Below are 57,671 nucleotides of genomic sequence, written 5' to 3'. Positions count from 1 at the left end.
CATTGCGCAGATCGTTACCTTCCAGTACGACAATGCCAACCGCCGCACTCTGACCATTTTGGCGAATGGCGTCCACGTGGCGTATGCCTATGATGCTGCGAACCAGCTATCCGGCATCACCTACACCCAGACAAACGGCGGCTTAATCGGGAATCTGGCCTACGGCTACGATCTTGCTGGACACCGCACCTCTGTCAGCGGCAGCTTGGCCAATGTCAACCTACCTGCAGCAATTGCAAGCGGAGTCTATAACGCCAACAACCAGCTTGCGCAGTGGAACGGCGTGACCTACAGCTATGACGCCAATGGCAATCTTCTGAACGACAGTAGCCGCACCTATACCTGGAATGCAAGAGATCAGCTAACTAGCCTTGCCGGCATATCGAGCGCCAGCTTCCAATACGATGCCGTAGGGCGGCGTATCGGTAAAAACATCGGAGGTGCGACTACCGGCTATCTCTATGACGGTGGCAACTTCGTACAAGAGAAGAATGGGGCCGGTGCCACCGCTGCGATTACCGCAAACCTACTGACGGGAGGAACGGATGAAACCTTCGTGCGCATGACGAGCACCAGCATCAACACGCCACTGCTCGATGCGATGGGCAGCACGATTGCGGAAACCAATACGGCGCAGGCGATCATAACGAATTACAGCTACGATCCGTACGGCGCTACTACTCAAAGCGGTATTAGCACAGGTTCCAGTCAGCAGTACGCAGGCAGGGAGAACGATAGCACCGGACTTTACTACAACCGTGCACGTTACTATAGCCCAGCAGCGGGCCGCTTCACGCAAGAAGACCCGATTGGATGGGCTAGTAGGCAGGCGAATAATTATGCCTATGTTGGCGGGAATCCCGTCACCCGGACTGATCCGTACGGGCTAGCCCCTCCATATATGGGAGTGATCCCTGGGTACCCTGGTATGTCACTCGATCAGGTCGCCCAATCCGCGGTCGCTCAAGGAGCAACGAATGCCGCTCAGTCTGGTAACGCTGGCGGCAGTCCATGCACTCCGGGCGATCTGGGGCACAACATTGGCCTTGGGGCGGGGGCTGGAGGCATTCTGGGATTTGGTGCCGGCGTGCTGATCACGGCGAATGTCATAGGCTTCCCAGAGGTTGAAGTTATCGAAGCAGGCGGTACCGCTGCCGGGAGTCTTGCTGTTTTGCTCACATCGTTGTCTGAGCCAGCGGGGTCGCTTGCTACTGGCGGGCTTGTGGGTTCAATGTACGGTGCAACGCTCGGCGGAGCGGCTGGAGCTGGCTTGACCAATCCGTGTTCGTGTCAATAGAACCCGAGGAGCGCAGAGTGAATAATGCTTTTAAGTGGGCGGGTACTTCGATGGTCGGTTGTATGGTCGCGAGCCAGGTGGGCTTTTCTTTGCCCCTATGGGTTGTTTTTGCAATTGATTCCAACTCCAATGGGCAGCTCACGCTTGGAAGGGCAGTTCACATTGCTATTGTCACTAGCCTTGCTGGCCTCGCCTTCGGTGCACTTTTCTGGGTGACATGGGTAAAGCCGCTGCGTGAACGGCTGAAGAGCAAGGGGATGCTGAGAGAGCCGCAGGATAGACGTCGCTGAGTCCCAGCTCGTGGAGGGCGGAGGAACTCCGACCGGCCGGATTCAACGCAACATGCAGTCAGATCCACGTCATACCGGATCCTCAGATCGTTGGCCATGCTTCGTAAATGCTTCTTGATGGAAGCTGGTGTTTCGACGTCGAACCCATCAATCTCCCAGTTACAACGTCCGTTGGTCACCAGTATGAGAAGAGGCAAGTACTTGGCGGCACAGGCTTCCGACTCTGAATGGCTTTGCGAACAGCCATTTTCAAATCTCTACGAAAGGGACGGGGTCGCGAGAAATCAATCAGAGATGGCTTTTGCAGGGGCGATCGACGCCTAGACAAAATTCGGCTGCTCGCCCTTGGAAGCCATCCGCGTTTGGGCCAATACCTCTTTTATACGGTTCACGTCGACATAAGCCGTTTCCCTGGGTGTCCATATACGAGTCAGGTGGCAACTTGTTCAGCTTGCGCAGGTTTCGCTGCAGCGCTTTCTATTGATGCCGCCGCCTTGTTTCCTCTGGTCCGGGCTTCTTTGCAGGCGGGCATACGTCCAGAAAGGTTGCGCGCACTTGTTGGATCGGCCGGGGTTAATCTGGAGAAAGAAGTTGCGTTTGCCGAGCGGCTGTTGGCAATTGATCCTAGGCGCGCTGGTATAGGTTCGGATCAGATTGCCGCGGCGCGTAGTGCTATTTCTCAGTAGAGCCGCGCGTTCAAATTCAACTGAGGCCCCGAATGGCACTTACCTCGTTTGAATCTGAACGAATCATGGCAGCTGGACCGGACCTCGCGCTCGCCGGCAGGACCAGGCCGCGCTTTTCAACGTCTGAACCTGCGGCCGATTAATAGAGCGATTCGCCCGTTCCCTTGATATCTCCACATCTTTTAGTGCTTTCTTTGCGGACTTACAATGATCGGACCCTTGATGCGGATATTTGCACTCTGCGTCTACTGCGTCTTTCAGGACCTGTATTTCTTTCATCCCACTCTGAATAAAATATACTTGCAAGGTGTTGCCGGTGGTGGTTTTCGGGCCTTTACTTGAAGCCAGAAGAGGGTAGGCCAGTCGTTTTATATACCATAGGGGGGTATGGTATAGTGCCGCATGAGCCACCCCACCGCCGGCACCGCCAATCCCGAGATCGTCAAGCGCCTGCGCCGCGCCATCGGCCAGCTCAACACGGTCGTCGCCATGATCGAGGACCATCGCGAATGCGCCGAGGTGGCGATGCAGCTGCAGGCGGCGGAGAAGGCGGTGACGCAGGCCAAGAAAACCTTCATCCACGAGCACATCGCGCACCGCTTCGAGCCCGGCGACACCGTCTCGCGCCAGGCCCTGGCCGAGCTGCACGAAATTTCGAAGTACCTCTAAGGCCACGATGACCCCCATCACCGAACTGCTGCGCGAAGGCAGCGCCAACGCCTGGCTGTTCGCGCCCAGCGCCATCCTGCTCGGCGCGCTGCACGGCCTCGAGCCCGGCCACTCCAAGACCATGATGGCCGCCTTCATCGTCGCCATCCGCGGCACCGTGGCCCAGGCCGTGATGCTCGGCCTGGCCGCCACCGCTTCCCACACCGCCGTGGTCTGGGCCGTCGCCCTGCTGGGCATGCACTTTGGCAAGGAGTTGGGCGGTGAGCGCACCGAAGCCTGGTTCCAGCTGGCCTCCGCCGTCCTCATCATCGCCATCGCCCTGTGGATGGCCCGGCGCACGCACCGCGAGCAGCATCCCGCCCATGCGCACGATCATGGCCATCATCATGACCATTACCATCATGATGATCATGGGCATCATGCCGATCATGACCGCCACGGCCATGGGGCTCATGACCATCACGCCCACCCATCTGCCTTCGAGGCCATCCCGGCTGAATTCCAGGATGCCCACGAACGGGAACACGCCGAACAGATCCAGCGCCGTTTCGCCAACCGCAGCGTCAGCAACACCCAGATCATCCTGTTCGGCCTGACCGGCGGCCTGATCCCGTGCCCCGCCTCGATCACCATCCTCCTGCTCTGCCTGCAACTCAAGCAGTACTCGCTCGGTGTCGCCCTGGTCCTGTGCTTCAGCATCGGCCTGGCCCTGACCATGGTCATGACCGGCACCCTCGCCGCCCTCAGCGTGCGCCACGCCAGCAAGCATTTCAGCGGCTTCGGCGAACTGGCGCGCAAGGCTCCCTACGTTTCCAGCCTGCTGATCATCGCCGTGGGCCTGTACACCGGCTACCTTGGCTGGACCGGCATCCACGCCTGATCCGGCATCCAGAACCGGAAAATTCCCTTTTGCCGTCAATCCAGCGCAGGCCGGCACCGTGTGGCAGGCGAAATCCAGGCACGGAACCCGAGGCTGAACCCGGATAAACCAACCTGAGCGTCCCGGTACGTTAAAACACGTCCCCGGACCTCCTGGACCACCCGGAAGCCTGCCCATCCGTCCGGAAAACCTGCCCGAAAAACACACGCTCATCGCATGCGTGCCAACAAAAACCCTTGGCACACATGGCACGCATGGTGTTTTTGCCCATGGAATGCCACACCCGCTGCAACTGCGAATTCCCGCTTCAAATCACCCGGCGAATGTAGGGCGGGTCCGCGACCCGCCTGTCGCGGTTGCCGCGCAATTGGACGAAAGACCAGCCGCGAGCTTCCGCTACCTCCGGCTGCTCCCTCAAATCACCCAGCGCACCCCTTCCTGCCGCAGCGCATCGATCTGCTCCGCCGGCGAGGCGAGCGCCCCCGGATCGGCCCCATGCTGTTGCAAAACCCGCGTCAGCACCCGGTCCTCCAGCGCCGCGAACTCCTGCGACCCCCGCGCCCGCGGCCGGGCCAGCCCCAGGGCCTGGTCCAGCCCGATGGCCCCATCCTCGATCACCACCACCCGGTCGGCCAGCGCCACCGCTTCCTGCACATCGTGCGTGACCAGCAGCGCGGTGAACCCATGCTCGCGCCATAGCCGCTCGATCAGCGCATGCATCTCGATCCGCGTCAGCGCATCCAGCGCTCCCAGCGGCTCGTCCAGCAGCAACAACTGCGGCCGGTGCACCAGCGCCCGCGCCAGGGCCACGCGCTGGCGTTGCCCGCCGGACAGCGCTGCCGGCCAGTCCTTCGCGCGGTCCTCGAGTCCCACATCGCGCAGCGCATCCCGCGCCGCCGGCAACGCCGAGCGCGGCAGTCCCAGCCGCACATTGTCGATCACGCTCTTCCACGGCAGCAGCCGCGCGTCCTGGAACATCAGGCGCACTTCCGGCCGATCCTCGCAGGCCGGGCAACTGCTCGCCGCGCCGATCTCCAGCCTGCCGCCATCGGCCTGCTCCAGCCCGGCGACGATGCGCAGCAGGGTGGACTTGCCGCAGCCGCTGCGCCCGACGATGGCGACGAAGCTGCCGCGCGCGATGTCCAGCGACAGGCCGCGCAGCACTTGCCGCTCGCCGTAATGCTTTTCCAGTCCGCGGATTGAAACAGCCAGTCCGTTGCGGTCTGATGCAGGGATCGCAGCGCCAGCCACCGGACGTTCGCGCCCGGCCGGCGCGCTGTCGCGCAGCAACTGCGTGCGGGCGGCGGCGCTCATTGGTAGCCCCGGAGAATCGCCGGGGCTACCCTCACCCCACCAATCGCTCCGCGATTGGTTCCCCCCTCTCCCGTAATGCGGGAGAGGGACGGTAGCCGGCGACGCAGTCGCCGGTTCATGTGTATGACGGATGCCAGCGCAGGCATACCCGCTCCAGGCCCTTCGCCGCCACGTCGGCGATCTTGCCGAGCAGCGCATACAGCAGGATGCCGACCAGCACCACGTCGGTCTGCAGGAATTCGCGCGCGTTCATGGTCATGTAGCCGATGCCGGAAGACGAGGAAATGGTTTCCGCCACGATCAGCAGCACCCACATCAGCCCCAGCGAGAAGCGCAGCCCCACCAGGATCGAGGGCAGGGCGCCGGGCAGGATCACATCGCGGTACAGGCGCCAGCCCGAGAGGCCGTAGCTGCGCGCCATCTCGATCAGGTTGCGGTCCACCGTGCGGATGCCGTGGAAGGTATTCAGGTACAGCGGGAAGAACACACCCAGCGCCACCAGGAACAGCTTGGCGCCTTCGTCGATGCCGAACCACAGGATCACCAGCGGGATCATCGCCAGCGGCGGAATATTGCGCAGCATCTGCAAGGTGGTATCGAGCGCCACCTGTGCCGGCACGAACAACCCGGTCAGCAAACCCAGCAGCAAACCGAGGCCGCCGCCGATGGCCAGCCCGGCGAACGCGCGCCCGGCGCTGACCTTGAGGTTCGCCCACATCTCCCCGGTCTGCACCAGGTGCCAGGCCGCCTTCACCACCGCCCAGGGCTCCGGCAACACGCGGGTCGACAACAGCCCGGAACGCGCCGCGTATTCCCAGGCGCCGAGGATCAGCAACGGCAGCAGCCACGGCAGGGTATTCGCACCAAGGCGGTGCCACGATTGATAGGGCAGACGGGAAGCGGACATGGCGGCTCAGGAATAGATCGAAGGCAGCGGCGGCTCGCCGCTCAGCAGCCAGTGGCCGATGTCGCGCAGCTTGTAATCGAGCGGATCGTGCAGCGAATGCGTGCGCACATTGCGCCAAAAGCGGTCGAAGCCCCAGCGCGAAGCGGTGGCGCGCGCGCCCATGGTCTCGAAGATCTGCGCCGTAACCTCCAGCGCCGTGCGCGCGGCGAACACGCGCGCCTCGGCGATGGCCACCGCCGCCGCGCCGCGTTGCTGCGGCGTGATCGCATCGCCCAGGTCCCAGGCCTCCTGCAGCATGCGCGCGGCGTTCTCGGTGAGGCTCACCGCCGCACGGTACTTGCTCCACAGTTCGCCGTAACGCTGCTGGATGAAAGGATCTTCCGCCGCCCGCGCCACGCCGGAACTGCCCCAGGGCCGCGCCTGTTCCAGCGTATAGGCACGTGCCGCGGCCAGCGCGCCGAGCGCATTGCCGTTGTAGATTTCGGTCAGCACCAGTTGCGACACGCAGGGCCGCAGCGTCGCACGCGGCGAGCCGCCCGGTCCCGGCGGTCCGAGTATTTCATCGGCCTCCACCCGTACCCGCTCGAAGCGCACGCTGCCGCTGTCGGTCTGGCGCTGGCCGATCGCATCCCAGTCCTCGTTGGCGTGCACCCCGGCGCGGCGGCTGGGGATGGTGAGGATGATGCGGTTGGACGGATCGCCGCCGCGCGGCGCCGACACGTTGAGCATGTCCGAGTCCAGCGCGCCGGAGCAGAAGGTCTTGAAGCCGTCGAGCGTGTAGTGCCCGCCGGTGGCATCGCTCGCGGGCTGCAACGCGATATTGCCGTCCAGGGCGTTGGTCGCATTGCCCCAGAACCAGCTGTGCTCGATGGTGCCGCTCAGATAGCGCTGCTGCTGTTCGGAATTGGCGAACAGCAGGATGGTGGCGATCTGCAGGTGCTGGAAACCGTACAGGTGTGCCAGCGAACTGTCTGCGGCGGCCAGCCGCCGCACGATGCGGTAGATCAGCGGCCAGAGTTCACCGCCCCCGCCATACTGGCTCGGCACGCTCAACGTCAGCAGGCCGCTCTGCCGGATCAGCGCACGCTCGGCCAGCGCCGTGCCGCCGCGCTTGTCGCGCTCCACCGCCGTGGCGGCAAGCTTGGCTGCCAGCGCTTCGACCGCCGCGGTATGCGCGCCGCAATCGACATGCAGCAGCTCCGGCGGTACTGCCGGAGCCGTCGTTTCATCCGGGCGGTGCAGCGCCAGGGTGGTCACAACGGTTTCCACACGGTGACGCTCTGCGTGTCCACCGCCTTAGGAATCAGATTGGCATCGAGGAAGGCATCGGCGATCTTCTGCTGTTCGCCCAGCGCATCCGCGCTGACCGCTCGCACCTCGTAGCTGCGCCGGTCATTGGCGATGCGCACCGTCTGCGCATCCAGCCCCCACACCGGCGCCAGCGCCGTTGCCGCATCCTGTGGATGCGCCTTCACCCACACGCCGGTCTCGCGCAGCGCATCGAATACCGCCTGCACGATCTCCGGGTGCGCTTTGGCGAAGGGTGCGGAAGCCAGGTAGTAGCGCCGGTAGCTGGCGATGCCGCTGCCGTCGGTGAGCACGCGCGCCTTGGCCTGCTGCTGCGCCCCGGCCACGTAGGGGTCCCACACCGCCCAGGCGTCCACCGAACCGTTCTCGAACGCCGCGCGGCCATCGGCCGGCGAGAGATAAGCCGGCTGGATGTCGCTGAACTTCAATCCCGCCTTGCGCAGGGCCGCGATCAACAAGTAATGCGCGCCCGCCGCCTTGGCCACCGCCACCTTCCTGCCTTTCAGGCTCGCCACATCATGAATCGGCGAATCCGCCCGCACCAGGATCGCCTGTGCGGTGGGCGAGGGCGTCTCCTGCGCGTAATAGGCCAGGTTCGCGCCGGCCGCCAGGGCGAAGATCGGCACCGTGTCCGCCACGTCGGCGGACAGGTCGATGCCGCCGACGTTGAGCGCTTCCAGCAGCGGCGCGCCGCTGGTGAACTCGCTCCAGCTCAGGTGCACGTCCTTGCCGGCGAATTTCTGCTCCAGCGTTCCTTGTGCCTTGAGCAGGGCGGTCAGGGTGGACGACTTCTGGTAGCCGATGCGTACTTCCACTGTATCGGCTGCGGCGATGCCGGGCAACGCGGACGCAACAATCAGCGCCAGGGCGGTGAGGGAGAGACGGCGACGTGTGAACATGGGCATGGTTCGATCAGCTCTGCGAAACCTTGGGCACATAGGTATTGGCCACGATCTCGCCGAACGGCCCGGACAGCACGCCCTCGGCGGTGCCCTTCTGCGGCCGGTCGAGCGGCAGGAGCGGGAAGGTCAGTTCGGCGAAGCGGTAGGCCTCTTCCAGGTGCGGATAGCCGGAGAGGATGAAGGTTTCGATGCCGAGGTCGGCGTATTCCTGCATGCGCGCCGCGACCGTCTGCGGATCGCCTACCAGGGCGGTGCCGGCACCGCCGCGCACCAGGCCCACGCCGGCCCACAGGTTGGGCGACACTTCCAGCTTGTCGCGGCGTCCGCCGTGCAGCGCCGCCATGCGGCGCTGACCCTCGGAGTCCATCCTGGAGAACGCCGCCTGGGCGCGCTCGATGGTGGCGTCGTCGAGCTTCTCGATCAGTTCATCGGCCGCGCGCCAGGCCCGTTCGTTGGTTTCGCGCACGATGACGTGCAGGCGAATGCCGAAGCGCAGTGTGCGACCGCGTTCGCCGGCCCGGCGGCGGATGTCCGCGATCTTCTCCGCCACGGCTGCGGGCGGCTCACCCCAGGTCAGGTATACGTCCACCTGTTCGGCGGCAAGGTCGTGTGCGGCCGGCGAGGAGCCGCCGAAGTACAGCGGCGGGTAGGGCTTCTGCACCGGCGGGAACAGGGTGCGGCCGTTCTTCGAGCGCAGGTGCTTGCCGATGAAATCGACCGAGCCGTTGTCGTGCGAGCGCTCCAGGATGCCGCGCCAGATGCGCAGGAATTCGTCGGTGATTTCGTAGCGCTCATCGTGGCTGACGAACAGGCCGTCGCCTTCCAGCTCGGCCTGGTCGCCGCCGGTGACGACATTGATCAGCAGGCGGCCGTTGGACAGGCGGTCATAGGTCGCCGCCATGCGCGCGGCCAAGCCCGGCGAGCTGATGCCGGGACGGATCGCCACCAGGAACTTGAGCTGCTGCGTCACGCCGATCAGGCTGGAGGCCACCACCCAGGCATCCTCGCAGGAGCGCCCGGTGGGCAGCAGCACACCTTCATAACCCAGTGTGTCCGCCGCCACCGCGACCTGTTTGAGATAGTTGTAGTCCACCGCGCGCGCGCCTTCGGAAGTGCCGAGGTAGCGGCTGTCGCCGTGGGTGGGAAGGAACCAGAAGACTTTCATCGGGGGGACTCCTTGGAGTGTTTTCTACGGGGGCTAACGGCTGGCCGCGAGGACGCTGCCCGGCTGCCAGACCGCATCGGCCACCTCGATCGGATGCGGAATCAGTCCGGCCTGGGCATAGGTATCGGCCAGCACCTGCTGCGTGGCGATCACCGCCGGACTCAGCGGTCCCACCGACGAAGGCGGCCGGCGGCTGAGGAACAGCTTCGCCACTTCCGGGTCGAGCCCGGTAGCGGCGGCGATCAGGCCGGGCGCGTCGGCGGGATGCTGCTGCACGCGTCGGTCGGCATCGCTGAGGATGTCGAACAGGCTGCGGATCGCCTGAGCATGGTGATCGGCGAATTTGCGCGAAGAAAGATAGAACGTGTTGTTGTCCGATAACCCCGTGCCGGTGGTCAGTACGCGGGCCGGCGTATTGCGCTCAGCGGCCGCCCAGTACGGATCCCAGATGGCCCAGGCATCGATGCTGTGGCTTTCGAACGCGGCGCGTGCATCGGCAGGCGCCAGGTACACCGGCTGGATGTCTTTGTATTGCAGCCCGGCCTGCTGCAGGGCGCGCAGTACCAGGTAGTGCGAACTCGAGCCCTTCTGGAAGGCGATGCGCTTGCCACGTAGGTCTTTCAAGGCTGCAATGCCCGAGTCGGGCGGCACCAGGATGGCGGAGCTGCCGGGTTTGGGCGGTTCCACGCCGGCATAGATCACGTCGCTGCCGCCGGCTTGCGCGAACACCGGCGGCGTATCGCCGGTCATGACGAAGTCCAGGCTGCCGGCGCCGAGCGCTTCCAGCAGTTGCGGGCCGGCCGGGAATTCGTTCCACTGGATGTGCGTACCGGGAAAGCGCCGCTCCACCAGGCCCAGCTGCTTCGCTACCAGCAGGTTGATCGAACTCTTCTGGTAGCCGATGCGGATATCCTTCGGCGCATCGGCATCCGCCATCGCCAAGGCGGGCACCGCCGCGCCGGCCAGCGTCAGCAGGGCGGCGGCACAACGGTGCAGCAGCCACGACGCGCGGCTGCCTGGATCGGCAACGATATAAAGCAAGGCGCTCTTATTCCGTGAAGCGAGGGACGTTCCGGAGTATCGATGAGAGCGGCAGCGCAGCGAACGAATCTTTTGGCATGAGCACATAACCGCGGCGCCATCTATGCATAGAGCTTCTGCGTATTTCCATACGCTGCCGCGCTGCTCTACTTTCTGCGGGCTGCGCCGTTATGGCGCACTCCATCGAGAGCCGAATCGTGATCCATCCTGTTCTGAAAGCGCGCCTGCGCGCGCTGGCCGCCATTGTTGCCGGCACCCTGGTGCTTGGCGCAGCCCACGCCGATGAGGCTTGGCCGAAGCAGTTCACCATCGGCTACCAGAAATTCGGCACCCTCATCATCCTCAAGTCGCGCGGCGATCTGGACAAGCGCCTGGCCGCGCACGGCGTGACGGTGAAGTGGGCGGAGTTTCCCGCCGGTGCGCCGATACTCGAGGGCATGAACGGCGGCAGTGTCGACTTCGGCATCACCGGCGAGACGCCGCCGGTGTTCGCGCAAGCCGCCGCCGGCTCGGTGGTGCGCTACATCGCCTACGAGCCCGCGGCGCCAGCGGGCGAAGCCATCCTGGTGCCGAAGAACTCCCCGCTGAAGACCCTGGCCGACCTCAAGGGCAAGCGCGTCGCCGTGGCCAAGGGTTCCAATTCCTATTACCTGCTGGTGCAGGCCCTGAAGAAGGCCGGGCTGACGCTGGACGATATCAACGTCGCCTTCCTCAAGCCGGCCGATGCCAATGCCGCCTTCGCGCAAGGCGGTGTCGATGCCTGGTCGATCTGGGACTACTACTATGCGGCGGGGCAGGCCCAGTCCGGCGCCCGCGTGTTGGCCAGCGGCGAAGGACTGATCGACAACCATGCCTTCTTCCTGGCTTCGAAGGACGAGATCGCGAAGTATCCCGAGGTGCTGAAGATCGCGCTGGAGGAAACGGCGAAGGTCGATCTCTGGACCAGGGAGCATCCGGACGAGGCCGCGGCCCTGCTGTCGCAGCAGGTCGGCATCGATGCCGCCATTCTCAAGACCGCCATCCAGCGCTCCGGCTTCGGCCCCAAGCCGCTCGGCCCCGAGGTCATCGCCGCGCAGCAGCGCATGGCCGACGCGCTGTACGCGCTCAAGCAGCTGCCCAATGCCATCACCGTGCAGGACGCGGTCGTGACGCTGCCGCAGTGATCCGCTGATGGACGACTCCCTGCAACGCATCGAATACGACCTCGTCGTCATCGGCGGCGGCACCGCCGGGCCTATGGCCGCGGTGACGGCCAAGCTGCGCAATCCGGCGCTGAAGGTGCTGCTGCTGGAGAAAGCCGACGTGCATCGCAGCGGCGCCATCTGCATGGGCATGGACGGCCTCAACAACGCGGTCATCCCCGGCCACGCCACGCCGGAGCAGTACGTGCGCGAGATCACCGTGGCCAACGACGGCATCGTCGAGCAGTCCTCGCTGCTGGCCTACGCCGAGCGCAGCTCCGGCATGATCCGCCAGCTCGACGGCTGGGGAGTGCAATTCCAGAAGACCGGCAGCGGCGACTACGACGTGCGCAAGGTGCATCATCTGGGCGAGTACGTGCTGCCGATGCCGCAGGGCCACAACGTCAAGAAGATCCTCTACCGCCAGCTCAAGCGCGCGCGGGTGGAGATCGAGAACCGCTACCAGGCCACGCGCTTGCTCAAGGATGCGGACGGCCGCATCGCCGGCGTCTTCGCCGTGAGCACGCGGACCGAGCAAACCCTGCTGATCAAGACGGGCGCGGTAATACTCGCCACCGGCGCCGCCGGACGGCTTGGCCTGCCGGCCTCCGGTTACCTGTTCGGCACCTACGAGAATCCGACCAACAGCGGTGATGGTCATGCGATGGCGTACCACGCCGGAGCGGAGTTGGCCAACCTGGAATGCTTCCAGATCAACCCGCTGATCAAGGACTACAACGGCCCCGCCTGCGCCTATGTCACCAGCCCGCTGGGCGGCTATACCGCCAATGCCCACGGCCAGCGCTTCATCCGCTGCGACTACTGGTCGGGGCAGATGATGCTGGAGTTCCACCACGAACTGGAAGGCGGCAACGGGCCGGTATTCCTCAAGCTCGATCATTTGGCGGAGGACACCATCGCCGAGATCGAGCGGGTGCTGCATACCAACGAACGGCCCTCGCGCGGACGCTTCCACGAGCGGCGTGGCACCGACTACCGCGAGCAGATGGTGGAGATGCACATCTCCGAGATCGGCTTCTGCAGCGGTCATTCCGCTTCCGGCATCTGGATCGACCGCCATGGCCGCACTACCGTGCCGGGCCTGTACGCCGCCGGTGATGCCGCCTCGGTGCCGCACAACTACATGCTCGGCGCCTTCGTCTACGGCGCCATCTGCGGCGAGAGCGCCATCGACGACCTTGCCGCGGGACGCGCCGGTACGCCGGACGAGGACGAGATCGCGGCGGAGTTCGAGCGGGCCAACCAGGCCCTGCGTGTCGCCGACGGCATTCCGCCGGGGCAGATGGAGTACAAGATCCGCCGCTTGGTCAACGACTACCTGCAGCCGCCGAAGATCACCCGCAAGATGCAGATCGGCCTGGAGCGCTTCGAGGAAATCCGCGAGGAACTGCCGGGGCTATCCGCCGCCGATCCGCACGAACGCCTGCGCGCGCTGGAAGTGCATTCCATCCTCGACTGCGCCGAGATGGCGGCCCGCGCCTCGCTGTACCGCCAGGAAAGCCGCTGGGGCCTGTACCACCTGCGCGTCGATCACCCGCAGCGCGACGACGACAACTGGTTCGCCCACAGCATGCTCTACAAGGACGCGCAGGGCCGCATGGTCAGCCGCAAGCGCCCGGTCGAGCCCTACGTCATCCCCATCGAAGAGCGCGAGCGCGACGCCTACCGCCGCCTGCGCGTCGAAGTCGGCGCCGCACACTGAGTATCCCCAATGCCGATCACCGTCAACCGCGTCTCCGTCCCCGTCGTCGTCGATGACGAAAAGTGCATCGCCGACAAGGGCTGCCGCGTCTGCATCGAGGTATGTCCGCTCGACGTGCTGCGCATCAACCCCGCCAGCGGCAAGGCCCACATGCGCTACGACGAATGCTGGTATTGCCTGCCCTGCGAGAAGGACTGCCCGACGGGCGCGGTGACGGTCAACATTCCTTACCTGCTGCGCTGATCATGCCTGTCTCCTCCGATTCCGCCGACCTGGCGCGCCTGCAAGCATTGCTCGACTCCGCCGACGGCGCGGTACGCTTGGTGGCGGTGCGCGAAGTGACCGATGCCTGCGCGCTGGAGTTGCTGCCGGTGGCCGAGCGTGCGCTTGATGATGCTGAAGCGGAAGTGCGTCTCGAGGCGGTGACCGCGCTCGACGCCATCGGCGGGGCGGAAGCCATAACGCCGCTGATCCGGGCGCTGGGCGATGCCGACAATGAGGTGCGCGAACTGGCGGCCAAGGCGTTGGCCGAGAACAAATCACCGGAAGGTGCCGGTCCGCTGCTCGATGCGTTGGCGCAGGGCAGAGATGTCTGGACCGTCGCCGCGTTCCTCGAAGCATTGAAGCCTTTGCGTAACGACGCCGCTCTGCAACCCGCGCTGCGGCTGCTGAGCCATGCGGATGCCGGCGTGCGCGCGGCCGCGGTGGGCGTCATCGGCTACTTGCGACTACCGCAAGCTTTGCCAGAACTGGTTGAGCTGGGGGCAGCGGACACATCCGCCGTTGTGCGTCAGGCCGCCCTGCGCGCCCTGGTCTCCGCGCCGGCTGATGCTTTGTCTGCGGCCGCGCTCAGGGCCTTGGGAGATACCGAGTGGAGCATCCGCGCCGAGGCTGCCGCAATCCTCGGCAAGCTGCGCTACACCGCCGCCGTCGATGCCCTGATCGGCCTGGTCGATTTCGACCCGCAATGGCAAGTGCGCGAACAGGCCGCGGAAGCGCTTGGCCTGATGCGGCACAGGCCGGCAGTGCAGGCTATCGGCCGCTGCCTGGATTCTCCGGTGAGCAACCTGCGCAAGTCAGCGGTGATCGCCCTGGACCGTATCGGCGACCGTTCCGCGTGTACGTTGCTGCTCGCCGTGCGCGAAGATCCTGACGCGCAGGTGCGAAAGCTGACTGCGCAACTGATTGAAAAGCTGACGCGGGCGCGAGCGGTCTGAGCCGTGCGGAGGTTTGTGCTTCGAAGCGCCACGAGGTCGTCGGGTCTCAGCGCATCGATGACGCCGGCTGGATCGGGCCTGGAGGCTGCTTGTCCGGATAAAGGTGCGGCTGCTCACGCAGCAGGCGACTCATCAGGTTCGCGGACAGCGCCCGGCTGAAGTAATGTCCCTGGATGGCATCGCAGTGGTTCTTGCTCAGGAACTCGAGCTGGGCCGCCGATTCCACGCCTTCGCCGATGGTTTTCAGATCGAGTGAACGGGCCATGGCCAGGATGGCGCGGATGATCAGCGCCGCGTCTTCGCTGGCCGGCAGATCCATGGTAAAGGATTGATCGATCTTGATGGTGTCGATGGGGAAGCGCTTGAGGTGGCTCAGGCTGGAATAGCCGGTACCGAAATCGTCCATTGCCAGCGACACGCCGATATTTTTCAGTTCGCGCAGGGTTTCGATCACGCTGTCCGAATTCTGCATCAGCGCGCTCTCGGTCAGCTCCAGTTCGAGGAACCGCGCCGGTATCTGGTATTTCTCCAGCGCCTGCCGCACCAATAATGGCACGTTCTGCAGGTGGAATTGCCGTGCCGATACATTCACCGCCAACGACAGCTCGCGATGGCCGGCGGCGCGCCAGGCGCCTAGCTGTGCGCACGCGGTGTCCAAGGCCCAGGCGCCGATGGGCATGATCAGGCCGGTGTCCTCCGCCAGCGGAATGAAGCGGCTGGGGGAGATCGCCCCCAGGTCAGCGTGATCCCAGCGGATCAACGCCTCCACGCCGCTGATACGGCCGTCCAGCAGGTCCACCTGTGGTTGGTAATACAACTCCAGTTCATTGCGCTCGAGTGCACGGCGCAGGGCGCTTTCCAGCTTGACGCGCTCGTCGGTGACCAGGCTCATTTCCTGCTGGTAGCGCTGGTAGCCGTTGCGTCCCCGCTCCTTGGCGCGGTACATGGCGATGTCCGCATGCTTCAGCAGCATCTCGGCATTGCTGCCATCGTCGGGATAGACGCTGATGCCGATGCTCGCGGTCAGGTGCAGTGAGCGTCCTTCGGCATACAGGGGGCGGGCGAAAATGTGCACCAGCTTGGCGGCCACGGCATCGGCCTGGTCGGCGCGATCGCCATTCAGCAGCAGCACGAACTCGTCGCCGCCCAGGCGTGCCACCGTATCGCCGCCGCGCACCGACTGCTGCAAGCGCGACCCCACGGTCTTCAGCAGCGCGTCCCCGAGGGTGTGCCCGAAGCTGTCGTTGATGAACTTGAAGCCGTCGAGATCGAGAAACAGGAGGGCCACCGAGCCGCCGCTGCGTTTGGCCTGGGCCAGGGCGACGCCGATGCGGTCATTGAGCAGATTGCGATTGGGGAGGCCGGTCAGCGCGTCATGATTGGCCAGGTGGGTCATCTCCGCCTCATGCAGCCGCCGCTCCGAGATGTCGCTGGCCACGCAGTCGAGGCGCAGCGGCTTGCCGTCGCTGTCGGACACCATGCGGATGCGCGCTTCCAGCCAGCGGATTTCGCCGCCGGGGCGAACGATGCGGTACTGCAGGGTGGTCCCGCCCGACGCCGCGAGCGCGGCGAGCCGCTCGGCGACGATCGGCTGATCGTCGCGATGGACGGCTTTGAGCCACAGCCCCGGATCCGCTTCGAATTCGTCGAGAGGACGTTCATAGACGCTTTCGATGGCGCCGTTGACGTAGAGCATGCGGTGGCTGCCAGCCTCGGCGGACCAGACCACATTGTCGATGGAATCGAGGATGCTGGAGAGTTTCTCCTCCGCCTGGTGCAGTTCGCTGACGCGCCGTTCGAGGCAGCTGTTGGCATCGGTCAGTTCGCTGCGCGCCTGCCGCAGGCCCTCCCGCGCGCTGTCGAGGCCTGCTCCGGCGTGGCGTATTTCGGCTTGCAACATGTTGAAGCTGGCCGCCATCTCGCCGACTTCGTCGTGGGTATAAACCCGCACCGGGATGATGTCCACCCGCACGTGGGCGGCGTCCAGATCGCCGCGGCCGAGCGCGTGCATGGCCTGTGAGAAATCCTTCAGGGTCCCGGTGGCCAGACCCCGTGCGGCACTGGAAACCTCGCGCGCGGAGTGACCGATCATGCCGGGCAGAACCAGTGCAACGGAAATCGACAGCATCGCCACCGCGACGAAGATGTCCGACAGGGCGGTCATCAGGGCTGGATGTTGCCCGGAGAGATTTCCCACCGCCAGGAGGTAACCGGTACCGTCGAGGGCCAGAACCAGGAGCATCGCAGCCGTGAGTTTCAACTGGAGCCCGTATGCGATGCCGGGCAGACCGGCGCGGCGCCGGTCGGTGTAGACGCGCCAGGCATAAAGCGCCGATCCGGCGTAGGCGAACGCCAGTCCGACCACGACGGTGGGCAGGCCGAATTGCTCGAAGCCGAGCAGGGCGGCCACGCCCCAGACCATGGCGGCGAACAGTCCCAGCAGCACGGTGCCGCGCGGCGCGCGGTAGGTCCGGGGAAGTGCCGGCGCGTCGCGTCGCAGCAGCCATACCGCCACGCTGGGCAGGGCAATGCCGATCAGATAGGTGAAATTGGCCGCCGCGATAAGCCAGATCGGATCGCCGATCAGCAGGAACACGATCGCCATCGTGGCGGTCAGCACGGTCGCCACCCACGGCGTATCGGTGCGCGAACGCAGCGCCAGCATCCTCGGCAGCAGGCCGTCTTCGGACAGTTGCGACAGCGTGCGCGCCGCGCCGGCGAGGGGCTGCAGCGTGCCCGAAAACATGCTGAACACCATGAACCAGACCGCGGCGGCCTTGCCGGCGTCGCCCAGCAGAGGGGCGTAGGTCGGGCCCAGCACCAGGGCCAGATCCTTGCCGAGCGGGGCGGCCCCGAGTGCGCCCAGCCACACCAGCGGCAGGAATACGAAATACATTCCCGCCAACACACCACTCGCCAGCATGGCGCGTGGCACGTTGCGCGCCGGTGCCACGGTTTCGCCGACGTGGCAGGCCGCCGCCTCGAACGCCGGCGCGGCGAAGCCGACCAAATACAAACCTGCCATCAGGCTGGTGAGCTCGCCGAAGCCGCCCGCGAACGGCACAGTCAGATGAAAACTGGTGGCCTGGTGCCAGTCGACTGTCCCAGCCAGGATCGGGATCAACCCCGAGGCAAACGCCATCGCCGCCGAGGCGGTGGCGATCGGTATGGCCATGCGGCTGACCCAGCGGATGCCGCACAGGTTGACGACGGTCATCAGCAATACCAGGACGCTGGCCAGCAACGGTATCGGCATCCAGGGCAAATACCATTCGTGCAGCGCGGAAGCCGAGAGGATGGCGGTCAGGCCGCAGGTCGGTACCCAGCCCCACCAGTAACAGACGCCGGTCAGGTTGGCCAGCACGGCGCTGTAAGGACGGAACGCCTCGACGCAGCTGGCGGCGATGCCGCCGACGCGGTTGGGATACAGCAGCACCAGTTCGGTCCAGCCCGGCGCCGCCGCCCAGGACAGCAGCAGGCCCAGGATCAGCAGGGGCACGGCGGCGCTGCCCTGGCCCGGGATGTTGTCCTGACCGACGAACAATGCGGCCAACAGGAACAGGCTCTGGTTGCTGCCGCCCATGGCGATGGCCGCCGTGCCGTACCAGCCCAAGGTACGCGGATGCGGCGGCGGGCTGCCGGGTGGCAGCGCCAGTGCCGCAGCATCGCGTTCGGTTGGTATCTGGTTCATCGGGCTTCCGCTGACAATACCGAACCACTATCCGCTTCCCCGGGCCGGCTGGCCATGGCATTTATGTCCCGGTCACCGCCCTTCTTCCGCCAGGCATCGACGTTTGTCGGGCGTGGTGCCAAAAGCCGCGCCAATCCTCGGGAATCCCGGGCGGTGCGCGCCCCGCAGCCGCCTGGTCCCTGGCCCAGAAGGAGCTGTGGGCCGACGATGCGGTCGGCATCTACCAGGTGCCCAACGGCAGGATCGTCAAGGAGCAGTTCTTCTACGACATGGGTCAGGCCAGGAGGCTCAATCCAGGCGCAGCAATTCCAGCCAGGTACGCGTGCCGGTGAGCAGCAGGCCGGCACGCACCGGCCGCCCTGGCCAGATACGGCGCACCGCCACGGCGTAGGCCTGCAGCTGCGGGCGGTAGCGTTCCGTCAGCTGCGCCGGGTCGGTATGCGGCGTGGTCTTGTAGTCGAGCACCCACAGCGTGGTGCCGTCATCGATCAGGCGGTCGATGGCGCCGCCGCGTTCGCCGTCGCCGGTAGGCACGGAGACCTCGCTCCAGGCCTGATGGTAGAGACTCGAAGCGAAATAGCGGTTCAGTTCCGGTGCCGCGATGACTCCGCGTGCGGTGGCGAGCCAGGCGCTGAATTCACCGTCGTCGACGACGCTTTGCAGGCGGCCTTGCAGGCGCCGGTGCAGAACGGCTTCCGGCGATGCCGGCTCGTTGCTCAAAAGCTGCAGCAGCAGGTGAATGGCATCGCCGCGCCGCACCGCGGCCGGATCGATGGCGGCGTCGCTGTCGGTATCCAGGGCCAGGGCACTTGGGGCGGCAGTGGTTTCGGCCGCCGATTGCAGCGGTTGGCGCAGACGCGGATCGTCCTTGCGCGCGGCCGGTGGCTGTTGCGTGTGCACGCCACGCGGCGCGGCGCCGCTGCCGTAGTGCAGGGTGCCCTCCGCCATCCCGTGCAGCGCCGGCGCCGGTCCGGCGCCCAGCCTTTGCAGTGCATCCCTGGCGAGGTCGTACCAGCTGACGCGCTCGCCCTGATTGGTCTGGCGGAAGCCGCTGACGTGCAGGAACTGCCGCGCGCGGGTGGCGGCGACGTAGAGCAGGTTGAGGTCTTCGCGGGCCTCGCGCTCCTTGTGGCGCTCGATCAGTTCCTCGCTCAGCGGATCGCGCTCGCCAGTGCCGCCGGGGACGATAACGTGGCCGGGACGCTCGGCGTTGGATTGCCATTCGATCAGCCAGCGCGGCGTGCGCACGGCCTGCACGCGGCCGGCGTTGACCAGGAACACCGCCGCGGCTTCCAGGCCCTTGGCGGCGTGGATGGTCATGACGCGTACATGGCCGTGCTCGGCCGGCGGCGGCGATTCGTCCGGCGCCTCGACCTTGCTGCGTGCCAGATCCTGCAGGTAGTCGAGGAAGCGCGCCAGGCTGGGGTAACGGCCGCTGTCCGCTTCCAGGGCCAGCTGGATGAAGGCGCCGAGGTTGGCGCGTACGCGCGCGGCGGGAACGGCGGGCAGCGCCGCCTCGTAGCGTGCGGCGATGTCGGCCTCGCGGTAGATGCGGTCGAGCAGGTCGTGCGCCGGCAGTTGCGCCGACAGGGGCAGCCAGTGTTGCAGCAGGTCCAGTGCGCCTTGCAGTGCCGGACGGGCAGGCGCCAGTGCGGCCAGCGTTTCGAACCAGGTGCCTTTCTCCGCGCGCGCCGCGGCGATGGCGACGAGGTCTCCGTCGTCCAGGGAGAACAGCGGCGAGCGCAGCACCTGGGCCAGTTCCAGGTTGCGGTGCGGGGCGTTGAGGAAGCGTAGCAAGGCGATCAGGTCGCGCGCCTCGGCGGTGTCGAGCAGGGTGCCGCGGCTGCTGCCAACGTAGGGGATGTTCGCGCCGGTCAGGGCCAGTTCCAGTACCTGGAGATGGGTGCGCGAGCGCGCCAGCACCATCACGTCGGCCCATTCGATGGCGCGCGCGCCGTGTTCGCCGCGCACCGCCACACCGGAATCGACCAGGCTGCGGATGCGGGCCGCGACCTGGGCGCCTTCGTGCTCGGCCCGGCTCAGCTCCTCGATTTCGCGCGGCGTGGTCAAGGGGTCGCGCAGCAGGGTTTCCGGCCGCAGTTCTTCCTCATGCCGTTCCGGCTCGATCAGCGGCGCCACTTCGATGCGGCCCCAGTCGTGCAGGCGGTGCGTGCCGTGGCGGTCGAAGCCGATGCTGGCGGCCAGTTCCTGCGGTTCGAACAGGGTGTTGACGAAGTCGATCACCGCCGGGGCGGAGCGGCGCGAGTCGTTGAGCGGCACCGTCACCGCGTCGAGGTTCGCGTGCAGCCAGCGCGCGGCGCCGCCGAGCAGTTCCGGGTTGGCGCGGCGGAAGCCGTAGATGCTCTGCTTGGCGTCGCCGACGATGAACACGCTGCGCGAACGGCCGGCGTCGCCCGCCGCCATCTCTTCCAGGAAGGGCAGCAGCAGGCGCCACTGCGTCGGGCTGGTGTCCTGGAATTCGTCGATCAGCAGATGGTCGATCTTCTGGTCCAGCTTGTAGCGGATCCATTCGGCGTTGCCCGGCCCGCGCAGCAGCAGGTAGCTGCGCCACTCCAGGTCGGCGAAGGTCAGGGCCTGGTCGATGTCCAGCTCCGCGTCCAGGGCGCGCAACGCGGCTGCGCCGAGTTGCAGGGCGGCGCCGGTGCGTTCCAGGCAGGCTTCGCGCAAGCGGCGTTCGCGGCGCCGCTCCACCGTGAGCACCACTTCGCGGTGTGCTTCCTCGAAATGCTCGATCTGCGTGTCGCTGAGCCGTTCGCGCTTGGCCTTGGCCAGCTGGAACTTGTACGGCTCGCCGTCCTTGCGGAACAGCGCCTCGACCAGGGCGTGGTAGCGCCGCTCGCCCTCGCTGTTCAGCGCGTCTTCGACCCGCGCCGTCTTGATGTAGCGGATGCCGTCCACTTCGTGCAGCCAGCGCAGCAGGATCTTCAGGCGGGCGTTGAAGGCATCGTGGTCCAGGCCCGGGTCCTGCGCCTCGGTATCCAGGCCCAATGCGCTTTGCAGCCGGGCGTGGGCGTGGTCCAGCGGCTCGGCCTCGCCTTCGACGTAGGCCCACCAGTCGGCGCGGTGCGCCAGGAAGCTGTAGACCAGGTCTTCCAGCGCCTGCTCGCCATAGCCCATGGCGATGAGCTGGCGCAGGGCCAGAGCCGGGGTGCCTTCGGGGTACTGGTGCAGTTCGGCCAGCATGCGTCGCCAGGCGCGGCGGAACAGGCCCCCCTCGTTTTCAGCGAGAGCGAAGCCGGGCGCGACGCCCGCTTCGAGGGCGAAGCGCGACAGCAGGTCCTGGCAGAAGGCGTGCAGGGTCATCGCCCGCAGCGGGAAGGGATCGAACAGCAGTGTGTGGTAAAGCTCGCGGGCGCGCTGCAGGTTCTGCGGTGTGGCCGCCAGCCCCAGGCGCTCCAGTTCGGCGGCGGCGTTGACGGTGTCGGCATAGGCCAGCGCGCGCAGGCGCTCGTTGACCCGCTCGCGCATTTCCGCCGCCGCCTTGCGGGTGAAGGTCAGCGCCAGGATGCCCCCGGCCGGCTGGCCTTCGAGCAGCAGGCGCAAGACACGCGACACCAGCAGCCAGGTCTTGCCGCTGCCGGCGGAGGCGGTGACGGCGACGCTGCGGCGCGGATCGAGCGCCGCGCCTGCCGCCGCTTCGTTCGCAGTCTTACTCATGCCAGTCACCACGGCGGCACAGGCCGCGATGGTCGCACCAGGCGCAGCTGCCCTCGTCGCCCAGGGCCGGCATCGCGGCGCCACGCGCCAGCGCGTGCAGGCTGCGTTCGAGGCGGCCGCCGACGGCGTCGCGCAATGCCTCCAGGTCCGCATCGATGCGCAGGGCTTTCTGGTCTTCGCGCAAGGGCAGGTATTCGACGGCGGCGACGCGCGGGTCGAGCAGGGCGTAATGCAGCAGCTGCACCGCTTCGCCTGACTCCACGTCCGCGCGGCGCGGCGCGCGGCCGGTCTTGTAGTCCACCAGGGTCAGCGAGCCGTCGCCGAGGGTTTCGACGCGGTCGGCCTTGCCGCGGAGGCGGCGGCCCTCGACGAAATCACGCCGGTACTCGACTTCGGCGCTCACCTCCTGTGCGTTGCGCTCGCTCAGCCAGTCCAGCAACCCGGGAATGGAGGCCTGGAATTCATTGACCCAGACATGGGCCAGTGCGCGGCTTTGCAGGTCCGGTGTGAATACCGCCGCTGCGATCTCCTGCAGGCGGGCTTGCGCCTGTTCGCGGTTGGCTGCGGTGACCGGGGCGGGGAAGGGCTCAGGCAGCGGCTCCTTCACGCGCTGGGTGAAGGCTTCGAGGATGCGGTGCACACGCTGGCCATAGTCGCTGCGGTCCGGATCCTCGTCCGGGGCCTGTTCCGCCTGCAGGCCGAGGCAGGCGTCGGCGAAGAACTGGTAAGGGCAATCGACCAGGCGCTGGTGCGCGGTGGCGCTGATCTCCTGCGGCAGCTGTTGCAGCGGCGCGGCGGGTGCGGGGCGCCGGCGTTGCACCGCCGCTGTCGGCGCGGCGTCGGAGATTTCCGTGGCGGCGGTACCGGCTTCGGCTGCCAGCGCATTGTCGCGCAGGTTCAGGCCCAGGCTGATCGCATGACTCTCGATGGCCTCGATCCAGGGCGACAGCTGCGCCGGTTCGCCCGGCTGGTCGGCGGCATAAGTGATGTGCAGGCGCGGCGCCGCCTGCAGCACGCGGCGCAGTCGCGCCAGGGTGAGGGCGTGGCGCTGCGACAGGTTGGGCAGGCCCAGTTCGCCGCGCACCGACTGGTTGAAGAAGGGCTCGCCGGCGGGCGCGCCGGGAATCTGCGCGCGGCTGGCGCCGGCCAGGATCACGGCGTCGCTGTGCAGCAGGGCGCTCTGTTCGAGCGTCAGCAGGTGCACGCGACGGTCGCGGGTGCCCTGTGGCGGCACGAAGGTGGCGCGCTCGACGGCGCGGTCCAGCAGGGCGCGGAACTCGCGCCAGTCCGCGCTCTGTGGACGCACGGCGAAGGCGTTGTCGAGCTCACGCAGGATTTCGATGAGGCGGCGCCCGGCTTCGTCCTGTTCGAAACGCTGCCACAGACCCAGCTGCTGCAGGCTGCGCTCGACGCCGCTCATCCATTCGCGCAGCAGGCGCGGCCGGCCGATGGGGGGCAGCACCCGCGCGGCCTGCTCCAACTGTTCCAGCAGTGCGCGCAGTTCCGGATGCGCGGCGGCGCGCGCGCGATAGCGCTCCAGGCCCGACTCCACGCCTTCGCGGTACACCAGGTCGCGCTCCAGGGTGCGCAATGCCTGCGCATCGGCCTTGAAGAAACCGGACTTGAGCAAGGCCAGCAGCGGCCGGAACTGGAAGCGGCGCTCGAAGCTGTCGAGCCAGGCATGCAGGGCGGCCGCGGCGGCGCTGGTGGAAAGCGCCCAGCCGCCGCGGTCCTGCAATTCGATGCCGGCGCGTTCCAGCAGGGCGCGCAGGCGCCGTGCCAGGCGGCGGTCCTCGGTGACCACCGCCACCGTGGCGCAGCCGTCGAGCAGGGCCTCGCGCACCGCGAGATCGACGCAGCGCGCCTCGTGTTCCGGCCCTTCGGCCTGGGTGATGCTGAAGCCGGGGGATTCGCTGGTTTCCTGTGCCGGGGCTACACCGAGTACCGCATCGAGGAAGCGCGTGCGCGCATCCCCCGCCGCGGCCAGCGGCTCCGCTTCACGGCCCAGTTGCGCGCAGAAAGCCAAGATTGCCGCGGCATCGCGGCCGCAGCCGCAGCCGTGCAGCCAGACTTCGGGTACGACGCCATCGGGGGCACACGCCAGCGCGAGGCGCTCGGCGCCGGCAAGGGTATCGAAGCCGGCGAGGTAGAGGGTTTCATCCGGCTGCAGGTCGGCGAAAGCCGAGCGCAGCGAAGCGGCGTAGGCCGCCGCCGGGCTGCGCTCCGCGGTTTCTTCGAGGAAGGCGCGCCACAGGGTGTGGATGATCTGCGCCTCGCGCGACAGGGCGGCGAGCGGGCGGGCGCCGTAGGCGGTGACCAGCTTGCCGGCGAAGGCCTCGGCGTCCTCCGGCAGGGTGACCGCGTTGAGGCTCAGTTCCTCGAACAGGGAAAACAGCGCCTCGGCCAGTTGCCACAGGTTCTGGCCAGGAAACAGGTTGCGATAGCGGCGCAGCGCTTCGACCAGGATCAGACGGCACTCGGCCGGCGCCATGGCCACGGGGCCGCTGCCGCGTTCGGCGGCAAACTGTTGCAGGGTGAGGAGGCGCGGCCCGAGCAGGGCGGCGCCGGTCTGTGCCGCGAGATGGCGGCGCAGCTGCGGCACCGCGCCGCTGACGGGCAGCAGCACGGTGACGCGGGACAGGTCGGGCAGTTCGGCGCGGTGCCGGGCCAGGATGGCCTGCGCCAGCCGCTCCGCAAGGTCGGCCTGCGGCGGCAGCAGCAAAGCGCGGGCGGTACTCATCGCGCGCTTCGGCTTTTCATGAAGAGCTTAGCGGCAGAGCAGTCCGCCGCGGCGGATCAGCGCTCGAGCAGCTTGAACTTGTCCGGCTTGCCGTCCCATTCCTTCGAATCCGGCAGTCCTTCCTTGCGCTCGGTGATCACCGGCCACTGGCGGGCCAGCTCCTTGTTCAGAGGCAGGAAGTGCGCCTGATCGGCGGGCAAGTCGTCCTCGGCCACGATGGCGTTGGCCGGGCACTCGGGTTCACACAGGGTGCAGTCGATGCATTCTTCCGGGTCGATGACCAGGAAGTTGGGACCTTCGTGGAAGCAGTCCACCGGGCAGACTTCCACGCAGTCGGTGTATTTGCACTTGATGCAGTTTTCGATAACGACAAAGGTCATGGCAAGCCGGTCTATCTGAAGGTAAGAGGCTCAGGTCGGAACCTGAATCCGGTACAACGGGCCCTGATTTTAAGCCAAAGCGGAGCGCAGTAGGGCTTTTGCTTCTCATTCGCCCGCGGCGCGGGGCCGGCGCAGCAGCTGCGCCAGCCGCTCCGCCGCGCTGCCGACAGTTTCCAGTTCCGCGGGGTCCAGGTCCTCCAGCAAACGGACGAGACGCTGCACCCGCTGCCGGCGGCCGCGCTGCATCAGGCTGCTGCCCGCGGGGGTGGCGCTGACATGAACCACGCGGCGGTCCTTGGCATCCGTCTCCCGCGCCGCCAGGCCCGCGGCGACCAGGGCATCCACCAGGCGGCTGATGGTGGGCGCGGCGACCTGTTCGATCCGGGCCAGCGCGCCGATGGTCTGCGGCCCGCCGAACACCAGCACCGACAGCGCCGACAGTTGCGTCGGACCCAGGCCCAGGCTCAGGTCTTCCTGGCGCAGTTGCCGCAGCAGGTGGATGGCCACGCTGTGCAGGCGGTCGGCGACCGCCTCGGCGGGCTCGGGCGTGGTCTTGAGCATGGGCTTGACCGGGCGAGGGGTTCGGGTAGATATTTAGCTTATGCTAACTAATCGGGGTAAGCCATGAAAGCATCGACGGGAGAGTCACTGGGGATTTCCAGGATCGGGCAGGTTGCCGTGCCGGTGTCCGACGTGGCCAGGGCCGAGGCGTTCTACCGCGATGTGCTCGGCTTGAAGCACCTGTTCACCGCCGACGGCAAGCTGGCTTTCTTCGATTGCGGCGGGACCCGGCTGATGCTGGCGCCGCCGGAAAACGGGCAGGAACTGAAGCGCGGCTCCATCCTGTACTTCCTGGTGCCGGAGATCGCCGCCGCGTTCGGCCGCCTGGAGGCGCAGGGCGCGAAGATCGTCCATCCGCCGCACCTCATCGCCAAAATGCCCGACCACGATCTGTGGATGGGCTTCTTCGATGACAGCGAGGGCAATACCCTGGCGCTGATGGCGGAAGTCAGGGCCTGAATTTCCCTGATTCCGGGCGCAGCTTCAGTTCAACGAAGTCTGGGCCGGACCGATGGGCTTGGTCGGCTGCATCTTCGGGTTGACCTTGCAGCTGGTGCTCACGGCAGCGGCCGCGTGGAAGCGCGTCCATTGCCGCTGGTACACGGCGTCGGTGATGCCCAGCATGTCCTCCTTCGACAGTTCCGGGTACTGCATGTTGTAGTACACCGGGTTCTGGTCGAAGGAGCTGGCGATCATCGTCTGGGTGAATTCCAGTTCGCGGTTCTGCGCCACACCCATGGCGAAGTCCACGGCGTCGGCGCACCACTCGTCGCTGTGATCGGTGACGAACAGGGCGGGCGGCTGGGCTTCGGCCTTGGCCTTGCAGGATTTGCTCATCGCCGCGGCGGCGCGGAAGTGACTCCAGCGCTGTTTGTAGACGGTGCCGGCGATGTGCTGCATGTCGGCCTTGCTCAGGTCCGGGTATTGCTGGATGAAGACGTCGCTGTCGTGCTCGATCGAGTTCGCGGTGTATTCCGCGCTGCGGCCGTAGCCGCGATATTGCGCCGTGCGCATGGCGAAGTCGATGGCGTCGGCGCACCAGTTCTCGGGGTGATCGGCTGCGGCCGCGGGCAGCGGCGCCATAGTGCCGAGCAGCGGCAGCAGCGCCATCATCACCATTGCAACGCCGGACAGCATGCGGCCCTGAACCTGTTTCATCGCTGCTCCTCTGTGCCCTGGCCTTTGCGGCCTTATGCCTTGCAAATTACGCGATGTGCCGGGAACCGGCAAACCGCGCCCGTCAGACCGTAAGTACGGATTCCAGCGGTATTTGGTTGCAGCGCCCTGTGCTAAGGCTCGCTGGTGGCGATGTCGATGCCTTCGATCGCGGTCTGGCACATGGTCACGATCTCTTCCGGGGTGATGACGTAGGGCGGCATCAGGTAAACCACGTTACCCAGCGGCCGCAGCAGCACGCCTTTCTCCAGACCGTACTGATAGACCCGCAGGCCGCGACGCTCGGCGGCCGGGTATTCCTCGCGCTTGCGCGGGTTCTTGGCCAGCTCCACCGCCAGGATCATGCCCTGCTGGCGGATGTCGATGACGTGGCGGTGGCTGGACAACTCGGTCATCGCGGCCCACATCATCGCCGCCGAGCGCCGGTTGGCGGCCAGCACATCGGACCGCTCGAACAACTCCAGCGTGGCCAGCGCGGCGGTGCAGGCCAGCGGGTTGCCGGTGAAGCTGTGCGAGTGCAGGAAGGCCTTGTAGCTGGCGTAATCGTCGTAGAAGGCCTGGTAGATCTCGTCGGTGCTCATCACCGCCGCCAGGGGCAGGGTGCCGGAGGTGAGGCCCTTGGAGATGCACATCAGGTCCGGCGTGATGCCGGCCCAGTCGCTGGCGAACATGCGGCCGGTGCGGCCGAAGCCCACGGCGATCTCGTCGGCGATGAGCAGCACGCCGTGGCGGGTGCAGGCCTCGCGCAGCAGGCGCAGGTAGATCGGGTGATACATGCGCATGCCGCCGGCGCACTGCACCAGCGGCTCGACGATCACCGCCGCCACTTCACCGGCATGGCGCTCCAGCGCCTCTTCCATGTGGCGGAAGCGGCGCCGCGTGTGGTCTTCCCAGGCTTCGCCGGGGCTGCGGTCGAAACAGTCCGGGGAAAGTACTTGAATCGGCTGCATCAGCAGCGGCGTATACGAGTCGCGGTACAGGCCGGTGCCGCTCACCGCCAGGGCGCCGAGGGTTTCACCGTGGTAGCCGTTGCTGAGCGAGATGTAGCGGGTCTTCTGCGGCTTGCCCAGGTTGCGCCAGTAGTGGTGGGCCATCTTCAGCGCCACTTCCACCGCGGAGCTGCCGTTGTCGGCGTAGAAGCAGCGCGTCAGGCCCTTGGGGGCGAGGGCGCAGAGTTTTTCCGACAGCGTCACCACCGGCTCGTGGGTGAAGCCGCCGAGCATGACGTGGTCGAGCTGGTCGAGCTGCTCCTTCAGCCGCGCCACGATGTGCGGATGGCGATGGCCGAAGATATTGGTCCACCAGGAACTGACCGCGTCGAGGTAGCGCTTGCCCTCGAAGTCCTCCAGCCAGACGCCTTCGGCGGACTTGACCGGCACCAGCGGCAGCCACTGGTGGTCCTTCATCTGGGTGCAGGGATGCCAGACGTGGGCGAGGGAACGGTTCTTCCAGTTTTCGTTGAGGCTCATGGGGCTAGGGCCTGTGAACGCTAATTTGATCGCTGCGTTGCAGTCCAAAATCGAGCCAGGCGACAACACCGCATGGCTCGCCCGCTGTTACAAAAGCGGGGGGCGCAATCCTTCGGGACGGCCTCTGGAGGCGTCCATCGCGGCGTCGTTCGTCGCTCATGTACTTCCAGTACATCGCGCTCCTCTCTCCATTGCGCTGGAAGCCTCCAGAGGCCGTCGCAGCGATCAAATTAGCGTTAACAGGCCCTAGTTTAATGGTTCCGCCGCTCCGGTTCGGATGCGCCTGGCGGCCGTGGAAGGTTTGCCGCCGGCTTTGCGGCGATACGCCGAGGGGCAACAAGGTGGACGTCGCCGGCTGTTTCCACGATATCGGCATCCGGTCGGATGATACCATCGACTATCTGCCGCCCTCTGCCGTCCGCGCCTCCGGACGACCATCACGTTCTCATCCACGCTTCCCTGGGTGCTTCCGCGTCCCGTGATTCGAGCAGAACATCACTTGTCCGGCTGTCCGATTTCCCGGGTCCGCTTCTGAATATGAGGGAACGACTTTTCGCTCATCCCTTTAAAGCTACCGCTCGTCTGAAGGGCTGGAAAAGTGGCTTCTTCCAGGAAAAAAAGTAAATCTTTCCCACGAGGACTCGCCTCTATTTCATTGACCCTGTTCGATGCCGTAACGCACAGTCTCCTTGGTGCCGGCTCAGGGCAAACACCGATCGTTCCCTGCGAATGGCTGCACCTTTCGAGAAATATTGTTACCGCCGTCTGGAACGGAAATGAAGAATCTGAAGGTATGGCAGAAGCTCGTATTGATGGGGGCCGTGTTCATGGTTCCCTTTGCTGTCGTCACCTACAAGATGGTGGCATCGATCAATACGCTGGGGGTCGAGTTTGCTCGCCAGGAGCTGCGAGGTCTGGAGTATTACCGTCCATTGCTGGTACTGCTGCGCGACTTGCAGCAGCATCGGGCCATGGCCGCAGCGGGCGGCGATCCCGCGGTTCAGGCGGCCCTCCCGGTCAAGGGCGCCGATATCGAGAATGATCTCAAGACGCTGGAGGGTATCGATCAGCGCCTCGACGGCTTTCTGCACACCGGCAAGAAGCTGGCGGCTCTCAGCATCGCTTGCCGCGAAATGCTGGCCAAGTCGGCCGGCCAGTCTTCCGCCGACAGCTTCGCCGCGCACAGCAAGGTGATCGACAGCGCTATCGCTCTGGTCGGCGATGTCAGCGACGCTTCCAATCTGACGTTGGACCCCGACGTCGACAGCTATTACCTGATGGACGTGGTCATGTTCCAGGCGCCGGAGTTGAGCGAGCACGTTGGCCAGGCCGGCGCGCCTTCCGCGGTGTTTTCACAACTGCCCAGTGCAGCCGTTCTCGCGGACTATCTGCGGAAGCAGGTGGATCAATCGCTGGGTAAAGCGCTGGATTTCAACGCCGCCCTGAAGCCGCAACTGGCGGCCGATGGGCCCAGTGCCGCAGAGCGCGCCGCCGCCGGAGTCATCAAGCTCTTTGCCGGACGCAGGAGCGAGCCATCGCCAGCGGAGGCATTCGGTGCGGTCAGTTCCGGGCTCGCCGCCATCTTCGACATGGAGCAGCGTGCTACCGAAGCGCTGAACGGTCTGCTGGTCACGCGCATCGCCAAGCTGCGCGGTGACATCTACGCCACGCTGGGCTGGGCGCTGCTGGGCCTGTTGGTTGTGATGCTGATTGGCGTATTCATCATGCGCGACATCACTGTTGCACTCGGGCGCATGGTCGGCTGGGCCGACCGTATCGGGACCGGTGACCTGTCGCTGCAAGTGGCGGTGGAAACGCGACGCGACGAAATCGGCATGCTGAGCCACGCCCTGTCCCGCATGACCGGCGCGTTGAAGAACATGGCCGGTGCGGCGGAGCAGATCGCGGCCGGAAACCTGGCGGTTCGGGTCGAGCCGCAATCGGACCGCGACGTCATGGGCAAGGCGCTCGGCCACATGGTTGAAGGCCTGTCGGCCCTGGTTGGCCAGGTGCAAAAGTCGGGCATCCAGGTCAATTCCTCGCTGACGCAGATCGCCGCGACCGCGCGCGAGCAGCAGGCCACGGCCAGCGAAATCGCCGCCACTACGACCGAGATCGGTGCCACTTCGCGGGAGATTTCCGCCACCTCGAAGGAGCTGGTCAGGACCATGCAGGAAGTGTCCGGCGTGGCTGAGCATTCGGCCGTGCTGGCGGGGCAGGGGCAGTCCAGCCTGGCGCGCATGGAGGACACCATGCACAACGTCATGGCCGCGGCGACCTCGATAAACGACAAGCTCGGCGTACTCAATGAGAAGGCCGGAAACATCAATCAGGTGGTGACCACCATCACCAAGGTGGCGGACCAGACCAATCTGTTGTCGCTCAACGCCGCCATCGAGGCGGAAAAGGCCGGCGAATACGGGCGCGGCTTCTCCGTTGTCGCCACCGAGATCCGGCGGCTGGCAGACCAGACCGCGGTGGCCACCTACGACATCGAGCAGACGGTGAAGGAAATCCAGTCTGCAGTGACCGCCGGCGTGATGGGCATGGATAAATTTTCCGACCAAGTGCATCGCGGCATGCAGGAGGTGCAGCAAGCCGGCGGGCAGCTGTCGCAGATCATCCGACAGGTGCAGGATCTGGCGCCGCGCTTCGAGCTGGTCAACGAAGGCATGCAGGCGCAGGCCACCGGCGCCGAACAGATCAGCGAGGCGCTGTCGCAGCTCAGCGAAGCGGCGCAGCAGACAGTGGATTCGCTGCGTCAGTCGACCGAGGCTATCGACGGCCTCAACCAGGTTTCCACTGCCCTTCGCAACGGCATCTCGCGCTTCCGCCTGGAAGGCTGAGCGCCGGGGAGAACGCATGCTCTTCCTGGTCTTTCAGCTCGGCAAGGATCGTTTCCTGATAGAGGCGCGTCGCGTGGCCGAAGTAGTGCCCCTCGTCGAAATCAAGAGCCTGCCGCAGGCGCCGCCTTGGCTCGCCGGTCTGTTTGACTATCGTGGCATGCCGGTGCCGATCATCGATCTGAGCGCGCTGGCGCTCGGTCGCCCGGCGCGCCGCTGCCTCAGTACCCGCATCCTGCTGGTGCACGGCCAAATTGGGGATGGCGGCGCCCGGCTGGTCGGGTTGATCGCCGAGCAGGCGACCCAGACGCTGCGTTGCGATCACGCACAGTTCCTCGACAGTGGTGTCAGCAACGATGTTGCGCCGTACCTGGGCCCGGTGTTGCGCGATGCGGATGGCTTGCTGCAGCGCATCGAACTCGACCGGTTGCTGTCGCAGCCTATATTGGCGCCGCTCGGCGCGCTACAGGCAGCGGCTTGATGGTCATGCACAAAATCGAATCGCTGCTGAGGCAGGCCATTGGGCTGGATTGCGCCTCGATCGGCGTTGGCGCCGTGCAGCGCGCCGTGCACGAGCGTCGCCGTATGTGCCTGCTGCCCGACGCGGAAGCCTACTGGGAGCGCCTGTCCACTTCCGAAGCCGAATTGCAGGAACTGATCGAAATGGTGGTGGTGCCGGAAACCTGGTTTTTCCGCGACCGTGGCGCATTTTCCGCGCTGGCCAACATGGCGCGCAGCGTGTGGTTGCGCAACCGGCCGAATACCACTCTGCGCCTGCTCAGCCTGCCCTGTGCCAGCGGCGAGGAGCCCTATTCGATGTCGATGGCGCTGCTGGACGAGGGCGTGCCGCAGGAGAGCTTCCGTATCGACGCTGTCGACGTCAGTGCGCGGGCGGTGGAAAAGGGCCGCCAAGCGACCTATGGGCGCAATTCCTTCCGCGGCGCGCAGCTGCAGTTCCGCGAGCGCTATTTCGAATGCACGGGGGCGACTTACCGCCTGTCGGAGGCAGTACGGGCGCCGGTGCGCTTCGAACGCGGCAACCTGTTTGCACCGGATTTCCGTCCCGACGTCGAGCTGTACGATGCGATCTTTTGCCGCAATGTCCTGATCTATTTCGACCGCGCCGCCCAGACGCAGGCGGTCGCAGTGCTGGCTCGACTGCTGAAGCCCGCGGGCGCGCTGTTCGTCGCACCCGCAGAAACCTCCTTGCTCCATGGCTACGGCTTCAGTCCGATGCACTGGCCGCGCGCTTTCGCCTTCCGCAAGGGTGAATCCATTGTCGGCGCACATACGGTTGCAGCGGCCCGACCCTTGCCGCCGGCCGCGCCCGTTTCGCCATCGCCGCTACCAACGCTGCCATCGGCGCCACCGGCGCCAATCCAGCCTGCAGCGGCCCAAGCGCGGCCCGAGCTTCCCATCGATGCGCAGCAGGCCGCGGCGGCAATCGCTGTGCTAGCCGACCGCGGCGAGTTGGACGAGGCAGCGGAAGCTTGCGCACTGCATCAGCGCAGCCACGGCCCTTCGCCGCAGATTCTCTATCTGCTGGGCTTGATCCGCGATGCCGGGGGACGCACCGCCGAGGCGGTACAGTATTATCGCCAGACGCTGTACCTGCAGCCCACGCACCGCGAAGCCCTGACGCACCTGGCATTACTGTTGGACAAGCAAGGCGATGCCTCTGCCGCACAACTGTTGCGCGGTCGCATCAATCGGCTGGAGCAAGCCTATGCAGAGCGGAGCTGAGCTGCACGGCGATGCCATCGCCGCGGCCGTTGTTGGCCGTTGCTGGAACCGCATCGGCGTGCACGGCGATGGCTCCTGCGAATTGCTTGAGCAGCATATTCATTGCCGCAATTGCGCAGTATTCTCCGCGGCCGCCGCCAGCCTGCTCAACCGTGAGCTGCCGCCGGGTCATCTGGCCGAGTGGACCCGCGTTGTCGCCGACGCCAAGCCCTCGGCGGTGCAGAAGAGCTGTTCGGTGGTGATTTTCCGCATCGGTGCCGAGTGGCTGGCACTGCCCACCGCTGTATTCGAGGAGATCGTCGGTCCACGTCCCCTGCATACGCTGCCGCACCGGGGCGGCGCCGTAATGGGCGTTGTCAACGTGCGCGGCGAACTGCTGGTGTGCCTGTCGCTGGGCTACCTGCTCGGCATCAATAACTCCGCCGCCGATGGGCCGCGCCTGCCGAATGGGCGGCTGCTGGTGCTGGCCTGCGACCGGAACCGTGTCGTTTGTCCGGTGGACGAGGTCCACGGCGTGCACCGCTTCGATCCGAGTCAGCTACAGGAGGCACCCGCAAGCTCGTCCCGTTCGGCGGCAGCCTACACTCGCGCCGTGCTGCGCCTGCCGCAGCATGCGGTCGGCGTGCTCGACGAGCAACTCCTGTTCCAATTCTTCAACCGGAGCCTGGCATCAGCGACCGCGACTTAAGCCAGATGTCGATGCTGGATCTGTTCCGTCTGGAAGCCGAGGAACAGGTCCAGACGTTGACCAATGGCCTGCTGCAGCTCGAGCACGGCGCCGCTGCGACCGGGCCGCTGGAGGCCTGCATGCGCGCCGCGCATTCGCTGAAGGGTGCTGCGCGCATCGTGGGCCTTGGCGCGGGCGTCGCCGTGGCCCACGCCATGGAAGACTGCTTCGTCGGCGCACAGCGTGGTGCCATCGCCTTGCAGCGCAGGCACATCGACTGGCTGCTGCGCGGCGTCGATTTGCTGACGCGTATTGCCACAACCCCCGCCAGCGAGATTTCGCGCTGGAGCGAAGAGGGCTCGGCCGAAGCCGGCGCCTTCGCCGCCGAGCTTCAGGCCCTGCTGAAGGCACCCGGAGCGGGTGGCGGCGAGCCGGTCGCCAGCACCCTGCCGGCTGTCTCCGTGCAGGCTTCGCCCGCGCCGGCCCTGGTCATGGATAAAGCGGTTGGGGCGGACGGCGGTGGCCGCGTGCTGCGCGTGACTGCGGAAAACCTCGATCGCCTGATGGGGCTCGCCGGGGAATCGCTGGTCGAATCGCGCTGGCTGAAGCCTTTCGCCACTTCGCTACTGCGCCTCAAGCGCCTGCACCAGGATGTGGGCAAGGCCCTCGATGCCTTGCGCGAGGCCTTGCCTGCCGCGGCGTTGAACGAGCGCGGACGCGGCGCGCTGGCCCAGGCCCAGCTGCGCACGCTCGAATGCAGCAAGCTGCTCAACGAGCATCTGGCCGAGCTGGAATCGTTCGACAGCCGCTCCGCCAACCTGGCCGACCGCCTTTATGCGAAGGCGTTGGACTGCCGCATGCGGCCGCTCGGCGACGGTGTACAGGCTTTTCCGCGGATGGTGCGGGACCTGGGCCACTCCCTGGGCAAGCAGGCGCGCCTGGAGATCATCGGTGGGGCCACGCCGGTCGATCGCGATATCCTGGAGCAGCTGGAAGCGCCGCTGGGGCATCTGTTGCGCAACGCCGTCGATCACGGACTGGAGTCGCCGGAGCAGCGCCGCGCCGTCGGCAAGTCGCCCGAAGGCTTGATCCGCCTGGAAGCCCGGCACAGCGCCGGCACCCTGCAGATCGTCATCGCCGATGATGGGGCCGGCGTCGACCTGCCGAAGTTGCGTACAGCCGTGGTGCAGCGCAAGCTGACGACAGCGGAAGTCGCCGCCCAGCTGAGCGAATCCGAGTTGCTGGAGTTCCTGTTCCTGCCCGGCTTTTCCATGAAGGGCAGTGTCACTGAGATTTCCGGGCGCGGCGTCGGCCTGGATGTGGTGCGCGATACCATCCGGCGGGTGCGCGGCACGGTACGCATCGCCACCCAGGCCGGGCAGGGGACGCGCTTCCACCTGCAACTGCCGTTGACCCTGTCGGTGGTGCGCACCTTGCTGGCCGAGGTCGGCGGGGAGCCGTACGCCTTTCCGCTCGCCTACATCGTCCGTACCCTGAAGCTGGATCCGCAGCGCCTGGAAACCCTGGAAGGCAAACAGTTTTTCGACTTTGAAGGACGGCCGGTGAGCCTGGTGCCGGCGCTGCAGGTGCTGGGCGGCAGCGCAACGGCCCCGCCGGGACAGCTGCTGCCGGTGGTCGTGGTGGAGCAGAAGGGCAGCATCTACGGCCTGGTGGTGGATCGCTTCCTGGGCGAGCGTGAATTGGTGGTACAGCCGCTGGATGCGCGCCTGGGCAAGATCAGGGATATCGCTGCCGGCGCGCTGACCGAGGACGGCACGCCGGTCCTGATCGTCGATGTCGAAGACCTGATCCATTCGGTGGATCACCTGGTCGCCAGCGGCGGCCTGGGCCGCCTGCCCGGTGAAAGCCCAGCACTGAATGGCCGGCGCAAGCGCGTCCTGGTGGTGGAGGATTCGCTTACCGTGCGGGAGCTGCAGCGCAAGTTGCTCGACAGCCGTGGCTATGAGGTGCAAGCCGCGGTCGACGGCATGGACGGGTGGAACGCCCTGCGCGGCGGCCGCTTCGACCTGGTCGTGACCGACGTCGACATGCCGCGCCTCGACGGCATCGAGCTGGTGACACTGATCCGCAAGGACCCCGACTTGCACTCCCTGCCGGTGATGATCGTCTCCTACAAGGACCGGGAAGAGGACCGTCGGCGCGGGCTCGAAGCGGGTGCCGACTACTACCTGACCAAGAGCAGCTTCCACGACGAGACCATGCTGCAGGCGGTGACCGACCTGATCGGCGAGGCCGCGGCATGAGAATCGGCATCGTCAATGATATGCCGCTGGCGGTGGAAGCCCTGCGGCGCACGATCGCGCTCGATCCCGCGCACCGTACCGTGTGGGTTGCGCACGATGGCGCCGAGGCGGTGGAACTGTGTGCACGCGAGCTTCCGGATCTGGTGCTGATGGACTTGATCATGCCCGGCATGAACGGCGTCGAAGCCACACGCCGTATCATGGCCGCGACCCCCTGTCCCATCCTGATAGTTACCGGCAGCGTCGGCGGCAATGCCTCCAAGGTCTACGAAGCGATGGGTTACGGCGCGCTCGACGCCGTGGATACGCCGGTGCTGGGCCTGGGCGATGCCAAGGCCAGCGGCATGCAGCTCCTGGCCAAGATCACCATCATCGGCAAGCTCATCGGCGACCGCGGCGATTCACCGCCGCGAGACGAACGGCCGCGTGCTGTCGCCGCCACGGGCAAGGCCGGGCTGGTGGTGATCGGCGCCTCGGCAGGCGGCCCGGCGGCCCTCGCCGAGGTGTTGGCAGGCCTGCCCGGCGATTTTCCCATGGGTGTGGTCATTGTGCAGCATGTCGACCGCCAATTCGCCGCCGGCATGGCGGACTGGCTCAACCAGGTCTCGCCGTTGCCGGTGCGGCTGGCTCAAGAAGGCGACGTGCCCCGCGCAGGCACGGTGCTATTGGCCGGCAGCAACGATCACCTGTGCTTCAAGTCGCCCGGCTGGCTCGGCTACACCGCCGAGCCGAAAGACTATGCCTACCGGCCCTCGGTCGACGTATTTTTCAACAGCGTCTGCAAGTACTGGCCAGGCCGCGCCATCGGCGTGCTGCTGACCGGCATGGGCCGCGACGGTGCTGCGGGCCTCAAGGCGATGCGCGGCAAAGGTTGCCACACCATCGTCCAGGACCAGGCCAGCTGCGCCGTGTTCGGCATGCCCAAGGCCGCCATTGCGCTGCACGCCGCAACGGAAGTATTGCCGCTGTCGCGGATCGCGCAGCGTTTGCTCGCCCTCGCGGGCGATGGGGCTGCATGCGGCGCAGGTGCGCCGAACAGCATGTGCCGGGACGGCAGGCAGGATGGGTAAGGCTATGGACTCGAAGGACAAATATCCGGTGATGGTCCTCCTGGTGGACGACCAGGCGATGATCGCCGAGGCGGTGCGTCGGGCGCTGCTCCAATACCCCGGTATCGATTTCCACTATTGCAGCGATCCGATGCGGGCAATCGAGGTGGCGGAGCACATCAAGCCGACCGTGATCCTGCAGGACCTGATCATGCCCAATGTCGACGGTCTCACCCTGGTGCGCCAATACCGCGATCATCCGGCGACCTGCGACATCCCCATCATTGTGCTGTCGACCAAGGAGGAGCCCGCGGTAAAGAGCGAGGCGTTTGCTGCCGGCGCCAACGACTATCTGGTCAAGCTGCCAGACCAGGTCGAGCTGATTGCCCGCCTGCGCTATCACTCGCGCGCCTACGTCAACCAGCTCCAGCGGGACGAGGCCTACCGTGCCCTGCGCCAGAGCCAGAAGCAGCTGCTCGAAAAGAACCTCGAGCTGGAACGGCTCACCAACCTCGACGGCCTGACCGGCCTGAGCAATCGTCGCTATCTGGACGAGTACATGGCGGTGGAATGGAGCCGCGCCGCACGCGAGCGCACGCCGCTGGCGGTGCTGATGATCGACGTCGACGACTTCAAGCTCTACAACGACACTTACGGACATGTCGCCGGAGACGAAGTACTCAAGCAGGTGGCGGATGCGATCCGCCTCGGGTCGGAACGGCCGGCAGATCTGGCTACCCGCTATGGAGGGGAGGAGTTCATGGTGATTCTGCCGTCCACGCCTTATTCCGGCGCGGAAGCGGCGGCCGAAAAACTGCGCCGGCGCGTCGAGCAACTGGCCATTTCACACAGCGGCTCGGCCAGCGGCCATGTGACCGTGAGCATCGGCGGCGCGGCGACCATGCCCTCGCGCGGAGAGTCCGCGCTGCAGCTGATCAAAGCCGCCGACCGCGCCTTGTACCTGGCGAAGAAGGGCGGCAAGAACCGGGTCGAGATGCATGAGAGGCTGGAATCGTCGGGAACGGCTCAGTCCGGCGATCGCGAGAATGATGAGAGCAGTGCGTTTTTACGGCAGATGAAGTGATCTTCCGCCTCGCGGCTTTCCGGCGACGAGTTTGTGCTGCCGAACAGCAAGCCGTGGCGGCGCATCGTTGATCGGGTGCCGGCGCCCGTAGTACAGCAGCCTATCGAGTGTCCGAACCTAGGCGGCGATGCGGTCGGCTTCGCTCATGCAGGGATAGTCGGTATAACCGGCGGCGCCTCCGCCGAAGAAGGTTTGGTGGTCCGCCGGGCTCAGGCGGGCGCCGATGCGCAGCCGGTCCACCAAATCAGGGTTGGAGATGAAAGCACGGCCGAATGCGATGAAATCGGCTTGGTTATAGCGGCGGTCCAGAATCGCCCGTTCGCGGTCGTAACCGTTGTTGGCCATATAAGGACCATGGAACTTCCGGCGCAAATCCTGCAGCTCGAACTCGCCCGGAACATGCCGCGGCCCCTGAGCGGTGCCCAGGATCACGTGCAGATAGGCCAGCCCGAACGGGTTGAGCCGCTCCACCACGTGCAGATAGGTTGACCGGGAGTCGGTATCGGGGGTGCTGTCGTTGGCGTGGCCCATCGGCGACAGGCGGATACCTACGCGGTCGGCGCCACAGGCATCGACCACTGCGGCCGTCACTTCGAGCAGGAAACGGGCGCGCTTCTCCAGCGTGCCGCCGTAGTCGTCGGTGCGGCGGTTGGTGGCCTCGCGCAGGAATTGCTCGATCAGGTAGCCATTGGCGGCGTGGATTTCGACACCGTCGAAGCCGGCCGCCAGCGCATTCGCGGCGGCTACTTTGTACTGGGACACGATGCCGCTTATCTCGCCGGTATTCAGAGCCCGCGGCATCACCAGAGGCTGGTAGCCGCTTGCGGTGAAAGCTTTGCCACGCGGAAGGATCGCCGACGGCGCCACCGGCAGCCCTCCGCCGGGCTGCAGCGAAGGATGGGAGATGCGTCCCACGTGCCAAAGCTGGACGAAAATGCGCCCGCCCTTGTCGTGCACCGCGCGCGTGACCGGCTGCCAGGCCTCCACCTGCTGCGGTGTGTAGAGACCAGGAGTAAAGGCATAGCCGCGCCCCTGCGGGGAGATGTTGGTGGCTTCGGCGATGATCAGGCCGGCGGAAGCGCGTTGCGCGTAGTACTGCGCCATCAGCGGCACGGGCACGCCGTCCTCGCTGGCGCGGCTGCGGGTGAGCGGCGCCATCACGATGCGGTTGGCCAGGGTATAGGGTCCAAGCTGCGCTGGAAGGAACAGGTCGCTGGTATCCGGTTTTCCGGTGAGAGAAAGTGGCATGCGGGCTCCGGGGCGATGCGGCGCATGGTGGCGCGCTGGAAAAGTTGCCGAGCTTAGGAGCCGGGGAGATGCAACGGCATTGATCTGCATCAAAGCCGCTGCCAACGCGACCCGGAGACATGGGCGGCACCCGAGGTCGCGTGGCCGCTTTTACGTGCGGAAGAACGACCGATCCTTGAAGGATCTGCTCGCGTTCAAATGAATCTAGCCATATAGCTTGGTTGCGGCGGCGAGGCATGGTGCGGTCCGGCGTGTGAGGATGGTGTCGGTCCGCAATTGCCAGGGCACACGCTCATTGACCTGTGTCATACCTCTATGGAGGCCGCTGCCCTCATGCTGCGTTTACTGCAATGTAGAGCACATCCCTGTGCCATGTCCCAGTCGTCGATGATCAGTGACATCTCCACCGCCTTCGTGTTGAGCTTCGCTGGCCTGTTTCCGATCGTGAATCCGCTGGAGTCGGCGCCGCTGTTCCTGGAATTCACTGCCGGCTGCAACGTGTCGGAGCGCAATCGGCTGGCTCGCGAGGTCACTCTCAACAGTTTCTTTCTCCTGCTGGGTGCCATGCTCCTCGGGCCCTGGCTGCTGGTATTCTTCGGCATCGACCTGCCGGTGGTGCGCATCGCCGGCGGAATGGTGGTGGTTTCCGTGGGATGGAAGGTGTTCAGCAAAGGAGACGCGCAATGGACCGGTCAAGCCGCAATGTCCGCTGCCAGCGAGGCACGCCGGAATCCGGCGCGCAGCTTCTATCCCCTGACCATGCCGCTGACCGTCGGGCCGGGCTCGATGTCCGTCGCCATCGCACTGGGCAGCCGCCGGGACGAGCATGCGCTGCACCTTCTGCTATGGATACAGCGCTTGGCCGGATCGGTATTGGGCCTGGTTGCAATCGGCGCCAGCATCTATGTCTGCTACCGCTTTTCCGGCCGCATCGTCAAGGCCCTGGGCGAGACCGGAGCCGACGTGCTGGTGCGCCTCTCGGCTTTTCTGTTGATGTGCATCGGCGTGCAGTTGGTATGGGCTGGCTACAGCAGCCTGGCCGCCAGCCTGCACTGAGCGCGCCGCGACGGTATTGCGCGGCGCCATGAGCCAGTTTGCCGACGGCGGGCGCTTTCGCCGCAACCTGCGCGACGAGCTCGACGGCGTGGCCCTCTATGCCGCTCTGGCCGCGGCGGAGTCCGACCCGGTGCGCAAGGATCTGTTCCTGCAGTTGTCGCAGGCCGAATCCGCCCATGCCGCCTTCTGGCGCGACAAGCTCAGCGCCGCCGGCATTGATCCCGGCGCCTACACGCCAAGCCTGCGCACCCGCCTGCTGGCGCGGTTGGCGCGGCGCTTTGGCCCACGCTTCGTGCTGCCGACCCTTGCGGCGGCGGAATTCGCTGACCGCGACAAGTACGCCGGCCAGGTCGATGCCGCCGCCCTGTCCTCCGACGAGCAGGGCCATGCCGCGGTGATCCACGCCGCCGCCGGCTCGACCGTGCTTTCCACCGGCGCCCAGATCGGCCAGGCCGAACCCTGGCACCATGGCGCTTCCGGCAATGACCTGCGCGCCGCGGTGCTCGGCGCCAATGACGGCCTGGTCTCCAACTTCTGCTTGATGATGGGCATCGCCGGCGCTGGCGCTGCGGGACCGAAGGTGCTGCTCACCGGCCTGGCCGGCCTGATCGCCGGTGCCTGCTCGATGGCGCTGGGCGAGTGGCTGTCGGTCACCAACGCGCGCGAATTGGCCAGTACGCAGATCGGCAAGGAGCGGGAGGAGATCGCACAGACGCCGGAGGCGGAGCTGAAAGAGCTGGCTCTGATTTTCCAGGCCAAGGGGCTGAACAAGGAAGAGTCGCAAAAGGTGGCCCGCGAGTTGATGCGCGATCCCAAGGCGGCGCTGGATACCCTGGCCCGCGAGGAGCTGGGCCTCGACCCGTCGGAACTGGGCGGCAACGCCTGGCGCGCCGCGGCCTCGTCCTTCGCCCTGTTTGCAATCGGTGCGCTGGTTCCGGTGGCGCCTTATTTCTTCACGAGCGGCCGCTGGGCGATCGTGCTGTGCGGCCTGGCCAGCGGCGCGGCGTTGGCCGGCATTGGCCTCGCCACCTCACTGTACAACGGGCGCAGTCCCTGGTTTTCCGCGGGCCGCCAGCTGATCTTCGGCGCCGCCGCCGCGCTGGTCACCTACGGCAGCGGCTGGCTGCTCGGCGTCGCGGTATCCTGAGCCCCGGCGGCAGGACGCGCAGTGCCGCGCGCGTAGATTTCTCGCAGGCTCGCGGCGAAGCGGGCTTCCAGTCCGTTGCGCTTGAGTTTCAGGGTCGGCGTAATCAGGCTGTTCTCCACGGTCCACTTGTCCAGTGTCAGGCGCAGTGCGTTGGGCGCCGCGTAGACGGGGAAGCTGCGGAGCAGCTGCCGGACGCGCGCCAAGGCCGCTTCGCGCACCGCCGGTCTATCGAGATTGGCGGCCTCGGGGCCCAAGCCAAGGGTTGCGGCGAAGCTCTTCCATTGCGTGGCGTTGACCACCGCGAACACGGTGAGAAACGGCCGGCTGTCCCCGGTCACGAAGGCCTGCTCGAACAGCGGGTCGGCGGTGATGGCGGTTTCCAGATCCCCCGGCGCGATCTTCTCCCCGGTGGACGTCACGATGATCTCCTTGATCCTGCCGATGATACGCAGGCGGCCGTTCTTCAACTCGGCCTGATCGCCTGTGTGCAGCCAGCCACCGTCCGCTGAGGCCCGGGCCGTATCCTCCGGCCGTCGCCAATAGCCCCGCATCACGCTGGGGCCGCGCACCAGCAGTTCGCGGTTGTCGCCGATGCGCACCTCGACTCCCCTAACGGGGCGCCCGACCGTGGCCGGGTCGTTGTCGTCAAGGGTATTGGCTGCCACCACCGGCGAAGTTTCGGTCATGCCGTACCCCTGCAGTACCGGCACCCCCAGCCCCAGAAAGCAATGCGCTACGGCCGATGACAACGGTGCGCCGCCGCTCACGGCGACACGCAGCCGGCCGCCCAGCATCGCGCGCAGCCGAGTCGCCACCAGGCGCTCGAGCAGCGGCCACAGCAGGGCATCGGACAGGCCTGCCAGGCGGCTGCCGCGAGAAAGGCCTTGCCCGCGGCAGAAGCGCCGCCAGCCTACCGCCTCGGCCAGCCGCAGCAGGTGCCGTTGCAGCGGGCCGGCACGCTCCGCGTGCTGTTGCAGGGCGGCGTACATCCGTTCATAGATCCTCGGCACCGACACCAGCACCGTGGGCCGCACCGCCTGCAGATCCTCGTTGATCTGCCCAATTGAGCGGATATAGGCCACGCAGGCCCCGGCGGCGATCGGCACGTAGTAGCCGATGGTGCGCTCGAAGGTATGGGACAGGGGCAGCATGGAGAGAAAGACGTCGCCTGGGCCGACTTCGAACCGCTCCAGCACCGCCTTGACGTTGCTGAGAATGTTGCGGTGGCTGAGCATCACCCCCTTGGGGCGTCCGGTCGTGCCGGATGTGTAGACAATGGCGGCCAGCCCCTCTTCCGCAGGCGGCAGCGCTTCCTTCGTCTGCGCCGCCGCAGGCGCCGCAAGCCAGGTATCCAGTGAGGCAAGGCGAGGTCCGGATGAGACGGCGGCCGGAGCTTCCCCCTGCGAGCAGATCACCAGTTGCAGGGCGGGGAGCGGCACGCCGGCCGCAGCGATGCCCGCCCATTGCGTCGGCGCGCCGAGCACCAGGGCCGAGGCCTCGCTGTCTGCGAGGATGTAGGCAATGCTGGCCGGGTTGTCGATGGCGTGCAGCGGCACCGAGACCAGGCCCAGCGCCAGGTTTGCCTGGTCGGCGCAGACAGCGTCGATGCCGTTGGGCAGCAGGATCGCCACGCGGCTGCCAGCCGGCAGGCCGAGACCACGCAAGGCCTCGCCCCAGCGTCCAACGCGAATGGCCACCTCCGCCCAATTCAGGCTGCGCCATCCCGTTTCAGGTTCGAACCAGCGGTAGGCTTCTGCTTCCGGCGTAAGTCTGGCGCGCCGCACCAGCAACTGATCCAGCGTGCGAACGTCGCCGATGGAGCCTCGAGCTGAAACCGGGGTGTCCGACTCTGTGGTCATTGCAATCACTTCACCAGCGTCACCGGCACCGACGACAAGTGCACTACCCTGGTTGCGATCGAGCCCAGCGCCAGGCCGGACAGTGCGCCAAGGCCTCGACAACCCATCACGATCGAATCGCAGCCCAGGGCTTTCGTCTGGTCGATGATCGTTTGCGCCACCGGGCCGATTTGTACATGCAGCTGATGCGGAATCGACGCGGCAGCGAGCACCTCTGCTGCTTTGAGGACGATCTTGCGCCCTTCCGCGCGCAGCCCTTCCTCGATCTGATGCATGCCCCGTTCATCGACGATGCCGACGGCGTAGACCGGATTGTCTTGGACATTGAGCACATGCACCTGGAGATCCGGGCATTGCTGAGCGAGACCGGCGAGGTGCTGCGCGGCATGCAGGGCGTGGGCCGAACCGTCAAAAGGAAGCAGGATGCGATGCACGTTGATCTCCAGGCTGTGTGAATGCGTGGAAAAATCTTAGACCGGCGCGGTGGGGCCGCCCTTGATATAGGTCAAGTGCCACGTACACGACCTCAGTGCCGCCGCCATGAAGTTTGAGGTTCGACGGTGGCGCGAGGAGAACCCCGCTGGGCAAAAGGGGCGGGTAATTGCCGCATCGCTCTTGCGTGCGGCTCGGGATCGGCCTCGGCAAAGCTGACGGCTGGCGGTTCCTTGGTCGAACACGCCCTTCAAGGACGCCGTGACGTTTGCCGCCATTGCACTTGGAGCTTGAATCCGCCCCCTACTTGGCGGTTCGCACCGGCTACAAGTCCTTCACCAGCACGATCGACTTGCGCTGGTAGTTGTAGATGCGCTGCTTTTGCATGGGCAGATCTTCGATCTTCGCCTGGCTGAAGCCGTGCTCGATGAACCAGTGCGGCGTATGGGTGGTGAGCGAGAACAGTTTCTTCAGGCCCAGCTTGCGCGCCGATTCCTCGGCGCGGAACAGCAGGGCGTTGGCGCGGCCGGAGCGGCGGTAGTCGGGGTGCACGGCGACGCAGGAGAATTCGCCCATCTGGTTCTGCGGGAAGGGGAACAGGGCGCTGCAGGCGATGACGGTGCCGTCGCGCACCATCACGTCGAAGAAGCTGATTTCCAACTCCAGCTGCTCACGCGAGCGCGGCACCAGCACGCCGGCGTCTTCCAGCGGCTTGATCAGGGCGAGGATGCCGCCGACGTCCTCGATGGTCGCCTCGCGCACCGCCTCGTAGTTCTCGTCGGCGTAGAACATCAGGCCGCAGCCGTCGCGGGTGTACAGCTCGCGCAGCAGGGCGCCGTCGGCGTCGGAGCCGATCAGGTGCACGCGCTTGACGCCGCCGCGGCCGGCGGCCAGCGCGGCGCTGAGCAGGGCGCGGTCTTCGCCGGAGAGCTGCAGTTTTTCACCTTTCGCCGCGAGCAGGCGCTCGGCCTCGCTCAGCGGCAGCTGGCCGGCGTCGCCGGTCTCGTCGGCGAGTTTCCATTCGTCCGGATCGGAATCGAGCACGAACACCAGCTTGTCCGCGCCCAGGCCGGTGGCCACGGCTTGTGCCACTTCGCCGGCGCGCAGGTTGAAGATCTCGCCGGTGAGCGAGTAGCCGATGGGCGAGAGCAGGGCGATGCGGCCCTGGGCCACCACTTCCCGGATGGTGGCGATATCGATGCGGCGGACTTCACCGGTGAGCTGGTGATCGATGCCGTCGCGCACGCCGGCTGGCCGCGCCGTGACCCAGTTGCCGCCGGCGACCTTGAGGCGGGCGCCGCCCATGGGGGTGCTGGCGAGGCCGGTACTGAGCTTGGCCTCGATTTCCATGCGCAGGCCGCCTACCGCCGCCTTGACGCATTCCATGGTCGCCGGGTCGGTGATGCGCAGGTCGCCGTGGAACTGTGGCTTCAGGCCGCGGGCGGCGAGCTGGGCCTCGATCTGCGGGCGAACGCCATGCACCAGCACCAGCTTGACACCCAGGCTGTGCAGCAGGGCGACGTCGTAGATCAGCCGCTCGAAATCCGGGCGCAGGGCCGCCTCGCCGCCGAAGGCGATGACGAAGACGCGGCCGTTGTGCGCGTGCACATAGGGCGCCGCGCCGCGCAGGGCGGCGACGAAGTCCTGGCCGCCGGGGGCGCCGGTCTTGGGAGCGAGATCGTTCATGGCGATGGATTTTAGGGCTTATCGGCGGATAAAGCGCGCCGCAGGCCGCGCCGGCGGCTCCTCGGGGCGGCTTGGGCGCTCCGGACGGGCGGTATACTATGGCGCATGTCTTCGATGCAGCATTACTCCGACCTTACCTCCCTCCTGTCCCGACTGGGCTACCGCGACGACGCGGCCGTCTTCCACGGCGCGCTATGCGGCGCGCTGTGCCGGCAAAAGCCGGAGGAGATCGATCTCGTCGCCCTGCTGGACGACGAGGACATCGATCCCGATGCCCAGGCCCGGGCCGAATTGCGGCAGGTGTGCGAGCAGACGGTATCGGCCCTCGCCGACATGCAGACCAGCTTCACCATCCTGCTGCCGGACGACGAAGTCGGCCTGGGGGAGCGGGCCCGCTCGCTCGGTGCCTGGTGCGAGGGCTTCCTTTACGGCCTGGCGGGACGCATCAAGCTGGATCTGCGCAAGTGCACCGAGGAGGTGCGCGAAATCGTCAAGGACTTCACCCAGTTCACGCGCGCCTCGCTGGATGCCGGCGACGACCTCGAAGTGGAGGAAAGCGCCTACGCGGAACTGGTGGAATACATCCGTGTCGGGGCGCAGCTGGTCTACATGGAGCTGCATCCGCGTCCGCTGGCGGCAGCGGCGCAGTCGAAGACCCTCCATTGACATAGGTCCCGAGATGCCCGCTCCAAGCTCCGCTGAACTGAAGGAATACGCCAGCCGCCGCGCCCGCCTGATGCAGGCCATCGGCCCGGACGGCGTGGCCATCATCCCGTCCTCGCGCGAGGTGATCCGCAACCGCGATGTGCACTACAAGTTCCGGCAGGATTCGGACTTCTGGTACCTGAGCGGCTTCAACGAGCCGGACTCGGTGCTGGTGCTGGCGCCGGGCCGCAAGGAAGGGGCGTTCCTGATGTTCGTGCGCGAGCGCAACAAGGAGCGCGAGATCTGGGACGGCCGCCGCGCCGGCCCGGAAGGCGCGGTGTCCGATTACGGCGCCGACCAGGCCTACACCGCCGCCGAGCTGGAGGGCCTGCTGCCGCAGCTGCTCACCGGCCGCGCCAAGGTCCACTACACCCTGGGCGAGCATCCGGCCTGGGACAGCCGCATCACCGCCTGCGTGCGCGAGATCCGCGAAGTGTCGCGCCGCGGACCGTCGGCGCCGACCGAGTTCGTTTCGCTCGACATCACCCTGCACGAGCTGCGCCTGTTCAAGTCGGAGGCCGAGTTGAAGCTGGTGCGCCATGCCTGCGAGATTTCGGCCCAGGCCCATGTGCGGGCCATGCGCGCGACCAGGCCGGGCGGCTGGGAATGGCAGGTGGCGGCGGAGATCCATCACGAGTTCGAGAAGAACGCGATGGAACCCGGCTACGGCTCCATCGTCGGCGGTGGCGACAACGCCTGCATCCTGCACTACAAGGAAAACGAGATGCAGCTGCGCGACGGCGATCTGTTGCTGATCGACGCCGGCGGCGAGTACCGCGGTTATACCGCGGACATCACCCGTACCTTCCCGGTCAACGGCAAGTACAGCGGCGCACAGAAGGAAGTGTACGAGGTAGTGCTGGCGGCGCAGCTGGCCGCCATCGAGGAACTGCGCCCGGGCAACTCCTCGGCGCGGCCGCACGAGGTGGCGACCCGCGTGCTGACCGAGGGCCTGGTGGCCCTGGGCCTGCTCAGGGGCGATCCGCAGGAGCTGATCGATACCGGCAAGCACCGTCAGTTCTACATGCACGGCACCGGCCACTGGCTGGGCATGGATGTGCACGACGTCGGCCGTTACAAGCTCGACGCGCAGCCGCGCCCGTTCGAGGCCGGGATGGTGATGACGGTGGAGCCCGGGTTGTACATCGCGCCCGATACCGCCGGCGTCGATCCGCGCTTCCTCGGCATCGGCATCCGCATCGAGGATGACGTGCTGGTCGGCGCCAAGGGGCCGGAAGTGTTGACCGGCGGCGCGCCGAAGAAGGTCGCCGAAGTCGAAGCCCTGATGGCGGGTTGAGACGGCATGCAGGGGGCGGGGGCCATGGGCGAACATGCAAAGAGCGAGCCCCTCGGGCCGGAGCACGTGATCCCCACGGTCACCGCGCAGTGCCAGGACTGCGGCGCACCGATTTCGGGTAACTATTGCTCCAATTGCGGCCAGGAAACCAGGATCGAGACGCCGACGGTGCGTCAGTTCGTGCACGAACTGATGGACCAGTACGTGGCGGTGGAAGGCAAGCTCGGCCGCACCCTGCGGGTGCTGCTGACCCGGCCGGGGCAGCTCACGCTGGACTACGTGGAGGGTCGCCGCCAGCGCTACGTGCGCCCGCTCAAGCTCTACGTCAGCGTCAGCGTGGTGTTCTTCGGCCTGCTCGGCCTCCTGCCGGATTCGATCGGCAATCCTTTCACCAAGGTCGACCAGGCGGAGACGCGGGAACAGCCGCCCCCGCCACCGCCGCCCGTGGCGAAGACCGGCCAGGACAAGGGCGTTGCGCCCGCCGGTGCTGCTGCCGGCGCTGTCGCGGACAGCGATGCGGCCGCCCAGATCGCCAAGCCGGAAGGAGCCGGTGTGCCGCCGGCCGAGGATCTCGACCTGCGCGAACAGATCCAGCGTGATATCGAAAAGGACCTGGCCAAGGGCAAGGCGGAGGATATCGGCGATACCGTCAACCGCCAGGTCGCGGCCGAACTGAAGAAGAGCCACGCCGAGAGGAAGAAAGGCTTTTCCGAGCGCCTCTCTTCGCCGCAGAAACGTAAGGAGCTGCGCGCCAAGCTGGCCGACGACGCGCCTTACGCGATGTTCTTCCTGCTGCCGTATTTCGCCCTGCTGCTGCGCTGGCTGTACCGCAAGAACAAGCAGCGCTACGGGGTGCACCTGCTGTTCACGGTGCATCTGCACTGCTTCGCGTTCATCCTGCTGATGCTGATGTTCCTGCCGTTTTCGCCGCTGCGCACCGCGCTGGAACTGGTTGGCGTCGCCTATACCTTCCTGGCCCTGCGGCGCGTCTACGGCGGCGGCTGGGCGCGCACACTGTGGCGCATGGCCATCCTCGGCTTCCTCGATTTCGTCGCCATCAGCGCCACCGCCTTGTCCGGGGTGCTGACCACCGTATTCGGCGGCAGTCCATGAGTGCGGCGGCCAGCCCGGCAACCGAGGCCCTGGCGCACGAGACGGGGCTGCGCAGCTGCATGAACTGCGGGGCGCCGTTGGGCGGTGCCTATTGCTCCGCCTGCGGGCAGGAGTCGCGCATCGAGACGCCGACCGTGCGCGAATTCGTGCGCGAGTTCGTGCAGGACCAGATGGCGCTCGAAGGCAAGCTGCTGCGCACGCTCAAGCTGCTGATCACCCGGCCTGGTGCGCTGACGCTGGATTACATTTCCGGGCGACGGCAGTGCTATATCCGGCCCCTGCGCCTGTACCTGGCGACGAGCGTGGTGTTCTTCGCCATCTCCGGTTTGAGCGGTCACTCGGCCTGGTTTCAGACCGATCCGGGGGAGGAGAACAAGCCGCTGATTTCCTTCGAACACAAGGCGGCGAAGCCTGCCGGCGGCGATGCTGCTCCGGCCGCTGCGCCCCAGGCGGGCGGGAACGATGTGCCGGCGCTGCCGACCGATGACGACCTGCGCGATCTGACGACCAGCATCCCGGCGCTCGACGCGCGCATCCACAAATACTTCAGACAGACTCGCGGGCAAGCCTACGCCCAGATCAGCCGCGCCATCGACAACGACGCGCCGCTGGCGATGTTCTTCCTGTTGCCGCTGTTCGCCGGCCTGTTGCAGCTGGCCTATCTGCGCCACCATCTGCGCTATGGCGTGCATCTGCTGTTTGCGCTGCACTACCATGCCTTCGTCTTCCTCGACCTGTTGCTGCTGCAAGTTCCCTGGCCGGGGATCGTCGACACGCTGCTGCGCTTTGCCATCCCGGTGTATCTGGTAATGGCCTTGCGCCGCGTCTATGGCGGCAAACTGTGGCTGACGGGGATTGGCGTGTGCGCCTTGCTGCTGGTGTATTCGATCCTGATCGGCATCACCATGTTCAGCGCCGCCGTAGTCTCGATCATCATCAGCGGCTGACTCCCCGAACTTCCAACGGCCAATCCTGTGAACGACTACGACATTGCGATCATCGGCGGCGGTCTGGTCGGCGCCAGCCTGGCGGTGGCGCTGGCCGCGTCGCCGCTGCGTGTGGTGCTGGTCGAAGCCGCCGAGCCGCCGCCGAGCGCGCCTGCTCGCGCTCGGATGAATCCTGGTCCGGTCTCCTCGGTAGGCACGAGCCCGGCGGCCCCTCCCGCATCCACCTCGCTACGCTCGGGCCCCGTGTCGGGACCGCCCTGGGACGAGCGCTGCATCGCGCTCAACGACGCCAGCCGCCGCATCTTCGGCGGCTATGGCGTATGGGAGGCGATGCGCGCGGAAGCTGCGCCGATCGTGGCGACGCATATTTCAGAGCGCGGCCGTTTCGGCACGGCGCGTTTCGCGGCGGCCGAGGCGGGGCTGGAGGCGCTGGGTTACAACGTGCCCTTGCGCGCCATCGGCGCCGTGCTGTCGACGCGCATGGCGCAGCTGCCGAACCTGACACTGCTGCAACCGGCACGCCTGTCCGCCATGCGGACCGGCGAGCAGTCGGTGGAACTGGATATCGATGCGGCCGGTGGCAGCCGGACGCTTGCGGCGCGGCTGGTGGTTGCCGCAGATGGCGCACGTTCAGCCGTGCGCGATCTGCTGGGCATCGCCGCGGAGCGCCGCGAATATGCGCAACACGCCATTGTCAGCTCAGTGCGCTTGTCGCGCCCGCACCAGGGCGTGGCCTACGAGCGCTTCACGCCGGATGGTCCCATCGCGCTGATTCCCAAGCCGGACGATGCCGCCTCGCTGGTGTGGACCGTGCCGGACGAGCAGGTCGAGGCGCGGATGGCGCTGGATGATGCGGCGTACCTGGCGCAGGCGCAGGACTGTTTCGGCGGCCGCCTGGGCCGTTTCGTGGAACTGGGGCGGCGCTGGTCGCATCCCCTGGCGCGGGTGTTGAGCGGCAGCCTGACGGCGCCGCGCACGGTGTTCATCGGCAATGCCGCGCAGAGCCTGCATCCGGTGGCGGCGCAGGGTTTCAACCTGGGCCTGCGCGATGTGGCCTCGCTCGCCGTCGAAATCGCAGGTGCCCAGGATCCGGGCGCGGCCGCGACGCTTGCCGCCTATGCGGCGCGCCGCGAACAGGATCGCGGCCGGGTCAGCGATTTCACCGATCTGATGGTGCGCGCCTTTTCCAATCGCGTGCCGTTCCTGGCGCAGGCGCGCCACTGGGGGCTGGTGGCGGTGGAGCTGGCGCCGCCGCTGCGTGGGGCGGTGCTGCGGCAACACCTGGGGCACCTCGGCTTGCCGCGCGCATCGTGAGTACCCTCCAGCATCAGATCATTGTCGTGGGCGGCGGCCCGGTCGGCGCAGCGGCGGCATTGGCCCTGTCGCAGCAGGGTTTCGAGGTCGCCCTGCTGGAACGCGGCAGCGCACCGCCGGCCTACGATCCCGCAGGCTACGATTTGCGCGTTTATGCATTGGCGCCGCATTCCGCGCGCCTGCTGGATGGCCTGGGCGTCTGGCCGGAAGTGCTTGCCCGGCGCGCCAGTCCGTATGGCGCGATGCGTGTATGGGAGCGTGGGCCGGAGCATGCCTTGCGCTTCGATTGCGCCGATACCGGGCGGGCCGAACTGGGCTGGATCGTGGAGCACAGCCTGGTGGTGGACCGGCTGTGGGCCAAACTGGATGGTGTGGTCCGCTACGAGCGCGCTGCGATCGAGTCCGCGGTATTCGGCGAAGCCGGAACAATCTTGCGGCTGTCCGATGGGCGCGAGCTGCGGGCGCCACTGGTGGTGGCCGCGGACGGCGCCGAGTCGCAGCTGCGCGGGCTGGCCGGCATCGATACGGTGGGCTGGGGTTATGCGCAGCGCGCCATCGTCTGCCATGTACGCACGCAGCAGCCGCACCGCGCCACGGCCTGGCAGCGTTTCCTGTCGAGCGGGCCGCTGGCTTTCCTGCCGCTCGCGGATGGACGCTGCTCCATCGTCTGGTCGGCGGAAGAGGCCTTGGCGCAGGAGCTGCTGGCGCTGGACGATGCCGCGTTCCTGGCCAGGCTGGGTGAGGCGCTGGAGCATGCGTTGGGTGAGGTGCTCGACGCCACGCCGCGCATTTCCTTTCCCCTGCGCCTGCTGCATGCCCAGGATTATGTGCGGCCGGGCCTGGTCCTGGTCGGCGACGCCGCCCATGCCATTCATCCGCTGGCCGGCCAGGGTGTGAACCTGGGCTTCGCCGATGTGCAGGAGCTGGCGCGGACGCTGGCGGTATCGCGCGATGCCGGGCGTGACTGGGCCGGTCTGCGCAATCTGCAGCGTTATGCGCGTGCGCGCAAGGCGGCGAACCTGGAGATGTTGACGCTGACCGACGGTCTCTACCGTGCCTTCCGTCTGCGTGTGCCGGGGCTGAAGGCGGTCCTCGGCCTGGGCATGGAGGCGGTGGGCAGGCTTGGGCCGCTCAAGGCCTGGTTGGCGCGGCAGGCGGCGAACGCCTGAGCGCGGCGCTTCAAGCCGGCAGCAGGCGTCCCATCAATTTTTGTGGAATTGCCGCGCGGCTGTGCGCGCGGTAGCGCAGCGCGAATTTCTCCGCGCCGTGGCGCAGGCCGGTATCGCTTAGTGCTTGCTCCAGAGCCGTGCCCGCGTCGAATGTTCCCTGCCTCGGTGCCACCAAGGCAGCGCCAAGTTGCTCGGCGCGGCGCGCCACCAGGCTGCGTTCCAGGTTGTCGGGCCACAACACCCCCGGCTTGCCGGCGAGCAGCATCTCCGCCACGGTGCCGTGCGCCGCATAGTGCAGGTAGGCTTCGCATTCCTGCGCCGCCTGGCGCAGGTTGATCGACTGGCCGACGACTTCGAAACCCGGCCGCAGCCAGGGCCTGATCTTTTCGGGTTCGATTTCGGCGATGCGCAGCAGCACGCGCGCCTTGCTGGCGGAGAGCGCCTTGAGCATGGCTTCCAGCTGGGGATGCGGGCGCAGGTAGGCCAGTACGCGCGGCGCATTGCCGGCCGGCCAGATGGGCGCCGCACCCAGGGAATAGTCCGGCACGCCGAGGTAGGGTTCCGCGCGGGGCGTGTCGTAGTGGTCCAGTTCGGGATAGGTGAGGAGGGCGCGGGCGCAACCGACGTAGATCGCCTGCAGGTTTTCGTAAGGCGCCAGGCCGAGTCGTTGCAGCGCACTGTTCAGTTCGAGCAGCACCTGCTCCTCGTTGCGCAGGAGCTGCGCTTCCGGTACCGGCGCCCAGGGCTGGAAGCTGGGGTAGGGTTGCCGCAGCGGCGGCAGGTCGAAGCCGCTGCCGATGGCGGCAGCCGGAATGCCCAGGCTGCGCGCGGCGATGAGCGCGATGGGGCTGTGGTCCACCACCAGCCGATCCACCTTCCAGGTGCGCATCAGCTCGCGCCAGGCGGCGATGCGCGCGGACAGTCCCGTTGGGTCGTCGAAGCCGACGTTGTGCAGCAGGCTGGCGTAGCTCAGCTGCAGCTCCACCGGATTGCGCCCATTGCCCAGGCGTACCGGCGCTTGCAACACCGGGCCGAGTTCGGGCTCGAGGAATTCGGCGGCGTTTTCCAGCAGGCGCACCGCGAACAGGCAGTCATGGCCGGCGGCGCGCAGCTGCCGGGCGGCGATACGCAGGCTGGCCAGATGGCCGTAGCCGCCGCCGAGCTCCCAGGCCAGCAGGATCCTGGCCATCAGGCGGAATTCACCAGCATTCGGCCATCTCCTGCAGGGGAAATGGAATGCCGATCCGCTCCCATAGCGCAGCCACGCGTTGCAAGGCCGGCGCGGCCCGCTCGACCCAGTCCGGATGGCGTTGCCGCGCCGTGTCGCTGATCTTGAATTGGCCCGGCGCCAGCTTGCTGCCGTAGCGCTGATGAAAGGCCGCAGCCTGCGCCTGCAAGCGTTCCTTGCCGTACACCACCACGCGCATTTCGCGGTTGGCGGAGAGGCCGGTGGTGGCGATGTAGTAGTGGTACTGCTCCCAGTAGCGCAGGTAGGCGTCGAAGTAATCCATCCGCACCAGCTCCTCGGCGGTGCAGCCGGTGTAGAGCAGATCACGCCGGCACCAGTCCTCGATATTGGAGCGGATGGCGAAACGGCCGTCGGCGGGCAGGCCGCCTGATTTCTCGTAGCTGGAGACGCAGGCCGCGACCGGGTGGCGCAGGGTGATGAGATGCTCCACTGCTTCGCCCAGGATGCGGTGGAAGAAGCCGCCGGCATAGATGCCCTTGGTCAGTTTCTTCGGCACCACGATGCGGCCCTGGTGCGGCGTGCGCGCGCCGAAGTACAGCTCGACCATGCTCAGGTACTCGGCCATGGTGTGCAGGCTGCGTACCCAGCTGTTCGCCTGCGGGGCGATCTCGAACGGACCGGCTTCGGGAAAGCCGTCGTGGGCCAGCGCAAAGGGCACGCTGTGCGGCGCGATGCCCAGGGCGCGGTACAGCTCCGCGGTGAGATAGGAGCCTCCGGTGCGCGGGATGCCGATGACGTTGATGAAATGGAAGCGCTGCTGCAGTTCGCCGATCGGCGCGAAATCACCGGTCAGCAGGGCCAGCAGCAGGCTGTAGGCGCGGCCGATATGGGCACGGCCGCGCGCGTCGTTCATCACCCCTGGAGCGGCGGCCTCGGCCCGGCGCTGCAGCTCGGGCAAGCCGAAGTTGAGGGCTTCGGAAGTCTGGTCGGCCCATTCGCGGTCGTCGAAGGGCCGGCCATCCAGGATGTGGGCAAGGAAATCGATGAAAACCGGCGAGACGGGCAGCTCGCGGTCAGTTAGCCGGATTTCGACGCCCATCGAGCTCCGCCGTCATGTCGAGCAAGCGTGCGAAGTTTTCCAGCGACAGCAGGTGGGCGTAAACGGCGCGCATTTCACCCTTGTTCATCAACAGCTTCTGCTCGCGGGCCCCGAGGGCGTTGAGCTTTTCCTCGTTGACGCGGTGCAGGCCCAGCAGGCGCATCTGCTGGCCGCCACCCTGGGGAAGCGCCAGAGCGTCGAATGGTTCCAACAGCCCGAATGCTTCCAGCCGGCGGGTGAAGGCACGCGTCTGCTGGCGTGCGCTCTCGGACGATTCGATCAGGTTCTTGGGCGTCGTCCAGTCTTCGGTGGGTTCGCCCTTGGCGTCGAAATACGGCTTCGCAGAGGGCCCGAGCTGGTCTTCCTGGACGCAGATCAGGCGCTGCGTCTCTCCCCCATCCGGGGCCGGAACCTCGGCGATGCAGAACGGGTAACGGCGAACGTAGGCGGGTAGGTAGGTGCGTATCCGCCACTGGCCTTTGTCGTCGACAAACAGGTTGTCGCCCGTACGTAGCCCGAGCAGCGCCACCGGCAGATATTCGCCGCTATTGCTTTCACGTACAAAGGCGATGGGATAGTCGACGCAGGCCTTGCTCAGTTCCACTGCATTGAGGAACACGCTGTTGAGCTTGCCGCACCAGGCGTAGTTGCGGTTGGGGAGCAGCGCCAGGCCGGCGTGCTTGTGGCGGTCGAGCGCGGTGAGCGAGGTATAGCCCGGAGGCAGTTGCATGGTGATCTGGTTCATGGGGAGATATTAGCAGCCGACGATTCCGTTTGGCTGCTCCCATGGGGTCTGGCGGAGCGGTCGCGGCCGGGCATTCGGCCCCTTGGGCGATGACATTTAGTCATCGCCCAAGCGCGGGCTCTCACCCCTCACCCCGCGCAAGTCGCTGGGTTGGGGGTAGGATCGACGTGCAGGAAATGCGGCTCCAGCGGCAGCAGGATGTTGGTGCCGTCCGGCAGCACCAGCAGGTACTGGCCTTCCAGCAGGGTCACCGTGCCGCCGGCATCGGTGACCACGATGCTGTGGGCGTACACGGTGGAGACGATCCCGCCCAGCGGATTGATGCCGGGCGGCAGCACGGCGACGATCTGCGGATCGGTGGCGCAGGTGGCGTCGCAGATCACCACGAGGTAGTCGGTGCCGCGAATGCCGATGGTGGCGACCGGCGTGGACACCTGGTATTCGTCGTGATTGATCTTGCCGATCAGGCCGCTGATCGAGCGGAAACCGCCCTTGAGCAAGCTGAAGAACGCACGCGAGGCTCCGTTCTGCGTGTCCTGCGGTTTTGCCTGCAGCGGTGCCGCGGGAGCGGCCGGGGATGGCGCCGGCACCGGGGCGGCCGGAGTTTCGGGAGGCGGGGTGGGGGCTTCAGTGGTTCCACTGTGGTTGGCGAAATCCACCACCTGGAAACGGCTGTTGGGCCGCAGCAGGAAATAACCGCCGTCGCTGAATTTCAGGTCGACATAGCTGTTGGCGCTGGAGTGGACGATTTCCCCGGAATAGACCGCGTCGCCTTTGGCCAGGGTACGGATGCTGCCGGCAGTGGCCGAGGCGGTGCCACGACCGGTCACCAGCGTCACGTTCGCCGCCGGCGTGGGCGCCGGGGCAGCGGCAGGAGTGGCCGCCAGCGCGGGCAACGACAGGAGCAGCAAGGTGGCTGCGCAAAAGGGCCGAGCGAGCATTACTGTGCCCCCCCGATGCCGCAGCTGAGTGTCTGCTGGGAACTGGTCTTGATGTCGATACGTCCCTTGTTGGCGTCGTTCACGCCCGGATCGTTGATGTCGCCCTGATCGCCGTTGTAGGCGAGGACGCCGGTATCGGGCGCGTCGATGGTGTATTGGTCTGTCGTCAGCGGAATGTCGGTCAGATCGACCGGCGGGGTGCGCAGTACCGAGTCACCGAGCACCACCACCTCGCCATTGCTGCTGATCGAGTCCGGATACAGCGTCGCACCCGAGGTGGCGAAGACCAGGTTGGTATTGCTGGTGAGCGCGAAGGTCTGGGTGCCGTCACCGACCTGGATGTTGCCGGTCTGCGGCGTACCGCCGAAGACCAGGGTGGCGATGCCGGGAAGCGGCTGCGTCAGGTCCACGTTGAGCAAGGCCGCCGGATTGGTGGGCAGGAAGTCCACGAACATATTGGTGCTGCCGCTCAGCGCGGTAGGCAACTGCAAGGCCGGGGCTTCGATGAACAGGTAGCCGCCGGCAATGCTCAGCGTGCCCAGCTTGACCCCGCCAGCGGCGGAGAAGCTGGCATTCGGACCGGAGGTCGGCAGGAGCAGTGTCGGATCCTTGGCATGGATTCGGGCCAGCAGGGCGGAATCGCTGCCGAAAGTTGCGCTGCCGCTGCCCACGGTAAGCACCGCGTCGGTGAGATCGATACTGCCGCCGCGGACCGACAGGGCCCCGGCATCGATGCTGGAGCTGCTGCCGGCGGCATCGACGGCGCCAGTGCCGGTGAGGACCACATTGGTGCCGTTCAACGCGGCGCCATTGGCCAGGTGGATGCCCTTGCCGTTCAGGGCCAGTTGCACCGCCCGCAGGGTGGAATGATCGATGCTGATGTCGGCCCCGCTGGTCAGGCTGACGCTGGAGGTGGCGGTATCGCGTGGCTGGGGGCCGCCGGTCAAGCCGCTTTGGGCGGTGGTGCCGATCAGGCTGTTGCCGCTGATGGCGATGGCGCCGCTGGCATTGAGCGTGACGGCCTGGGCGATGACGCTGCTGTTGGCGATCTCCAGGCTGCCGCTGCTGGTGAGGCTGGCGCTGCCGGCGTCGATGGAAGAGCTGGAGATGCTGGTGTTGCCACCGGCGGCCAGGGTGAAGCTGCCGGCGGCATTGATGCTGCGGCCGCTGATGGTCAGGGCCTGACCGGTGGACAGGGCGATGTTGTTGCCGCCCAGGTTGCCGAAGGTCAGGGCGCCGTGGGCCGCGCTCAGCGTGATGTCGCCGCTGGCCGTCAGATTGCCCAGGGCGATATCGCCACCGCTGCCGCTGGCGAGCACGTTGATGCCGCTGCTGCTGCCGTTGGCGGTGAGGTCTCCGGTACTGATGGCGCCGGTGGCGGCGCTGATCTGGATGCTGCCGGCGGCGAGGACCTTGCCGAGATTCACGCCGCTGCCGTCCGCAACCGTGACGGCGCCGCTGCTTGCGGTGAGATTGCCGGCGGTGATCGCTCCGTGTGTGCCGCTCAGGCTTATGGCGCCAGTACCCGCGACGATATTTCCGGCGCTCAGGCTGCCGTTGCCCAATACCACGCTGAGGCCGCCGCCGACGCTGACATTGCCGATACTGAGGCTGGCATTGTCGTAGCCGAAAGTGATATTGCCCGGCGCGGCGAAACTCAGGTCGCCGATGCTCAGGGTCTGCCCTGAGATGTCGCCCAAAGAGAAGAAGAAGTTGGTGCCGGTGATGTCGACATTGCCGACCTGTTCGTTGCCGGTATCCACGTTGGTGAAGAACTGATTGGCGGTGACATTGCCGAT

General features: G+C 66.5%; 46 protein-coding genes (1 of these 46 cut by a window edge). 24 read left to right on the top strand and 22 right to left on the bottom strand.

The genetic code is table 11. From position 1 onward, the window contains the following. From BP26_RS28005 to BP26_RS0123270, 4 genes are all read left to right on the top strand, one after another. Positions 1-1,297: the 3' portion of an RHS repeat-associated core domain-containing protein gene (locus BP26_RS28005; protein ID WP_029922947.1), read on the top strand. 4,430 nt of this gene lie to the left of the window's left edge; only the last 1,297 of its 5,727 coding nucleotides appear in the window; its start codon lies off the left edge, out of view; the stop codon is at positions 1,295-1,297. Positions 1,298-1,314: 17 nt separating this feature from the next. After that, complete coding sequence (locus BP26_RS29865; RefSeq protein ID WP_157572724.1) at positions 1,315-1,587, top strand: hypothetical protein; 273 nt, start codon at positions 1,315-1,317, stop codon at positions 1,585-1,587. A 1,088-nt stretch (positions 1,588-2,675) separates the two neighbouring features. After that, entirely contained in the window at positions 2,676-2,942 is a 267-nt protein-coding gene (locus BP26_RS0123275; RefSeq protein ID WP_029922946.1) for a metal-sensing transcriptional repressor, read from the top strand. 7 nt (positions 2,943-2,949) lie between these two features. Next, positions 2,950-3,822, top strand: coding sequence for a nickel/cobalt efflux transporter (locus tag BP26_RS0123270; protein WP_029922945.1), 873 nt, complete (start codon positions 2,950-2,952; stop codon positions 3,820-3,822). 414 nt (positions 3,823-4,236) lie between these two features. Here BP26_RS0123270 and BP26_RS0123265 read toward each other — a convergent pair whose 3' ends face one another. The 6 genes from BP26_RS0123265 to BP26_RS0123240 all read right to left on the bottom strand — a co-directional run bounded on the left by BP26_RS0123265 (position 4,237) and on the right by BP26_RS0123240 (position 10,459). After that, on the bottom strand, positions 4,237-5,136 hold the full coding sequence (locus BP26_RS0123265) for an ATP-binding cassette domain-containing protein (protein WP_084183369.1): 900 nt from the start codon (positions 5,134-5,136) through the stop codon (positions 4,237-4,239). 115 nt (positions 5,137-5,251) lie between these two features. Beyond that, positions 5,252-6,043 (bottom strand): aliphatic sulfonate ABC transporter permease SsuC, encoded by a 792-nt coding sequence (gene ssuC, locus BP26_RS0123260; RefSeq protein WP_051749327.1) that lies wholly within the window; start codon positions 6,041-6,043, stop codon positions 5,252-5,254. A gap of 6 nt (positions 6,044-6,049) precedes the next feature. Further along, the gene (locus tag BP26_RS0123255; protein ID WP_084183368.1) at positions 6,050-7,300 is read right to left on the bottom strand and encodes an acyl-CoA dehydrogenase family protein; all 1,251 of its coding nucleotides are present in this window, start codon (positions 7,298-7,300) and stop codon (positions 6,050-6,052) included. Continuing rightward, positions 7,297-8,256: an aliphatic sulfonate ABC transporter substrate-binding protein gene (locus BP26_RS0123250; protein WP_029922941.1), complete on the bottom strand. Its 960-nt coding sequence runs from the start codon at positions 8,254-8,256 to the stop codon at positions 7,297-7,299. The genes BP26_RS0123255 and BP26_RS0123250 overlap by 4 nt, the downstream gene beginning before the upstream one ends. Positions 8,257-8,263: 7 nt before the next feature. Then, complete coding sequence (gene ssuD, locus BP26_RS0123245; protein WP_029922940.1) at positions 8,264-9,418, bottom strand: FMNH2-dependent alkanesulfonate monooxygenase; 1,155 nt, start codon at positions 9,416-9,418, stop codon at positions 8,264-8,266. Positions 9,419-9,451: 33 nt separating this feature from the next. Then, positions 9,452-10,459 (bottom strand): aliphatic sulfonate ABC transporter substrate-binding protein, encoded by a 1,008-nt coding sequence (locus BP26_RS0123240; protein ID WP_029922939.1) that lies wholly within the window; start codon positions 10,457-10,459, stop codon positions 9,452-9,454. A 200-nt stretch (positions 10,460-10,659) separates the two neighbouring features. Between BP26_RS0123240 and BP26_RS0123235 the strand changes: the two genes are divergently transcribed. Genes BP26_RS0123235 through BP26_RS0123220 form a run of 4 tightly spaced genes read left to right on the top strand, consistent with a single transcriptional unit; the run spans position 10,660 to position 14,580 of the window. Next, positions 10,660-11,622 (top strand): sulfonate ABC transporter substrate-binding protein, encoded by a 963-nt coding sequence (locus tag BP26_RS0123235; protein ID WP_029922938.1) that lies wholly within the window; start codon positions 10,660-10,662, stop codon positions 11,620-11,622. Positions 11,623-11,626: 4 nt separating this feature from the next. Further along, entirely contained in the window at positions 11,627-13,363 is a 1,737-nt protein-coding gene (locus BP26_RS0123230) for a fumarate reductase/succinate dehydrogenase flavoprotein subunit (RefSeq protein ID WP_436233361.1), read from the top strand. Between the two features lie 9 nt (positions 13,364-13,372). Further along, a complete protein-coding gene (locus BP26_RS0123225) occupies positions 13,373-13,606 on the top strand; it encodes a 4Fe-4S dicluster domain-containing protein (protein ID WP_029922936.1) in 234 nt (77 codons plus the stop codon). 2 nt (positions 13,607-13,608) lie between these two features. Next, positions 13,609-14,580 (top strand): HEAT repeat domain-containing protein, encoded by a 972-nt coding sequence (locus BP26_RS0123220; protein ID WP_051749325.1) that lies wholly within the window; start codon positions 13,609-13,611, stop codon positions 14,578-14,580. A gap of 46 nt (positions 14,581-14,626) precedes the next feature. Here BP26_RS0123220 and BP26_RS28000 read toward each other — a convergent pair whose 3' ends face one another. The 5 genes from BP26_RS28000 to BP26_RS0123190 form a co-directional block, all read right to left on the bottom strand. Then, positions 14,627-18,271 (bottom strand): EAL domain-containing protein, encoded by a 3,645-nt coding sequence (locus BP26_RS28000; protein WP_051749324.1) that lies wholly within the window; start codon positions 18,269-18,271, stop codon positions 14,627-14,629. 288 nt (positions 18,272-18,559) lie between these two features. Then, complete coding sequence (locus BP26_RS0123205) at positions 18,560-21,949, bottom strand: UvrD-helicase domain-containing protein (RefSeq protein WP_051749323.1); 3,390 nt, start codon at positions 21,947-21,949, stop codon at positions 18,560-18,562. Further along, positions 21,942-24,689 (bottom strand): PD-(D/E)XK nuclease family protein, encoded by a 2,748-nt coding sequence (locus tag BP26_RS0123200; RefSeq protein WP_029922933.1) that lies wholly within the window; start codon positions 24,687-24,689, stop codon positions 21,942-21,944. Before BP26_RS0123200 ends, BP26_RS0123205 begins: the two co-directional genes overlap by 8 nt. Before the next feature lie 56 nt (positions 24,690-24,745). Beyond that, positions 24,746-25,069: a ferredoxin FdxA gene (gene fdxA / locus BP26_RS0123195; RefSeq protein ID WP_029922932.1), complete on the bottom strand. Its 324-nt coding sequence runs from the start codon at positions 25,067-25,069 to the stop codon at positions 24,746-24,748. 105 nt (positions 25,070-25,174) lie between these two features. Then, a complete protein-coding gene (locus BP26_RS0123190; protein WP_029922931.1) occupies positions 25,175-25,630 on the bottom strand; it encodes a MarR family winged helix-turn-helix transcriptional regulator in 456 nt (151 codons plus the stop codon). A 63-nt stretch (positions 25,631-25,693) separates the two neighbouring features. On the opposite strand from BP26_RS0123190, the gene BP26_RS0123185 reads away from it, so the two are divergent. Next, entirely contained in the window at positions 25,694-26,089 is a 396-nt protein-coding gene (locus BP26_RS0123185) for a VOC family protein (RefSeq protein WP_029922930.1), read from the top strand. Positions 26,090-26,113: 24 nt separating this feature from the next. Here the strand turns inward: BP26_RS0123185 and BP26_RS0123180 are convergent, their stop codons facing one another. Further along, on the bottom strand, positions 26,114-26,788 hold the full coding sequence (locus BP26_RS0123180) for a hypothetical protein (RefSeq protein WP_029922929.1): 675 nt from the start codon (positions 26,786-26,788) through the stop codon (positions 26,114-26,116). A 131-nt stretch (positions 26,789-26,919) separates the two neighbouring features. Continuing rightward, complete coding sequence (locus BP26_RS0123175; protein ID WP_029922928.1) at positions 26,920-28,275, bottom strand: adenosylmethionine--8-amino-7-oxononanoate transaminase; 1,356 nt, start codon at positions 28,273-28,275, stop codon at positions 26,920-26,922. A 689-nt stretch (positions 28,276-28,964) separates the two neighbouring features. On the opposite strand from BP26_RS0123175, the gene BP26_RS30965 reads away from it, so the two are divergent. The 7 genes from BP26_RS30965 to BP26_RS0123140 are packed head-to-tail and all read left to right on the top strand — an operon-like array spanning position 28,965 to position 37,925. After that, positions 28,965-31,121: a methyl-accepting chemotaxis protein gene (locus BP26_RS30965; RefSeq protein ID WP_366518057.1), complete on the top strand. Its 2,157-nt coding sequence runs from the start codon at positions 28,965-28,967 to the stop codon at positions 31,119-31,121. Between the two features lie 16 nt (positions 31,122-31,137). Beyond that, positions 31,138-31,599, top strand: coding sequence for a chemotaxis protein CheW (locus BP26_RS0123165; RefSeq protein WP_029922926.1), 462 nt, complete (start codon positions 31,138-31,140; stop codon positions 31,597-31,599). A 5-nt stretch (positions 31,600-31,604) separates the two neighbouring features. Further along, positions 31,605-32,861, top strand: coding sequence for a CheR family methyltransferase (locus BP26_RS0123160; RefSeq protein WP_211255029.1), 1,257 nt, complete (start codon positions 31,605-31,607; stop codon positions 32,859-32,861). Continuing rightward, positions 32,845-33,549 carry a chemotaxis protein CheW gene (locus BP26_RS0123155; protein WP_029922924.1) on the top strand — a complete coding sequence of 235 codons (705 nt, stop codon included), beginning with the start codon at positions 32,845-32,847 and terminating at the stop codon, positions 33,547-33,549. Before BP26_RS0123160 ends, BP26_RS0123155 begins: the two co-directional genes overlap by 17 nt. A 5-nt stretch (positions 33,550-33,554) precedes the next feature. Beyond that, positions 33,555-35,792: a hybrid sensor histidine kinase/response regulator gene (locus BP26_RS0123150; RefSeq protein ID WP_211255028.1), complete on the top strand. Its 2,238-nt coding sequence runs from the start codon at positions 33,555-33,557 to the stop codon at positions 35,790-35,792. Further along, complete coding sequence (locus tag BP26_RS0123145) at positions 35,789-36,862, top strand: chemotaxis response regulator protein-glutamate methylesterase (protein ID WP_084183365.1); 1,074 nt, start codon at positions 35,789-35,791, stop codon at positions 36,860-36,862. The genes BP26_RS0123150 and BP26_RS0123145 overlap by 4 nt, the downstream gene beginning before the upstream one ends. Continuing rightward, positions 36,855-37,925, top strand: a complete 1,071-nt coding sequence (locus tag BP26_RS0123140; RefSeq protein WP_084183364.1) for a response regulator — start codon at positions 36,855-36,857, stop codon at positions 37,923-37,925. The genes BP26_RS0123145 and BP26_RS0123140 overlap by 8 nt, the downstream gene beginning before the upstream one ends. Positions 37,926-38,042: 117 nt before the next feature. On the opposite strand, the gene BP26_RS0123135 is transcribed toward BP26_RS0123140, so the two are convergent. After that, the gene (locus BP26_RS0123135; RefSeq protein WP_029922920.1) at positions 38,043-39,173 is read right to left on the bottom strand and encodes an alkene reductase; all 1,131 of its coding nucleotides are present in this window, start codon (positions 39,171-39,173) and stop codon (positions 38,043-38,045) included. Positions 39,174-39,488: 315 nt separating this feature from the next. On the opposite strand from BP26_RS0123135, the gene BP26_RS0123130 reads away from it, so the two are divergent. Together BP26_RS0123130 and BP26_RS0123125 are read left to right on the top strand one after the other, a co-directional pair. Further along, on the top strand, positions 39,489-40,229 hold the full coding sequence (locus BP26_RS0123130) for a MarC family protein (RefSeq protein WP_211255027.1): 741 nt from the start codon (positions 39,489-39,491) through the stop codon (positions 40,227-40,229). A 28-nt stretch (positions 40,230-40,257) separates the two neighbouring features. Then, positions 40,258-41,376: a VIT1/CCC1 transporter family protein gene (locus BP26_RS0123125; RefSeq protein ID WP_029922918.1), complete on the top strand. Its 1,119-nt coding sequence runs from the start codon at positions 40,258-40,260 to the stop codon at positions 41,374-41,376. Here BP26_RS0123125 and BP26_RS0123120 read toward each other — a convergent pair. The 3 genes from BP26_RS0123120 to argA form a co-directional block, all read right to left on the bottom strand. Beyond that, entirely contained in the window at positions 41,337-43,235 is a 1,899-nt protein-coding gene (locus tag BP26_RS0123120) for an AMP-dependent synthetase/ligase (protein WP_084183363.1), read from the bottom strand. The two genes, BP26_RS0123125 and BP26_RS0123120, sit on opposite strands and share 40 nt — an antisense overlap. Positions 43,236-43,240: 5 nt before the next feature. Next, the gene (locus BP26_RS29015) at positions 43,241-43,669 is read right to left on the bottom strand and encodes a universal stress protein (RefSeq protein WP_029922916.1); all 429 of its coding nucleotides are present in this window, start codon (positions 43,667-43,669) and stop codon (positions 43,241-43,243) included. Between the two features lie 322 nt (positions 43,670-43,991). Next, positions 43,992-45,353 carry an amino-acid N-acetyltransferase gene (argA, locus tag BP26_RS0123110; protein WP_029922915.1) on the bottom strand — a complete coding sequence of 454 codons (1,362 nt, stop codon included), beginning with the start codon at positions 45,351-45,353 and terminating at the stop codon, positions 43,992-43,994. 114 nt (positions 45,354-45,467) lie between these two features. On the opposite strand from argA, the gene BP26_RS27985 reads away from it, so the two are divergent. From BP26_RS27985 to BP26_RS0123080, 6 genes are read left to right on the top strand one after another with little or no spacing between them, the layout of a single operon-like run. Beyond that, positions 45,468-46,019 carry a UPF0149 family protein gene (locus tag BP26_RS27985; protein WP_051749320.1) on the top strand — a complete coding sequence of 184 codons (552 nt, stop codon included), beginning with the start codon at positions 45,468-45,470 and terminating at the stop codon, positions 46,017-46,019. A gap of 13 nt (positions 46,020-46,032) precedes the next feature. Further along, on the top strand, positions 46,033-47,355 hold the full coding sequence (gene pepP / locus BP26_RS0123100) for a Xaa-Pro aminopeptidase (RefSeq protein WP_029922913.1): 1,323 nt from the start codon (positions 46,033-46,035) through the stop codon (positions 47,353-47,355). Positions 47,356-47,379: 24 nt separating this feature from the next. Beyond that, the gene (locus BP26_RS27040) at positions 47,380-48,468 is read left to right on the top strand and encodes a DUF3667 domain-containing protein (RefSeq protein ID WP_036517776.1); all 1,089 of its coding nucleotides are present in this window, start codon (positions 47,380-47,382) and stop codon (positions 48,466-48,468) included. Further along, positions 48,465-49,415 (top strand): DUF3667 domain-containing protein, encoded by a 951-nt coding sequence (locus BP26_RS0123090; protein ID WP_029922912.1) that lies wholly within the window; start codon positions 48,465-48,467, stop codon positions 49,413-49,415. The genes BP26_RS27040 and BP26_RS0123090 overlap by 4 nt, the downstream gene beginning before the upstream one ends. Positions 49,416-49,442: 27 nt before the next feature. After that, positions 49,443-50,729 (top strand): FAD-dependent oxidoreductase, encoded by a 1,287-nt coding sequence (locus BP26_RS0123085; protein WP_029922911.1) that lies wholly within the window; start codon positions 49,443-49,445, stop codon positions 50,727-50,729. Further along, a complete protein-coding gene (locus tag BP26_RS0123080; protein WP_211255026.1) occupies positions 50,726-51,898 on the top strand; it encodes a UbiH/UbiF/VisC/COQ6 family ubiquinone biosynthesis hydroxylase in 1,173 nt (390 codons plus the stop codon). The genes BP26_RS0123085 and BP26_RS0123080 overlap by 4 nt, the downstream gene beginning before the upstream one ends. A gap of 10 nt (positions 51,899-51,908) precedes the next feature. Here the strand turns inward: BP26_RS0123080 and BP26_RS0123075 are convergent, their stop codons facing one another. The 5 genes from BP26_RS0123075 to BP26_RS30215 form a co-directional block, all read right to left on the bottom strand. Continuing rightward, on the bottom strand, positions 51,909-53,087 hold the full coding sequence (locus BP26_RS0123075) for a glycosyltransferase (RefSeq protein ID WP_029922909.1): 1,179 nt from the start codon (positions 53,085-53,087) through the stop codon (positions 51,909-51,911). A gap of 10 nt (positions 53,088-53,097) precedes the next feature. Next, positions 53,098-54,186 (bottom strand): hypothetical protein, encoded by a 1,089-nt coding sequence (locus BP26_RS0123070; protein WP_029922908.1) that lies wholly within the window; start codon positions 54,184-54,186, stop codon positions 53,098-53,100. Beyond that, entirely contained in the window at positions 54,161-54,931 is a 771-nt protein-coding gene (locus BP26_RS0123065) for a SapC family protein (RefSeq protein ID WP_029922907.1), read from the bottom strand. Before BP26_RS0123065 ends, BP26_RS0123070 begins: the two co-directional genes overlap by 26 nt. A 128-nt stretch (positions 54,932-55,059) precedes the next feature. Further along, positions 55,060-55,842 carry a FecR family protein gene (locus tag BP26_RS27980; protein WP_157572721.1) on the bottom strand — a complete coding sequence of 261 codons (783 nt, stop codon included), beginning with the start codon at positions 55,840-55,842 and terminating at the stop codon, positions 55,060-55,062. 29 nt (positions 55,843-55,871) lie between these two features. Further along, on the bottom strand, positions 55,872-57,671 hold a 1,800-nt coding region (locus BP26_RS30215; protein ID WP_029922905.1), incomplete at its 5' end, for a beta strand repeat-containing protein.

It is taken from the genome of Nevskia soli DSM 19509 (assembly GCF_000711955.1).
Classification (GTDB): domain Bacteria; phylum Pseudomonadota; class Gammaproteobacteria; order Nevskiales; family Nevskiaceae; genus Nevskia; species Nevskia soli.
This window is presented reverse-complemented; position numbering and strand designations above follow the sequence as displayed.

Excerpts from the sequence above, each read along its gene's own strand:
- ssuD (WP_029922940.1), bottom strand. The coding sequence starts at position 9,418 with ATGAAAGTCTTCTGGTTCCTTCCCACCCACGGCGACAGCCGCTACCTC.
- BP26_RS0123155 (WP_029922924.1), top strand. The coding sequence starts at position 32,845 with ATGCAGAGCGGAGCTGAGCTGCACGGCGATGCCATCGCCGCGGCCGTT.
- BP26_RS0123145 (WP_084183365.1), top strand. The coding sequence starts at position 35,789 with ATGAGAATCGGCATCGTCAATGATATGCCGCTGGCGGTGGAAGCCCTG.
- BP26_RS0123135 (WP_029922920.1), bottom strand. The coding sequence starts at position 39,173 with ATGCCACTTTCTCTCACCGGAAAACCGGATACCAGCGACCTGTTCCTT.
- argA (WP_029922915.1), bottom strand. The coding sequence starts at position 45,353 with ATGAACGATCTCGCTCCCAAGACCGGCGCCCCCGGCGGCCAGGACTTC.
- pepP (WP_029922913.1), top strand. The coding sequence starts at position 46,033 with ATGCCCGCTCCAAGCTCCGCTGAACTGAAGGAATACGCCAGCCGCCGC.
- BP26_RS0123125 (WP_029922918.1), top strand. The coding sequence starts at position 40,258 with ATGAGCCAGTTTGCCGACGGCGGGCGCTTTCGCCGCAACCTGCGCGAC.
- BP26_RS0123275 (WP_029922946.1), top strand. The coding sequence starts at position 2,676 with ATGAGCCACCCCACCGCCGGCACCGCCAATCCCGAGATCGTCAAGCGC.
- BP26_RS0123205 (WP_051749323.1), bottom strand. The coding sequence starts at position 21,949 with ATGAGTAAGACTGCGAACGAAGCGGCGGCAGGCGCGGCGCTCGATCCG.
- BP26_RS27985 (WP_051749320.1), top strand. The coding sequence starts at position 45,468 with ATGCAGCATTACTCCGACCTTACCTCCCTCCTGTCCCGACTGGGCTAC.
- BP26_RS27040 (WP_036517776.1), top strand. The coding sequence starts at position 47,380 with ATGGGCGAACATGCAAAGAGCGAGCCCCTCGGGCCGGAGCACGTGATC.
- BP26_RS0123065 (WP_029922907.1), bottom strand. The coding sequence starts at position 54,931 with ATGAACCAGATCACCATGCAACTGCCTCCGGGCTATACCTCGCTCACC.
- BP26_RS0123190 (WP_029922931.1), bottom strand. The coding sequence starts at position 25,630 with ATGCTCAAGACCACGCCCGAGCCCGCCGAGGCGGTCGCCGACCGCCTG.
- BP26_RS0123120 (WP_084183363.1), bottom strand. The coding sequence starts at position 43,235 with ATGACCACAGAGTCGGACACCCCGGTTTCAGCTCGAGGCTCCATCGGC.
- BP26_RS0123075 (WP_029922909.1), bottom strand. The coding sequence starts at position 53,087 with ATGGCCAGGATCCTGCTGGCCTGGGAGCTCGGCGGCGGCTACGGCCAT.
- BP26_RS0123090 (WP_029922912.1), top strand. The coding sequence starts at position 48,465 with ATGAGTGCGGCGGCCAGCCCGGCAACCGAGGCCCTGGCGCACGAGACG.
- BP26_RS0123200 (WP_029922933.1), bottom strand. The coding sequence starts at position 24,689 with ATGAGTACCGCCCGCGCTTTGCTGCTGCCGCCGCAGGCCGACCTTGCG.
- BP26_RS0123130 (WP_211255027.1), top strand. The coding sequence starts at position 39,489 with ATGGAGGCCGCTGCCCTCATGCTGCGTTTACTGCAATGTAGAGCACAT.
- BP26_RS0123175 (WP_029922928.1), bottom strand. The coding sequence starts at position 28,275 with ATGAGCCTCAACGAAAACTGGAAGAACCGTTCCCTCGCCCACGTCTGG.
- BP26_RS0123265 (WP_084183369.1), bottom strand. The coding sequence starts at position 5,136 with ATGAGCGCCGCCGCCCGCACGCAGTTGCTGCGCGACAGCGCGCCGGCC.
- BP26_RS0123140 (WP_084183364.1), top strand. The coding sequence starts at position 36,855 with ATGGGTAAGGCTATGGACTCGAAGGACAAATATCCGGTGATGGTCCTC.
- BP26_RS0123185 (WP_029922930.1), top strand. The coding sequence starts at position 25,694 with ATGAAAGCATCGACGGGAGAGTCACTGGGGATTTCCAGGATCGGGCAG.
- ssuC (WP_051749327.1), bottom strand. The coding sequence starts at position 6,043 with ATGTCCGCTTCCCGTCTGCCCTATCAATCGTGGCACCGCCTTGGTGCG.
- BP26_RS0123220 (WP_051749325.1), top strand. The coding sequence starts at position 13,609 with ATGCCTGTCTCCTCCGATTCCGCCGACCTGGCGCGCCTGCAAGCATTG.
- BP26_RS28000 (WP_051749324.1), bottom strand. The coding sequence starts at position 18,271 with ATGAACCAGATACCAACCGAACGCGATGCTGCGGCACTGGCGCTGCCA.
- BP26_RS0123070 (WP_029922908.1), bottom strand. The coding sequence starts at position 54,186 with ATGGGCGTCGAAATCCGGCTAACTGACCGCGAGCTGCCCGTCTCGCCG.
- BP26_RS0123180 (WP_029922929.1), bottom strand. The coding sequence starts at position 26,788 with ATGAAACAGGTTCAGGGCCGCATGCTGTCCGGCGTTGCAATGGTGATG.
- BP26_RS0123225 (WP_029922936.1), top strand. The coding sequence starts at position 13,373 with ATGCCGATCACCGTCAACCGCGTCTCCGTCCCCGTCGTCGTCGATGAC.
- fdxA (WP_029922932.1), bottom strand. The coding sequence starts at position 25,069 with ATGACCTTTGTCGTTATCGAAAACTGCATCAAGTGCAAATACACCGAC.
- BP26_RS0123150 (WP_211255028.1), top strand. The coding sequence starts at position 33,555 with ATGTCGATGCTGGATCTGTTCCGTCTGGAAGCCGAGGAACAGGTCCAG.
- BP26_RS0123250 (WP_029922941.1), bottom strand. The coding sequence starts at position 8,256 with ATGCCCATGTTCACACGTCGCCGTCTCTCCCTCACCGCCCTGGCGCTG.
- BP26_RS0123270 (WP_029922945.1), top strand. The coding sequence starts at position 2,950 with ATGACCCCCATCACCGAACTGCTGCGCGAAGGCAGCGCCAACGCCTGG.
- BP26_RS0123165 (WP_029922926.1), top strand. The coding sequence starts at position 31,138 with ATGCTCTTCCTGGTCTTTCAGCTCGGCAAGGATCGTTTCCTGATAGAG.
- BP26_RS0123160 (WP_211255029.1), top strand. The coding sequence starts at position 31,605 with ATGCACAAAATCGAATCGCTGCTGAGGCAGGCCATTGGGCTGGATTGC.